Raw genomic sequence first — 56,068 nt, 5'->3', positions numbered from 1 at the left:
GCTGACTGCTGGCCCGCACGATCAGCTCGACGGGCAGGGAAATCTCGGTGCGTTCTGGCGAGTCGGCGAGCAGCAGCTCGACGCCGCGGCGGCCGAGCGCTTCCTTGTCGACCGCGAGCGTCGTGAGCGGCGGGCTCGCGTGCGCGGCGGCCGGGATGTTGTCGAAGCCGACGATCGCGATGTCGTCCGGAATCCGCAGGCCGCGTGCGGTGCACACGCGCTGCGCGGCGAGCGCGGCCGCGTCGTTGTACGCGAACACGGCTTCGGGGCGCGGGCCCGGTGCGTCGAGCAGCTGCTCCATCGCGCGCGCGGCGCCCGTGTCGGGATCGAGCCCCGCGTCGATCGTCACTTCGTAGGCGGGATCGAACAGCCGCCCGGCTTCGAAGAATGCGCGCCGGTAGCCGATTGCGCGCTGCGCGATGCTGTAGTGCGCGGGCGAGCCGCCGATGAATGCAATCCGCGTGCGGCCGGTGGCGAGCAGGTGACGCATCGCGAGCGCCGCACCCGTTGCGTTGTCGATGTTCACCGAGCGCAGGCCGGGTGCCCACAGGTCGATCAGCACGAGCGGCCGGCCGGTCGCGGCGAGCGCCTCGATCGTCTCCGGCTCGATGAAGCCGGCCACCGCGATCGCGTCGGGCGCGTGCGGGCGCATCTGGCGCAGCACGTCGTCGTTCGGCCCGACCGTCAGCAGCGTCGGCACGATGCCGCGCTCGCGGCAGGCGTCCTCGACGCCGTGCAGCACGTGCGAGAAGAACGGGCTGGCCGGAAAGCGGTTGTGCTGGCGATGCAGCAGGAAGGTGAGCCGGCGGATGCGCGGCCGCAGCTGCGCGGGATCGTAGCCGAGCCGCTGCGCGATCTCGACGATGCGCGCACGCGTGGCTTCGGACAGGCCCGGCTGGTTTTTCAGCGCGCGGGAGACGGTGCCGATCGAGACCTCTGCCGCCCGCGCCACATCGCGAATGGTGGTACCCATCGTTCGGGGTCAGGTTTGTTTAGGGTGGAAGCGATTGTATAGTAAAACGTATCGCGGAATTCGGGCCGGATAACCGGGGAATACCCGAAAATTACCGGTTTTTAAGCGCTAATCTGCGAAAACGACGTTACTAAAAATACTAAACAAAACGCGAAAAAGGCAAGGTGGACGTGCGGGTGTCCGGCGAGCGGGAAGTGGCGGCCAGCGTGCCGGCTTCGCGCATGCGCGCACGCGTGCCCGGCGGCTTGCTCAGGCCGGCGGGAAGGCCGGGCGCAACGACCGGCCCGGCAGCGCGGCGGGCGTCCGGGCGTGACGGACGACGGCGCATCACCGCCGCATCGGGCACCTCGCGTGCGCGAACGTGGGAGGCCGGCTGCCCGCCGGTCAGCGTATTGCCATGGCCGGCGGTTCGCCGCGATCGCGCAGCGCGGCGCGGCCCGCGTCGAGGTCGACGACCGCGAGCCCGTCCGGCTGCTGTTTCGCGCGCCGCTTCGCGAGCGCGGCGACCGATGCGATCTCGTCGCTGCCGTAGCGTTTCGCGCCGTGCGCGCCGGCCGGCACGCCGACCGCGCCGATCGCCATCGTCACGAAACCGAAGAACGCCGGGTTGCCGTGGCGGTCCTCGCCGCGCAGCCCGCCCGCCTGCCGGTCGGCCTGCGTGTAGAAGCGCTGCGCGCCGTCGTTGAAGCGCGCGATCGCGTCGGCGGCGCGTTGGCGCCAGTCGTCGCGCTGGAACAGCACGAGGAAATCGTCGCCGCCGACGTGCCCGAGAAAGTCGCGCTGCGGATCGCACACGCCGGCCAGCACCGTCGCGGCGAACTTCAGCACCTCGTCGCCCTGCCAGTAGCCGTACTGGTCGTTGAACGGCTTGAACTGGTTCAGGTCGACGTAGCACGCATGAAAGCCGGCGTCGCGCTGGAGCAGGCGGTCGATGTGCGCGCTGATCGGGATGTTGCCGGGCAGGAACGTCAGCGGGTTCGCATAGCGCGCGGCCTCGATGCGCATCTCGGTCACCGCGCGCACGAGGCTCTCGCCGGTGCCGAGCCCGACGTAGCGGCCGTGTTCGGTGATGACGAAGCCGTCCGCGAGGTAGCGCTGGTCGTGGCTCGCGAGCAGCATCGCGAGCTGCTCGAAGGTCGTCGCGTTGTCGATCATCAGCGGCGCGTCGTTCGCGAACGGCAGGCACGGTTTCTTCCCGAACACCTCGCGGTGGTACGGCAGCGCGAAGCGGTCGATGAAGCCGCGGCGATCCACGAGCGCAACGGGCCGCCCGCGTTCGACGAGTGCGACCGCGTGCAGGTCGGGCATCCGGTTGAACAGGTCGAGCACGTCGTTGCTGGTCGCGTCGCGCGGCAGCGCCGGCGCCGGAACCAGCATCTTCCCGGCGATCGTGCCGGCCGGCCGCACCGGGCGCGTCGCGCCGGGAAACACCGCGATGTGCGGCGCGCGGATCGCGTCGCGCGCGGCCGGTGCGACGACCCGCGACGGCCGCGCGTTCGGCCGGCCGAGCAGGAAGCCCTGCACGCAGCAGATGCCCATGTCGCGCACGACGATCAGGTCGCTTTCGTTCTCGATGCCTTCCGCGATCAGTTGCGCGCCGCTCGCCTGCGCGAAGTGCTGCATCGCCTTCACGGCCTCGAACTTCAGCGGGTCGCGCGCGATGTCGTGGATGAAGAAGCGGTCGATCTTCACGACGTCCGGATGCAGGCGCAGCCACAGGTTCATGCTCGCGTTCGCGGTGCCGTAGTCGTCGAGTGCGAACTGGATGCCGGCGTCGCGCAGCGACGCGACGGCCGGCTCGATGTGGGCGATGTCCGTCGTCGCGTTCTGCTCGGTCAGTTCGATCACGATGCGCTCGGCGCCGACCCGCGCACGGTCGAGCAGTTGGCGGGCGCGCTCGCGTTCGCGCGCGAGCTGCAGGATCGTGCCCGCGCTGAAATTGAGGAACAGCTTGCCGTCGCAGCCGAGCGCTGCGAACGCGTCGAGGCAGGTGAGCGCGGCGGCCTGTTCGAGCGCGATGGTCTCGCCGTCGCGCGCGGCCTGCGCGAACAGCGCGGCGGGCGTTTCGAGGTCGGTGCCGCGCGGGCCGCGTATCAGGCCCTCGTAGCCGACGACCGTCCCCGACCCGAGATCGACGATCGGCTGGAAGACGGCGGCCAGCGCACGATCCGCGATCAGGCGCGTGGTGCGGGTGGCGACGGAGTCGGGGTGGGGCGCGGGCATGGGCGAGGGCAGCCGAATCGACGGGACGCCCGACTTAACGGCACCGCTCGCGGAGAGTTGAATGAAGATTTCGTGACGCGACGGGCGTTGCTGGTGCATCGCGTCGGGGGCGTGTTGGTGCGTGGGTGGAAGGGCGTTGCAGGGGAAGGCGGAAGGCAGGAGGCGGAAGGCAGGAGGCGGAAGGCGGAAGGCGGAAGGCGGAAGGCGGAAGGCGGAAGGCGGAAGGCGGAAGGCGGAAGGCGGAAGGCGGAAGGCGGAAGGCGGAAGGCGGGAGGCGGGAGGCGGGAGGCGGGAGGCGGGAGGCGGGAGGCGGGAGGCGGGAGGCGGGAAGGCAGAGCCCCGGGACGGCACCACCCGGCGGCCGTCCCGCCGCCCCGATCGTCAGCGCTTGCCCGCGCTCAGCGCGCCGGGCGCCGATGCCGCGTCGCCCTCGTCGTGCTCGCCGCTCATGTCGCGCGCGCCCCAGCGCTGCGCGAGCGCCGCGCACGCCATCAGCTGGATCTGGTGGAACAGCATCAGCGGCAGCACGATCGCCCCGACCGCGTTCGCCGAGAAGATCACCTTCGCCATCGGCACGCCGGCCGCGAGGCTCTTCTTCGATCCGCAGAAGATGATCGTGATCTGGTCGGCGCGGTTGAAGCCGAGCCGCTTGCTGACGAACGCGGTCAGCAGGAGCGCGATCGCGAGCAGCACGAGGTTGACGACGAGCAGGCCGCCGAGCGCGCGCGGCGGGATCTGGTGCCAGAGGCCTTCGTTGACGGCCTCGCTGAACGCGACGTAGACGACGAGCAGGATCGAGCCCTGGTCGACGAAGCGCAGCACGCCGCGGTTGCGGTCGATCCAGCCGCCGATCACGGGCCGCAGCAACTGGCCGGCGATGAACGGCACGAGCAGCTGCATCACGATGCTGCCGACGGTGCTCCACGGCGACGCGGCGGCGGCCGATTGCGACGTGATCATCAGCCCGACGAGCGCCGGCGTGACGAAGATCCCGAGCAGGCTCGACGCGGATGCCGCGCACACGGCGGCCGGCACGTTGCCCTTCGCGATCGACGTGAACGCGATCGACGACTGGACCGTCGACGGCAGCGTGCACAGGAACAGCACGCCCGCATACAGCGTCGGCGTGACGAGCGGCTGCAGCACCGGCTTCAGCGCGAGGCCGAGCAGCGGGAACAGCGCGAACGTGCTGAGCAGCACGACCGCGTGCAGCCGCCAGTGGGTCGCGCCCGCGACGACGGCTTCGCGCGACAGCTTCGCGCCGTGCAGGAAGAACAGCAGGCCGACGGCGATGTTGGTCGCCCAGTTGAACGCGTGGGCGGCCGGGCCGCGGCAGGGCAGCAGGCTCGCGAGCACGACGGTGCCGACGAGCGCGAGCGTGAAGTTGTCGGGAAGAAAACGGGGACGGGCCATCGGGAACTCGATTCGGAAACGACGGGGGCGCGCGTCGCGCGCGCGCGGATGGCGCCATTGTCCCGGTTGATGATTCACTACACAAATTCATTGTGGGAATCGATTGATGAATCAGTCTCATGCGACTGCGTTCACGGCACCGGCCCGGCCATGCGCAAAACGGCAGAAGAATGTTCTGTCCCGGTCGCGTGCCGAAGTGAAAAAACCTAGCAGTAACATGGTGTTACACCGATGCCGGCGACATAACACTTTTTGGCTCGACACGCTTTCGGCGCGCTCATAAATTACTGCTGAAAGCCTTGGGTCGGCCGAAAGGAGCCGGCGGCGGGCATGGACAGGCATTGCACGATGACGGAACGGGTGAAACGGAAGATCGGACGATGGGTCGCAGGCGCACTCGGCGCGTTGCTGATGCCGTTCGCGCTCGCGCAGCCGCCGCACGGCGGTCATGCATTCGGCGGCCACGGTTTCGGTGGTGGCGACATGCGCGCATACGGTCAGCCGGCCGGCGGGGTTCCCGTCTGGCGCCACGTCACGCCCCCCGTCGGTGCACGCGCCGGCGGCGTGAGCGGCTACGGTTCCCGCTGGGGGCTGCGGCCGACGCCGTCGTACGGTCATTACGCCGCGCAAAGCCCGTATCGCCCGATCAGCGCCGACGTGCGCCAGATGCCGCGCCCGCCGGGCGGCGGCAACGTGCCGCTGCGCGCCGGTTCGATCCGCGCCGACGTCGCGCGCTACAACGAGGAGCGCGGCGGCCGTCCGATGCCGCCGCCCCGCTCGCAGGAAGAGCCTGCGCACTCGCCGTATTTCTCCCCGTTCTACCGAAACTGAGCGCCCGCGCGCTCGTCCCTCCGGCGGCTGATGCGAATTCGCCACAGTCGCGCACAGATTTCCGCTGATTTTCCCGTCGCATTGCGCTATCTTTCGCGCCCGGCTCGCATGTGCCACGCGGCCGTCCGGCCGTGCGACCGCGTCCACGCCGGGCCGTCGGCGGGTACCCGGCCATGTATCAATTCCGCGAAGTTAATGCTGCCGCTATACCCGCAATAAGTGTGCGCAATTTTGACCGGACGAATGATCCGTAAAGATGGCTGCGCCCCATACGACGCAAGCACTCGGCTCCAAAAAACAACGCTCGCGCCACTTATCGACAATTCGACAAAATCTGGAGATCCAATGAAAGCATTCGCTCGCCGTGCGTCGCGCACGTCCGTCAAGCTGATCGCCGCGGCTGCCTGCGTGGCGGCTACCGCTCCCGTCCATGCACAGTCGAGCGTGTCGCTCTACGGTCAGGTCGACGAATGGGTCGGCGCCACCAAGTTCCCGGGCAGCGACCGCGCGTGGAACGTGAGCGGCGGCGGGATGTCGACGTCGTACTGGGGCATGCACGGCGCCGAGGATCTCGGCAACGGCTACAAGGCGATCTTCACGCTGGAAAGCTTCTTCCGCGCGCAGAACGGCCAGTTCGGCCGCTTCCAGGGCGACACGTTCTTCGCACGCAACGCGTACGTCGGCATCGATTCGCCGTACGGCACGGTGACGGCCGGCCGCCTGACGACGCACCTGTTCCTGTCGACGATCCTGTTCAACCCGTTCTACGACTCGTACACCTTCTCGCCGATGGTGTACCACGTGTTCCTCGGCCTCGGCACGTTCCCGACCTACCCGAGCGACCAGGGTGCCGTCGGCGATTCGGGCTGGAACAACGCGCTGTCGTACACGTCGCCTTCGTTCGGTGGCCTGAATTTCGGCGCGATGTACGCGTTCGGCAACCAGGCCGGCGACAACGGCTCGAAGAAGTGGAGCGCGCAGTTCAACTACGCGAACGGCCCGTTCGCGGCGACCGCGGTCTACCAGTACGTGAACTTCAACAACGGCCCGCGTGACCTGAGCGCGCTGGTGGCCGGCATGAAGAGCCAGGGCATCGCGCAAGTCGGCGCGACCTACGACCTGAAGTACGTGAAGCTGTTCGGCCAGTACATGTATACGAAGAACGACCAGGTCGCGGGCAGCTGGCACGTGAATACCGCGCAGGGCGGCGTGTCGGTGCCGCTCGGCGTGGGCAACGCGATGGCGTCGTACGCGTACTCGCGCGACGCGGGCGGCCTCGACCAGACGCGCCAGACCTGGGCCGTCGGCTACGACTATCCGCTGTCCAAGCGCACGGACGTCTACGCTGCTTACATGAACGACCACATCAGCGGCCTGTCGAACGGCAACACGTTCGGCGCCGGCATCCGCGCGAAGTTCTGACGCGCACGCGCGACCGCCGCGCCGGATGCGCGCGAAAAGCGCGTCCGGGCTGCATGTTTTCCCGCCAGAACGGCGCCGCCACCCGCGGCGCCGTTTTGCCTTTCTTGACCTTTCTGTTTCCCCGCCTTTGTTACCCTATCTCGTAATTGGACCATTCCCCCGTCATTACGAGCGAGTTCGATGGATACCCTCGTCAGCATGAATGTGTTTCGCTACGTCGTCGAAGTGGGCAGCTTCGTCGGCGCGGCCGAGCGCATGCAGATGTCGGCTGCGATGGCGAGCAAGCACGTGATGCATCTCGAGCAGCAGCTCGGTGCGCGGCTGCTGCATCGCACGACACGACGCGTCGCGCCTACCGAGGCCGGACGCGAATACTACGAGCGCCTCGTGCAGGCGCTGTCGGAACTCGACGAAGCCGGGCAGGCCGTCGGCGCCGCGAGCGTGGTGCCGCAAGGCAGGCTGCGCGTCACGTCGCTGTCCGCGTTCGGGCTGCGGCACGTGATGCAGGCCGTCACCGATTATGCGGGCCGGTTCCCGGACGTGACCGTCGACATGACGCTGTCCGATCGCGTGGTCGATCTGATCGAGGAAGGCTACGACGTCGCGGTGCGCGCGGCGCCGAACGGATTGAAATCGTCGTCGCTGGTCGCGCGGCAGATCGCGACCGCGCACATCCTGCTGGTCGCGTCGCCCGAGTATCTCGAGAAGCACGGCACGCCCCAGACGATCGCCGATCTCGCGCACCACAACTACCTGCGGCGCGACTCGAATTCGACGATGCTCGACGCGCTGGTGATCGACGCGGCCGCCGCGTCGCGCGTGAACCTGAACGGCAACCTGATCGTGAACCATCTCGAAGGGCTGCGTGCGGCCGTGCTCGCGGGCGCGGGCATCGCGCTGCTCGGCACCGAGGTGGTCGGCGACGACATCGAGTCCGGCCGGCTCGTGCCGGTGCTGATCGATGCGGTGCCGCCGCACGAGGCGCCGATCTATGCGGTCTACGCGAGCCGTCGTCACGTGTCCGCGAAGGTGCGTTCGTTCGTCGATTTCCTGGCGGCGCGTTTCGAAGGGCAGTCGCTGTGCCCGTCGATCGAATCGCGCCTGCGCGTGCTGCCGATCACGCGGATGAAGCGCGCGGTGTGAACCGCGCATCCCGCCGCGGCGGGGCGATGAAAACAAAAAGCGCGAGCCGTTGCAGCTCGCGCTTTTTTGTTTGGTCCGACGGGATGCGCGCCGGCGGCGGCCGCCATGGCCGCCGCATCCGTCAGCGCGGGATGCCGAGCCGCGCCTTCGCGTCGTCGTACTCGCGCTTCAGGCGCTCGACGAGCGCGCCCACGCTCGGCAGGTCGTCCATCAGGCCGACGCCCTGGCCGGCGCCCCAGATGTCCTTCCACGCCTTCGTCTTGTCGCCGCCGAAATTCATCTTGGTCTTGTCGGATTCCGGCAGCGCGTCCGGATCGAGGCCCGCCTTCTCGATGCTCTCGCGGATGTAGTTGCCGTGCACGCCCGTGAAGAGGTTCGTGTAGATGATGTCCGACGATTTCGCGTTCAGGATCGCGTGCTTGTAGTCGTCGATCGCGTGCGCTTCCTGCGTCGCGATGAAGCGCGTGCCCATGTACGCGAAATCGGCGCCCATTGCCTGCGCGGCGAGGATCGAGCCGCCGTTCGCGATCGAGCCGGACAGCACGATCGGGCCGTCGAAGATCTTGCGGACTTCGCCGACGAGCGCGAACGGCGACGTCGTGCCCGCGTGGCCGCCTGCGCCGGCCGCGACGAGGATCAACCCGTCGACACCGGCTTCGAGCGCCTTCTGCGCGTGACGCAGGTTGATCACGTCGTGCAGCACGATGCCGCCGTAGCTGTGCACCGCGTCGACGATCTCGCGCGCCGGCGCGCGCAGGCTCGTGATGAAGATCGGCACCTTGTGCTCGACGCACACGCGCACGTCGTGCTCGAGCCGCGTGTTCGACTGATGGACGATCTGGTTGACCGCGATCGGGCCGATCACGGCGTCGGGGTGCTTCGCCTTGTGGTCGGCCAGCTCGGACTGGATCTGCGTGAGCCACTCGTCGAGCAGTTCGGCCGGACGGGCGTTGAGCGCGGGGAACGAACCGACGATGCCCGCCTTGCATTGCGCGAGCACGAGTTCGGGGTAGCTGACGATGAACATCGGCGACGCGATGACGGGCAGCGTCAGGTTCTGCAGGACGGTGGGCAATGCCATGTAATGTCTCCAGTCTCCAGGGGCGGCCGCGGTCGCGCCGCCGCCATGCTTTGCGGTCGAACGGTCATTCGAGTGTAGCTGCGGAACGAAGCGGTAAAGCGAAGCTGCAAAACGAGGTCGTCCTTATTAATACGAACGATCGTGCGATTCTACGCGAGCTTAGCAAATCGCGCGGTGTGGCGGCAATCGAGTGAGTGTTCTCTTTCTAGGGATTCTGGTGTTTACCGCGCTGTGAAGACGCGCCGGCGCTCCTAAAATAACCGCCATAACAAACCAACGAGAAACAAACCATGTCGTTTGAGGCGTTTGCACCGTTTCGCGTGACGGTGCAGGACACCGACATTTTCGGTGTCAAAGGAGGCGCGGGTCCGCCGCTCCTGTTGCTGCACGGACATCCGCAAACCCACATGATCTGGCATCGCGTTGCCGCGACGCTCGCGAATCATTTCACGGTGATCGCCACCGACCTGCGCGGTTACGGCGCGTCGGGCAAGCCGCCGAGCGACGCGCAGCACGCACCGTATTCGAAACGTGCGATGGCGGCCGACCAGGTCGCCGTGATGCGGCATTTCGGCTTCGAGCAATTCCATGTATGCGCGCACGATCGCGGCGCGCGGGTCGCGCACCGGCTCGCGCTCGATCATGCGGATGCCGTCGAGCGGATGATGCTGCTCGACATCGCGCCGACGCTCGCGATGTACGAGAAAACCGATCGCGCGTTCGCGACCGCGTATTTCCACTGGTTCTTCCTGATTCAGCCGGAGCCGCTGCCCGAGACGCTGGTCGGCGCGCATACCGATGCCTACATCGAACGCGTGATGGGCAACCGGTCCGCCGGGCTCGCGCCGTTCGCGCCCGAGGCGCTCGCCGCGTACCGGGCCGCGCTCGCGCAGCCGGGCGCCGTGCATGCGATGTGCGAGGACTACCGCGCATCCGCGACGATCGATCTCGAGCACGACCGTGCGGATCTCGAGCGCGGCAACAAGGTCGCGTGCCCGCTGCGCGTGCTGTGGGGCGAGCACGGGATCGTCGGCCGCTGCTTCGATCCGCTCGACGAATGGCGCCGCGTCGCGCGCGACGTCAGCGGCCGCGCGCTCGAGTGCGGGCACTACATTCCGGAAGAGGCGCCCGTCGCGCTGATCGACGAACTGCTCGCGTTCTTCGAGGCGCGCGACGCGGCTTCCTGACGGCACGCGGGCGGCGCGTGCCGGCTGCTCAGCGGTGCGCGCCGTCGTCCTCGACGAGCGGCGGCAGCCGGCGCGGCACCGGCGTCGATTTCACGATCGCGGTGCTCGTCTCGGCGCGCTCCGTCACTTTCGACAGGATGTCGTCGAGGTGCGCGATCGTGCGCAGGTAGAGCCGGCAGATGAAGCAGTCGTCGCCGGTGACCTTGTCGCACTCCACGAATTCGGGAATCCGGCGCAGCATCTCTTCGACGAGATGCAACTGGCCGGGCAGCGGCTTCACGCGGACGATCGCCTGCAGCGTGTAGCCGAGCGCGCGCGGGTCGAGCTCGACGGTGAACGCGGCGATCACGCCTTGGGCCTCGAGCCGCCGCACACGATCGGCGGTCGCGGGGGCCGACAGCCCGATCTGCCGGGCGAGTTCACTGGTTGCGATACGCGCGTCGTCGGCCAGCGCCGCGAGGATCGCGCGGTCGGTCGCGTCGAGCGACGCGACGGCGGGCGGGGAAAGGCGTTTCGGCATGATCGCTTTGCTTTCGAAGGTCAATCGGCTGATTCGCTTCAGTTTAGCCGTGGTTGCGGCGAAAGCAAGTTTCTAGAATCGAGGTCATCCACTCTCTTTCAATGGAGTTCATGATGGCCTCGAATGAAATTCGCCGCGGTGCCGCCGAGATGGTCGTCGCGATGCTGATGTCCGGCACGATCGGCTGGCTCGTGATGTCGTCGCAGCAGCCGCTGACGAACGTCGTGTTCTTCCGCTGCCTGTTCGGTGCCGCGACGCTCGCGATCGTCTGCGCGGCATTCGGCTTCCTGCGCCGCGCGCTGTTCTCGCCGCGGATGCTCGCGCTCGCGACGCTCGGCAGCATCGCGATCGTCGCGAACTGGCTGCTGCTGTTCGCCGCCTATTCGCGTGCATCGATCTCGATGGCGACCGCCGTCTACAACACGCAGCCGTTCATGCTCGTCGCGCTCGGCGCGATCGTGTTCCGCGAGCGGATCACCGCGTCGACGCTCGCGTGGCTCGCGCTCGCGTTCGTCGGGCTCGTCGCCGTGGTGCGCGTCGAGCCGGCCGTGCTCGCGGTGCCGGGCGAATATCTGGAGGGCGTCGCGCTGTCGCTCGGCGCGGCGTTCCTGTATGCGATCTCGTCGATCGTCACGAAGCACCTGAAGGGGACGCCGCCGCACCTGCTCGCGTTGCTGCAGGCCGGTATCGGCATCGTGCTGCTCGCGCCGTTCGCCCACTTCGGCACGCTGCCCGCGACGGCCGGGCAGTGGCTCGACCTGATCGTGCTCGGCGTCGTCAACACGGGCCTGATGTACGTGCTGCTGTACGGCGCGATCCAGAAGCTGCCGACCGCGATGACCGGCGCGCTGTCGTTCGTCTATCCGGTCGTCGCGATCGTCGTCGATCACTTCGCGTTCGGGCAGACGCTCGCGTGGACGCAGGTGCTCGGCGCGCTGCTGATCCTGCTCGCGGCGGCCGGCGTGAATCTCGGCTGGCGCATCGTGCCCGCGCGTCGCGCGGCGGTCGGCAACTGAAACGGTCGTACGATTCGGCGTCGCGGCGGGTGTCACGGCGGCGCGTCGAATGCGAGTTTCGGGAGCGGATATTGCGCGCGGATGGCGTGCGCATGGCGAGCAAAAGCGGAGCCCGCGCACGCGTGGAAGACGCTGTAAGAAGTTGTAGGGAAACACCCGATGCGAGCGGTGCGCGTCGCTCGTATGATGCGGGCTGTGACGTTGATCACGTTCACAGGATTCCGATCTCGATGCCGTTCGCCCGTCAGGCTGAACGGCTTTTTTTTTATGCGCCGCTCCTCGCAATCAGGCGCCGCCGCGCATCGAGCCGCGCGAGCAGCACGCGCCTCGCGTCGTCATCCGACGAGCGCCATCCCTTGATCTCGTCGCGCGTACGGAGGCAACCCGCGCACCAGTCGGTGCGCGGATCGATCCGGCATACGTCGGTGCACGGCGAGGCCACCGTGCCGATCGGTGCCACGACGTCGCTCATGCGGATTCCCGCAATGCGACGTCCGCGACCGGCGCGCCCGTCAGCGACACCAGTTCGTTCGGCGACAGGTTGAACACCGCGTGCGGATGGCCGGCGGCCGCCCACAGGCTGTCGAGCTCGAGCAGGTCGGCGTCGATCAGCGTGACGGGTTCGACGAGATGGCCGATCGGGCAGACGCCGCCGATCGCATAGCCGGTGTTGTCGCGCACGAACTTCGCGTCCGCGCGGCCGACCGCGCCGACCTGCGCGGCGACCTTCTTCTCGTCGACGCGATTGACGCCGCTCGCGACCACGAGCACCGGCGCGCCGTCCGACTGGCGGCGAAACAGGATCGACTTCGCGATCTGCGCGACCGAGCAGCCGAGCCCGGCCGCGGCCTCGGCCGACGTCTTGCCGGTTTCGGCGAGCATCACGATGCCTTTCGCATGGCCGCGCTCGCGCAGCAGCAGCGCGACGCGTCGCGCGGAATCGGGGAGGGAATCGAATGAAGCGGGTGTCGTCATGTTGAGGAATCCATCGAATACCGGGGTTATACGCAGTTCGCGGCGTCGGCCGCGCTCTGCGCCTTGGCGAGCAATGCGCGACCGGCGCGCGACACGTTCGCGCGGCCGATCGCGTTCGAGATGAAGTCGCCGGCAGCGACGACCTGCGCGAGATCGACGCCGGTGTCGATGCCGAGGCCCTGCATCAGGTACAGCACGTCCTCGGTCGCGACGTTGCCGGTCGCGCCCTTCGCGTACGGGCAGCCGCCGAGGCCCGCGACCGACGCGTGGAAGATCTCGATCCCTTCGAACAGCGCCGCGTAGATGTTCGCGAGTGCCTGGCCGTAGGTGTCGTGGAAGTGGCCCGACAGGCGTTCGCGCGGGAACACGCGCGTGACGGCCGACAGTACTTCGCGCGTGCGCTTCGGCGTGCCGACGCCGATCGTATCGGCGATGTCGATCTCGTCGCAGCCGAGCGCCGCGAAGCGCTCGACGACGTCGACGACCGATGCGACCGGCACTTCGCCCTGGTACGGGCAGCCGAGCGTGCACGACACGCTGCCGCGCAGCCGCACGCCCGCATCCTTCGCCGCCTTCGCGACGGGCTCGAAGCGCGCGATGCTCTCGGCGATGCTGCAGTTGATGTTCCGCTGCGAGAACGCCTCGCTGGCCGCACCGAAGATCACGACTTCGTCGGCGCGCGCGGCGAGCGCATTCTCGAAGCCCTTCAGGTTCGGGGTGAGCACCGAGTACACGGTGCCCGCGCGGCGCTCGATGCCGGCCATCACGTCGGCGCCGTCGGCCATCTGCGGCACCCATTTCGGCGACACGAACGACGCGGCCTCGACGTTGCGGAAGCCGGCGCGCGACAGCCGGTCGACGAGCGCGATCTTCACGTCGGTCGGCACGAAGGTCTTCTCGTTCTGCAGCCCGTCGCGCGGGCCGACTTCGACGATCTTGACGGCGGTGGGGAACGTCATGGTTGTCTCCAGGTTTGCTTGCAGGTTCAGTAGCCGCGCGTGTAGTCGACGATGCCGCCGATGCGCTCACCGCGCTCGAGCGCGCGGATCTTGCCGGCGATCTGCTCGACGGCCTCCGCGCGCAGCGTCTCGGCCGAGCTGTGCGGCGTGATCGTGATGCGCGGCGCGCGCCAGAACGGGTGATCGTCGGGCAGCGGCTCCTGGTGGAACACGTCGAGCGTCGCGGCGGCGATCCGGCCGCTCGCGAGCGCGTCGAGCAGGTCGGCCTCGACGAGATGCGCGCCGCGCGCGACGTTGACGACATACGCACCGGGCGCGAGCCGCGCGAATGTGCGGGACGACAGGATGCCGTCGGTGTCGGGCGTGCTCGGCAGCAGGTTGACGAGCACCTTCGCGCCGTCGATGCACGCATCGAACGCACCGTCGCCGGCGAAGGTCGTGACGCCGTCGAGCTGCTTCGCGCTGCGGCTGTAGCCGCGCACGGGCAGGCCGAGCGCGGCGAGCGCGAGCGCGACCTGCGCGCCGAGCACGCCGAGGCCGAGCACGGCGACGGTGAAGCTGGCGCGCGCATGCGGCTCGAGCGGCTGCCAGCGGCGCTCGCGCTGCTGCGCGTCGTATTCGTCGAAGCGGCGCAGGTAGCGCAGCACCGCGTGCGTCACGTATTCGACCATCTGCTGCGCCATGCCCGAATCTTCCAGGCGCACGAGCGGCACGTGCGGCGGCAGCGTGCCCGGTTGCGCGCGGTCGAGCGCGAGTAGCGCGTCGACGCCGGCGCCGAGGTTGAAGATCGCGCGCAGGCCGTCGCGCGGGGTGAAGAATTCGCGCGGCGCGCGCCAGACGAGCGCGTAATCGGCGGCGGCCGTGTCGCCCGGCTGCCACGCGCGCAGTTCGGCTTCCGGCAGCGCATGCGCGATCTCGTCGCGCCACGCGCCTGCTTCCTGGTGCGGGGAATGGAACAGGATCTTCATTGGACGACTGCGCGCGCGCCAGCGAGGCGCGTCACGGGAACGGCGAGCGGAGCCGGGCGCGGCGCGCCGGCGGGCGTAGCGGACATCGGGCGTCTCCTGACGACCGGGCGCCCGGCGCGCATCGGCGCCCGGCCCCGGTTCCGTGTGAAGCTGACGGGAAGCCCACATTCTACGGTTTCGCGGCGCATCGCGCGCCGGTGCGCGGGGCGGGCGATCGGCGTGGGCGACCGGCGTGGCCGCCCCGCGGAGGGCCGCCCCGCGCAAAAGCAAAGCACAAAATATTGGTTCGGCCGCCGGGCGCGCCGCGCCACAATCGAATCCCGTCTTCAAGCAAGCGAGGGCAATCATGCGCGCATGCAGCAAATCGGCGTGGCCGCCGCGCCTCGTTACCGTCCCGGGCCTGCACGGCAGCGAAGGCGCTCACTGGCAGACCTGGCTCGAACGGCAGTTCCCGCGCTCGCTGCGCGTCGAGCAGGACGACTGGGATGCGCCCGATCTCGCGCGCTGGGCGCAATCGGTGCGCACCTTGCTCGACCGCGAACGCGGGCCGTTCGTGCTGGCCGCGCACAGCTTCGGCTGCCTCGCGACCGCGCATGCGCTCGCGCAGTGGCCGCGTACGGGCGATGTCGCAGGCGTGCTGCTCGTCGCGCCCGCCAGTCCGAAGAAATTCACGTTTGCCGGGCCGTTCGACGCGCGCCGGCTCGCCGTGCCGTCGATCGTGATCGGCAGCGAGACCGATCCGTGGATGCCGCTTGCCGACGCGCGCACGCTCGCGCAGCACCTGGGCAGCGCGTTCGTGAACCTCGGCGACGCCGGGCACATCAACACCGCGGCCGGCTTCGGGCCGTGGCCGCGCGCGAAGTACTTCATCGACACGCTCGTCCACTGCGCGGCGCCGCTGCGCTTTCGCGACGCGGACGACGGCTTCGAGGCCGCGCTCGTCGATCGCGTGCTCGCGCACGCGATCTGATTCCGACGGGCCGGGCGGGCGATCCGTGCGGCGCGGCGGGTGCCGCGCCATGCCGTGCCGTTGCGCTTACGCCGCGGACACGGGCCGCACCGCCGCCGGATCCGAATAGCTCGGTCGGCCGTTCTCGACGTGGCCCGCGAAACGGCGCGAGAACGTGCCGGCCGCGCCGTCGCTCACCGTCACGTCATACCATTGGTGGCTCGCCGCGAGCGACCACTGCTCGACGCGTTCGTCACCGCCATGCAGCGTCACCTGCCGCGACGGCGCGCCGTATGCGTTGTCGGTCAGCGTCAGCGTGACGTGAGCCCCGCCGGGGTTGCGCAGCTTCAGGTACAGGTTCCCGTTCGCGACGTCGTAGCCGGCCTTCACTTCCGGCTGCGCAGGATTGCGATGGGTGGCCGTGGTCGACACGTTGCCCGAGAACATGCGCACGAAGCCGTTCGGCCCGTACACCGAGAACGTGTACGCGCCGTTCGTCGTCGTCAGGTCGAAGTCCGCATGCAGCACGCGGCGTGCGCCGACGGTGTAGCGCCACGGGCCGTCGGTGCGGTTCGTCGTGTACACGTGGAAGTGCGCGCCCTGGTTGCCGCGGTTCGCGAATTCGATGCGCAGCCGCGTCCTGCCGTCAAGGCTCGCGTTCACGTGCAGCTCGTACGGCAGCGCACGCGCCGGCCGCACGCCGGGCTCCTGCGGGTCGACCGGCGACGGCGTCGCGGGCACGGTCGGCGCGGGCTGCGACGTGCACTGCCGGTCGGCGATCGAGCGGTACTGCCTCGTGTCGGGCAGCGGCGGGAACGACGCGTCGGACGAGCGGAAGTCGAATGCGGCGGTGAGGTCGCCGCAGACCGTGCGGCGCCACGGCGTGATGTTCGGTTCGTCGACGCCGAAACGCTCGCCGATGAAGCGGATCACCGACGTGTGGTCGAACACCTGCGAGCACACGAAGCCGCCCTTCGTCCACGGCGACACGACCGTCATCGGCACGCGCGGCCCGAGGCCGTACGGCAGGCCGTCGGCCGTGTAGCTGCCGCCGCGGCCGGGGTTCACGACCGTGTGCAGCTCGCCGTCGGTCGTCACGGTCGACGCGCCTTGCGCGGCCGACGTCGGCGGCTGAGGCGGCACGATGTGGTCGAAGAAGCCGTCGTTCTCGTCGTACATGATGAACAGCACCGTCTTGCGCCATACGTCCGGGTTCGACGTGAGCGCGTCTAGAATCTGCGACGTGTAGTTCGCGCCGTACGCGGGCGTGTACTTCGGATGCTCGGAGAACGCCGCCGGCGGGCACAGCCACGACACCTGCGGCAGCCGGTCGTTGATCACGTCGTTCTTCAGGTCGTCGAGCGTGCGCACCGTCTGCGCGCGCTGGTACAGCGACGAACCGGGCTTCGCGTCGATGAAGTTCGCGAAGTTCTGCAGCACGTTCGTGCCGTAGTTGCCGTTGTACGGATCGTTGCCCATCGTGCCCTGCTGGTAGATCTGCCACGACACGCCGCGCGCTTCCAGACGTTCGGGAAAGGTCGTCCACGACAGCAGCTGGTAGGCGGGCGGCCCGTCGCCGTCGACATAGTCGCTGTTGTCGAGCAGCGGGCCGCCGAACTTGCCGGTCGGGTCGACGGTGCCCGTCATCAGGTACGACCGGTTCGGGTGCGTCGGCCCCGGCAGCGAGCAGAAATAGTTGTCGCACACGGTGAACGCATCGGCGAGCGCGTAATGGAACGGGATGTCCTCGCGCACGTGATAGCCCATCGTCATGTCGGTCTTGTTCGCGGGCCACTGGTCGTAGCGGCCGCCGTCGATCGCCGCGTGCGTCTTGTACCACGAGTGGTCGAGATCGCCGACGCACTGCGCACTCGTCGTCAGCGTGTTCAGCCGGAACGGCAGCACCGGCTTGCCCGGGTCGGCCTTCGACGGCTGGTACCACACCGGCTTGCCGTTGGGCAGCGGGATCGGGAAGCGGTCGTTGTAGCCGCGCACACCGCGCAGGTGTCCGAAGTAATGATCGAACGAGCGGTTTTCCTGCATGAACACGACGATGTGCTCGACATCGCGGATCGTGCCGGTGCCGCGCGCGGCGGGAATCGCGAGCGCGCGGCGGATCGATTCGGGGAAGGCGTTGAGCGCGACGGCGGCGCCCGCGGATTGTGCGACGGTATGCAGGAAACGGCGGCGGCTCGATGACGTCATGTTATTTCACCTCGGTTCTGCGGTCGGGGGACGGAAGCGGCGGGATCAGCCCGGCGACGACGCGGCGGCACTCGACGCGGCCGCATTCGCCGCGGGTTTCGCGTCGTCGTCGTCATCGGGCGGGTAGTGCACGACGGGCGGCGCGAGCGGCGCTGCGTCGGACGCGGCGGCGTTCGCGGTTGCATCGCGGTTGAATGCGCTGGCGGAGCCGGCCGATGCGCCGGCCTGCTGGGACGCGTCGGTCGTGTGTGCGTCGTGCGGCGCGTCGTCGCTGCAGGCGGCGACGAAAGCGGCGGCACAAAAAACGACGACGGCGGAAACGCGACGCATGACTTCTCTCCTGGCAGGCTGATCGGGAAACGTTTTCGAGTATGCCGGTGCGATGCGACGTTTCGGTGAATCGTTTGCGACCGTCGCGTGATCGCGGATTGCTTTCGATATCCTGACCATCCGCTTGCACGGCGTGGCGGGCGCGCAATATTTCCCGGCGGACGTTGCGAGGCGGGCACTTTTACCCGGGCGCGCGATGCGATGCGTGAGCGCGTCCAAGGCAGCCTGACCGTTGACGATGAACGCGAGCAACCGATCGTGTTGCGTCAGTGCCGCGGCGTGCGCCGCCGCACTTCGCTGCGCAGCCAGTCGAGCCAGGTTCGGATCGCCGATTCGTGCGGATGGCCGGGGCGCCACACGACGTAGTGCGCATACACGTCGGTCACGCGCACCGACGATACGCGCACGAGCGTGCCGTCCGCGAGTTCGGGCTCGATCAGCGAGCGGCGCGCGAGGGCGACGCCGCGCCCTTTCAAGGTTGCGTCGATCAGCGCGTTCGCATCGCTGAAACGCGGCGCACGCGCGGATTCGGTGAGGTCGAGCCGCGCGGCCTGGAGCCACGGTTCCCACGGCTGCGCGGGATGGCGCAGCAGCGTAGCGCGCACGAGATCGGCCGGCGTGCGCGGTGCGACGCCGTCGCGATTGCGGTACGCGGGGCTCGCGACCGGGAAGATCGTCTCGTTCATCAGCTTCTCGGCGACCACGCCCGGCCACGTGCCGGGCCCGTAGCGCAGCGCGACGTCGATGCGGTCGCGCTTGCGCAGCGGCGCGAGCGCCACGTCCGGGTGCAGCGCGATCGCGATGTGCGGATGCACGGCCGAGAAGCGCGGCAGGCGCGGCGCGAGCCAGCGTTCGGCGACGCTCGGCAGCACGCTGACGTTCAGCGTGACGTCGCAGGTGCGCGGGCGGCTGCGCGTGGCGAGGGCCGGCTCGAACGCGCGCTCGAGCACGCTGAGGCCCTGGCGCACCTGCAGCGCGAGCGCGTGTGCTGCGTGCGTCGGCGTCGCGCCGTTGCGCTCGCGCGTGAAGAGCGGGTAGCCGAGCTGCGCCTCGAGCGCGCGGATGTGCTGGCTGACGGCGCCTTGCGTGAGCGCGAGCGCGTCGGCCGCGCGCGTGAAGCTCTGCAGCCGCACGGCGGTCTCGAACGCGCGCAGCGTCTGCAGCGGAGGAAGGTGGATGCGTTTCATGCGGGTATTAGTAGCACTAATGCCCGAGCACGACAATTCATCGTTTGCAGCGGGCATGCACGCGTTCCTACACTCGGTTCCGTCTTCCACAGTCCCGTCGGGCCACGCCACCATGAACGCATATCGTCTCTATCTTTCGCCGGGCGCCTGCTCGCTCGCCGCTCACATCGCGCTGGAGGAAACCGGCGCGCCGTTCGACGTCGAGATCGTCTCCGTGCAGAAGCAGCAGAACCTCGAAGCGCGTTATCTCGCGATCAACGCGAAGGCACGCGTGCCCGTGCTCGAGATTCCGGGCGAGCCGCGCGTGCTGACCGAAACGCCCGCGATCCTCACGTATCTCGCGCGCCGTTATCCGGACGCGCAACTGCTGCCGCTCGGCGACCCGCTGCGCGAGGCGCGATGCCACGAATGGCTCGCCTGGCTGGTCGGCTGGGTGCATGGCGTCGGCTACGGTGCGCTGTGGCGGCCGGGCCGCTTCATCGGCGATCCCGCGCTGCACGGGGCAGTCAGCACGCACGGGCGCGGCGTGATCGAAGCCGCGAACGAGACGATCGAAGCCGCGCTCGCCGACGGCCGCACGTGGGCCGAGCCGGGCGCGCATTCGATCGTCGATCCGTTCCTGTTCGTGCTGTATCGCTGGGGTGTCGCGATCGGGCTCGACATGGCGCGGCACCCCGCATGGACCGCGCATGCGCAGCGTGAGGCCGACCGGCCGGCCGTGCGCCGCGCGCTGGCGCGCGAAGCGGCCTGATCGGGATGCGGGCGTCGTGGCGGGGCCGCGGTGCCCGCGTGCCGCTAGCGCGTGGCGAACAGCGGATAGGTCGCGCCGGCGACCAGCGCGGCCGCGAGCCAGACCGCGCTCCACGAACTGACGGCGAGCAGCGGCGGGATCGCGAGCGGCGTCGCGAACAGCCCGAGGTAGACGACCGTGTTCGCCATCCCGAGCGCGGTGCCCGCGTGGTTCGCACCCGCGAGCGTCGCGAGCTCCGTGTACGCGACGCCATGCCACGCCGATACGCACACGCCCGCGAACACCAGAATCGCGACGATCGCGGCGAGCGGCACGTGCGGGCTGCCGGCCGTCGCGGCGGCAAGCAGCGTGAACGATCCGGCCGCGACGAGCACCGAGCCGCGCAGGTACGCGCGCCGGTTGCCGTGCCGGTCGGTATGGCGGCCGCTCCAGACGCGCATCACCATCGCGCCGAGTTGCAACACGACCATCGCCGCGCTGATGCCGGCGAGGCCGAGCCTGCCGAAGTCGTGCAGGAACACCGTCGCGAACGTGAGCACCGCGAACTGCGGCGCGCACAGCAGGCCGATGCCGAGCACGATGCGCCACACGCGGGCGCTCGCGAGCGGGCCGTGCGCGAGCCGCGCGGGTTGCGTGGGTTGCGTGGGTTGCGCGGGTTGCGCGGGTTGCGTGGGTTGCGCGGGTTGCGTGGGTTGCGTGGGTTGCGGCCGAGCGGCCGGTCGATGCGCGGCACCGTGTGCGACAGCCGGTTCGGCGGGCGGTTCGTGCAGCCAGCGCCAGGTCAGCACGGCCGACCCGGCGCACAGCAGCATCAGCGCACCGAATACCGCCGCGAAGCCCAGGTGCGATGCGAGCGACGGCAGCAGCGCCGCGCCGACGCCGCCGCCGAGCGGCACGGCCGTCTGGCGGATGCTCATCGCGAGCCCGCGTTCGCGCTCGCCGAACCAGCGCATCACCGCGCGTCCGCTCGATCCGTTCACGCTGCCGCCGAGCAGGCCGACGCAGCACATCGCCACGACGACGCGCGCCAGCGGCGGCACCGCGTGCGCGCTCGGGACGATCGTGCACACCATCAGCGCGAGCATCGCGGCCGTCGCGACGAGCCCGGTCAGCAGCACGCGGCGATCGCCGAAGCGGTCGGCGGCGATCCCCCACGGCAGCTCGGACAGCGCGACGCCGAAGCCGAGCGCGCCGAGCACGAGGCCGAGTGCGCCGTTGTCGAGGTGATAGGCCGAGCGCATCCACACGGCGGTGGTCGGGATGCCGGCCGCCGCGGCCGAAAAGCTCATGTTCGCGGCCACGCCGGCGGCCAGCACGCGCCAGCGATGGGCCGGGCCGCGTACATCGCGGGCGGGCGAGGAGGGGGAGGCGATGCAGGTGGTATCCATGGCGGCAGGCCCGGTTGGAAATTGACATCCACAGTCTGGCGACCTACATTCATCCTGAAAATCGGAAAGTTCTTGATGAATCGTTCGATAAAACAGGATGGTTGAAATGCCCGGACAAGACATTCCACGCGGCGGCGGCGAGTCGCTCGCGCTGGCCGATGCCGCGCTGGCCCGGCCCAACTTCGACGTGGCGGCGCTGCGCAGCCTCGTCGCGGGCGTGGATCTCGGCAGTTTCGCGAAGGCGGCCGACCGTGTCGCGCGCTCGTCGTCGGCGGTGAGCGCGCAGATCCGCAAGCTCGAGGAGCAGGCCGGCACGCCGTTGTTCGTGAAATCCGGGCGCGGGCTTGCGCTGACCGATGCCGGCGACGCGATGCTGCGTTATGCGCGGCGGATGATCGAGCTGAACGACGAGGCGGCCGCGGCCGTGCGCGGCGTCAATCTCGACGGCTGGGTGCGCGTCGGGTTGCAGGAGGATTTCGGCGAGGCGATTTTGCCCGACGTGCTCGGGCGGTTCGCGCGCGCGCATCCGAAGGTGAGGATCGAGGCGCGCGTGGCGCGCAATGCCGACCTGCTCGACCGGCTCGACGCGAACCAGCTCGATCTCGCGCTGGTGTGGGGCGATCCGGTGTCGGCTGCGCTGCTGTCGCGGCCGGGTATCGACAGCGAGGTGATCGCGCAGGTGCCGATGCAGTGGGTCGGGGCGGCGGGGGCGGGCGGGTTCGGCGTGCCGGGTGGGGCCGACGAAGGGGCGGAAGTCGGGGCGGCTGCCGCGCACGCCTCGGCGGGCGGCCGTGCCGCGGGCGAGGCGCTGCCGCTCGTCGTGTTCGACCGGCCGTGCCGGTTCTTCGGCGCGGCGACCGATGCGCTCGACCGCGCGGGCGTGCCGTGGCGCGTTGCATTCACGACGCCGAGTCTCGCCGGGTTATGGGCCGCGGCGGCGGCCGGCCTCGGGCTGACGGTGCGTTCGCATTACGGACTGCCCGCGTCGGTGCGCGTGCTCGATGCGGCTTCGCTCGGATTGCCTGCGTTGCCGAGCCTGCCGTTGATCCTGCTGCGGCGCACGTCGTCGGCGACGCCGACCGTCGACCGGCTCGCGTGGATCGTGACGCAGGCGGTGCGGGATGCGACGGAGGGGGCGGTGGCGGCGCTGGCGGCGTGACGAAACGTTCGATTGCCGCCGCGGGTTGCGGTTCGGCAATCCCTCTGCCGATTGGCCGAATGGATCGATCGGGTGAACCTGACTACAGTGACGATCACTTGAAACGGAGGTCGTCATGCAAAACGCGAATACGCCCGGTGCCGGTGCGGTCGATCCGGCCCAACGGGCAGATACCACGATCCGCGGCGACGGGGCGTCAGCCGGTCGACTCGTGTCTGCCAATCCGCCCGTTCGGTTCGGTGTCCTGCAAGGGCAGGCCCGGATCGCGGACGATTTCGATGCGCCGCTGCCCGATTACCTGCTGGATGCGTTCGAAGGGCGCTGATGCGGTTGTTGCTCGACACGCACGTCTTGTTGTGGATCGTGACCGATGACCCCAAGCTCAGCGCACGGGCGCGCTGACTGATTTCGGCCGCCGACGAGCGTTTCGTCAGCAGCGCGAGTAGCTGGGAGGCCGCCATCAAGGCCGGCTTGGGGAAGCTCGATACCGACGTCGGCAAGCTGATCCGCGCGATCGGCTCGAGCGGGATTCGCGAGTTACCGGTTCGTGCCGTGCATGGCGCGGCAGTGCGCGATTTGCCGCACCACCATCGCGATCCGTTCGATCGCTTGCTGGTCGCGCAGGCATGGCTCGAGCCGCTTCAGCTCGTGACGGCCGATACCCATCTTGCACGGTACAGCCTGTCTCTCGTTCTGACAGTTTGAAGCGATTTGTCGGCACGAAAGCCGTCGGTCGCCGGCGCTTCACGGGGCGTCGCGGGTCATGCCGCTGCGGCGTCCGGTGCGGTTTCGTCCAGTTCCGCGCAGAGCGCGGCCAGCCGCTCCCGCAACCCTTCGCTCGCCGGCACGAACGGCAGCCGCAACCCGTCCTCGCACCACCCTTGCGCGGCCAGCACGGCCTTCACCGGTGCCGGATTCGGCTCCGCGAACAGCGCCGCGACGAGCGGCTGCAACGCGACCGACAGGTGCCGCGCATCGGCGAGCCGGCCGTCGCGCAGCAGCGCATGGATGCGCACATGCCAGTCGGGCAGCACGTGCGCGCTGCTCGCGATCGCGCCGTGCGCACCGGCGCACATCGCCGCGAAGTTCTGGTTGTCGTCGCCGGACAGGATCGCGAGCGGCGTGTCGTGCACGAGCCGGCTCATCCGGTCGAGCGTGCCGCCGCATTCCTTGATGCCCGCGACGCGCGGGTCGCGCGCAAGCGCCTGCAGCGTGTCCAGTTCGACGTTCACGCCGGTGCGGTACGGGATGTTGTAGACGAGCACCGGCAGGTCGGCCGCGTCGACGATCGCCTCGACGTGGCGGCGGATGCCATCCTGCGTCGGCCGCACGTACACGGGCGGCGTGACGAGCAGCCCGTCCGGCCGCAACTCCGCGAGTTCGCGCGCACGCGCGGCCGCGAAATGCGTCGCGCTCGCGGTCAGCCCGACGACGATCGGCAGTCCGGGCGCCGCGTCGCGCAGCGTCGCGAACACGGCGTCCTGTTCGCGTGCGTCGAGCAGCACGCCTTCACCCGTCGTCGCGCCCGCGACGAAGCCCGCGATGCCTGCGTCCGCATAGTGGCGCGCGAGTCGCGCGAGCGCGGCATGGTCGACTTCGCCGTGGTGGAACGGCGTGATGATCGGCAGCCAGATACCTTCGAAACGTGTGTTCATGCAAAGCCTCATGGTGGAAACGGAGTGGGAAGGAACCGTTCCGCCGGCGGAGGGCCGGAGCGAGGCATGCGTGCAAGGAGAATGAAACGACCTGCGGGCATCCCGTCCGGCATTCGCCTGACGGGACGCGACGTCCCCGTCAGTCGAGGAGTCGTTTTTTCAGTTTCAGCCCGGCCGCGCGCGCACCTGCCGCGACGGCGGCGAGGATCGGAAGCGAGCGCAGGGCAGCGGACATGGAGGAACCGTGAATGGGCTGAGCGGCGATCTTAACACCGGATTCGATGCGCACGCGAGTGTCCGCCGCCGTTTAGCAGGAATCGAGATTTGCTTTCCACGACTGATTGGAAAGCGCGCCGCGCCCGGCCGCTAGAATGCCCGCTTACGTTTCGATGACAGCGCGTACGCGTGCCGTCACGCACATTCACCACCACTGGAAGCGGGGCATATCACGATGGCAAGCATGAAGGGGATCGGCCGCTGGCTGCACACGGGCGCGGCGGCGGCGCTGGTCGTGGCGGCGTCGGCCGCGCACGCGGATACGTCGATCCTGAACGTGTCGTACGACGTGACGCGCGAGCTGTACAAGGACATCAACACGGGCTTTGCCGCCGCGTACAAGCAGAAGACCGGCGAGACGGTCGCGATCAAGCAGTCGCACGGCGCGTCGAGCGCGCAGGCGCTGTCGGTGCTGCAGGGGCTGCAGGCCGACGTCGTGACGATGAACCAGCCGAACGACATCGACCTGCTCGCTGAGCGCGGCCAGTTGCTGCCGAAGGACTGGCGTGCGCGTTTCCCGGACAACAGCTCGCCGTACTCGACCACGATGGTGTTCCTGGTGCGCAAGGGCAACCCGAAGGCGATCAAGGACTGGAGCGATCTCGCGAAGCCGGGTGTCCAGGTGATCATCGCGAACCCGAAGACGTCGGGCAACGGTCGTTATGCGTATCTCGCCGCATGGGGCTTCCAGAAGCAGAAGGGCGCGACCGACCAGCAGGCGATCGACTTCGAGAAGGCGATCTTCCGCAACGTGCCGGTGCTCGACTCCGGCGGCCGGGGCGCGACGACGACGTTCACGCAGCGCGGCATCGGTGACGTGCTGGTCACGTTCGAGAACGAGGTCGCGCTAATGGACACCGGTGCGTCGGGCGCGCAGTTCGACGCCGTGTATCCGTCGGCGAGCATCCTCGCGGAGCCGCCCGTCGCCGTCGTCGACAAGGTCGTCGACAAGAAGGGCACGCGCAAGGTCGCGCAGGCGTATCTCGACTACCTGTACACACCGGAAGCGCAGGAGATCATCGCGCAGCACCATCTGCGCCCGCGCGACGCGAACGTGCTGAAGAAGCATGCTGCCGAGTTCAAGCCGCTGAAGACGTTCAGCGTCGAGCAGGTCTTCGGCAGCTGGGCGAACGCGCAGAAGACGCATTTCGCGGACGGCGGCACGTTCGACCAGGTGATCGTCGACCGGAAGTGAGCGTCGCGCACACCGCGCGCCTGTCCGCACGCTGACGACGCAGCCCGCCGCTTCCGCGGCCGGCTTTTTTGTGCCTGGCGGCCGGCGGCGCGGCGGACGCTCATTCCGAACCGGCACGCATACCCGGCCGCAGCCGCGCGTGCTACGCTCATCGCCTTCCTGCTTCCGGCGCCGCGCGATGAATGTCGATTCGTCCTCCCCAGCCTCCCGCGGCCGTGGCCGCAAGATCTGGTCGGGCACACGCCCGGTCATTGCGTACGGGATGCCGCCGCTCGGCTGGCGCGACCTCTATCACCGCGCGCTGACGGTGAGCTGGCCCGTTTTCTTCCTGTCGCTCGCCGTGCTGTTCCTGCTGCTCAACGGCGGCTTTGCAATGCTCTACCTGCTCGGCCACGCGTCGATCGCGAACCAGTCGCCGGCCGGGTTCGGCGGCGCGTTCTTCTTCAGCGTCGAGACGCTCGCGACCGTCGGCTACGGCGACATGCATCCGCAGACCGTCTATGCGCACCTGGTCGCGACGTTCGAGATCTTCATCGGGATGTCGGGCATCGCGCTGGCCACGGGGCTCGTGTTCGCGCGGTTTTCGCGGCCGCAGGCGAAGATCCTGTTCGCGCGCTACGCGATCGTCCGGCCGCTGAACGGCAGGATGACGCTGATGGTGCGCGCCGCGAACGCGCGCCAGAACGTGATTGCCGAGGCGCAGGCGAAATTGCGGCTGATGCGGATCGAGGGCACGCACGAGGGCTACACGCTGCGCAAGATCCACGACCTGCCGCTCGTGCGCAGCGAGCACCCGATTTTCCTGCTCGGCTGGAACCTGATGCACGTGATCGACGAATCGAGCGCGCTGTTCGGCGAGACGCCCGAATCGCTCGCCGCGCGCGACGCGTCGTTGCTGATCACGATCGAAGGCTCGGACGAGACGACCGCGCAGGTGATGCAGGCGCGTCACACATGGGTGCATGGCGAAATCCGCTGGCGTCACCGCTATGTCGACCTGATGCACGACGAAGACGGCATCACGCACATCGACTACACGCATTTTCATGAAGTCGTGCCGGTCGACACCGATACCGACGAGCGCGGCTCGCCGGGCGCGGTGGTCGATGCCGACGCAGCGGCGCCGGGCACGGCCGCGTAGGTACGCCCGCGGGCGGCTGGCGGCACCGCCTGCGCGCTACGCGTCACGCATGCAGCAGGCGCGCCGCTTCGCGCTGTTCGATCGCGACCGCGCGGCGGAATGCGTCGCGGTCCTCGGCGCGCGCGACATAGTCGCCGAGCACGCCTTCGTGCGGCAGCAGATGCGCGTCGAACGCGATCTTCAGCGTGCTGGCGAGCAGCAGGTCGGCCGCGGTGAAGCGGTCGCCGACGAGCCATGGATGATGGGCGAGCGCTTGCGCGAGTGCGCGTTGCACGCGCGTGATGTTGCCCCAGCCGAATGCGACCGGATTGCCCGACGCGCCGGTGAATTTTTCGGCCATCGCCGGTTCGAGGCAGGTCGGCGTGAAGAACATCCATTGGAGAAAGCGGCCGCGCAGCGGATCGTCGGGCGCGATGCCGAGCCCGGCACCCGGGCAGCGGTCGGCGAGATAGAGCAGCACGGCGCCCGATTCGGCGAACGGCACGCTGCCGTCGTCGAGCGCGGGCAGCTTGGCCATCGGGTTGACCTGCACGAACGCGTCGCTGCCCTGTTCGTGCGAGCGCAGGTCAATCGGCACGAGTTCGTACACCACACCGAGCTCTTCGAGCATCCACAACGCCCGGAATGCCCGGGTCTTCGGCCAGTAGTAGAGCTTCATCGTGCCTCCGTGATTGGGTGCAGCTGTCGGTCCGGTGGATGCTCAAGCGTACCCGAGCGCCGGAGGTTCGGACAGGGGCGCCCGGCCAGGGGCGCCCGGCGAGGGGCGGCCATCTACGAGCGATGGCCGGACGCGTGGCGTTTCGAGTGGAAAACCGGGCAAAGCTCGATGTGACAAGGAAGTAAGTAAATAACTAGTCATATTCATACTAGTTATGAATATGATGAAAAATTCTGGCGGAAGCCGGCGTCACTTGCCCGGCATCGTGACGCCCGCAGTGCCCGCGCGCACAGCAAGACTCGCATTCGGCCGCATTCGCCGATACGACACGAAACAGGGAAATCATGGGAGACAGCTCACGCATGGCAAACGACGATCGCACCACGATCATTCCGGGAAGAACGCCGGAGTCGGCGGCGATGGTGGCCGAGATCAAGCGGGCGATGGCGATCGCCGCGCGGATCAACCGCCTGACATTCGACGATGCCGCGGAAGTCCGCGCATTGTTCGGCGAACTGATCGGCACGCCGGTGGATGACGGCTTCGTGCTGATCCCGCCGTTCCATGCGACGGGCGGCACCGGCATGAAGCTCGGTCGCAACGTGTTCGTCAACCAGAACTGCACGTTCTACGATCTCGGCGGGCTCGCGATCGGCGACGACGTGATGATCGGGCCGAACGTCAGCCTCATCACGTCGGGCCATCCCGTCGAACCTTCGCGGCGGCGCGATTTCGTCGTCGCGAAGCCGATCGTGATCGAGCGCAACGTATGGATCGGCGCCGGCGCGACGATCGTCGGCGGTGTGACGGTGGGCGAGAACTCGGTGGTCGCGGCCGGGGCCGTCGTCACGCGGGATGTTGCGCCGAATGTGCTGGTTGGCGGTAATCCGGCAGCGGTCATCCGGTCGATTGCCGAATGACGCGGCACGAGGGCGCACGCCCGTTCGAAGCAGTCTGGCCGGACGGATGTGGATAACCGACCCTCGAGGCGACTCGAAACGCTGTGCATTTGAATGGTGAGGGTGCCGTCGAGGCCGTCCGGACGGGGCTTTCCGGTGTCTGCCCGATAGCCGCCGGTGGAGGCTCGGGCCGCGCCTGCCGATGTTTCGACGAAGGTCGTGCAGTGCGATCGGATGTGGATATCCTCACGCCGAAACGACTCGGCGCCCTGTGCATTTCACAGGTGAGGGTCGCCGGATGATGCGAAGTGCATGAAGCGGGTTGTGGACAACTCGCCCGCGGAACGAGGCGAAACGCTGTGGAATTCGACGGTGAGGGTCGGCGCCGATCCCGCGGCGCGCCTTTCCCGGCGGGGTTTCCTGACTTTTGCCGAGGTTCGGCGAGCCGCGCATTCTAGCCGAACGCGCGCATCGTGGCCGAATCGCGGATGCGCCTCGACGTGGATATCCCGGCATCGGCTGCCACCCGAAGGGCCGTGCATTCTAACGGTGAGCGCGGTGGAATGGTCTGCAATGCGCCGATTTTGCCGCGCATCGCCGCGTTCGCGAGCGACTCGACGTGCCCGCAAAGGCGCGCATCGACACGCGATAGGCGGTCAGCGCACCAGAATGCGATCATTCGGCCGCCCAAGCCCAAGCCAACACCACCTGAAGCGTCGTGCACATCCGGCTCGCACGCGAGCATGTGAGCGAAGATAGCGCGGGCTCCCGTGTGGATATCCGGCAGCCGAAACGACTCGCGGCACTGTGTATTTCGACGGTGAGCATCAGCGCTCGACCGGCCGATGAGCCGCTTCTGGCACGGAATGCCGGCGGCGCGGTGGCGCTTCCAGGCCCTCCGCCATGGCTCGGCGGATTCTCGTCCATGTGGATATCCTGCGTTCCCGATTACTCGAAGCGCTGCGACGGTGAGCATCAGCGCTCGACCGGCCGATGAGCCCCTTCCGGCATGGAATGCCGGCCGGCGGCGCCTTCCGGGGCGCGCATCCGCTGTCGCTCGGCGGATTCTCGTCCATGTGGATATCCTGCGTTCCCGATTACTCGAAGCGCTGCGACGGTGAGCATCAGCGCTCGCCCGACCGATGAGCCCCTTCCGGCGCGGAATGCCGGCCGGCGGCGCCTTCCGGGGCGCACCCGCTGTCGCCCGGCGGATTCTTGCCCATGTGGATATCCTGCGCGCCGGATCACTCGAAGCGCTGTGGTTTTCAATGGTGAGGGTGCCCGCGTGGCTGGGCGGTTCTGCCGGACCGGAAGTGGATAACCGCCATGGCGGCCACTCGAAGCCCTGTGTATTGCAACGGTGAGCGCGAGCCCGCGATTGTGCCGCATGCGGGTTCCGGCCTGCCTGTCCGGGCGAGACACCGGCCGACAAACCCAGTCGCGCCCCTGTGTATTCGATCGGTGCGGGTGAACGCCGGATCGGCGTCATGCGCCATTTCCGGTGTGGATATCCATCGCCGAAACCCACTCGCCGCGCTGTGAATTTCAACGGTGAGCGTCGGCACTCGAGCGTGGCGCATGCCGATAACGGTGTGGATATCCCGGCCCCTGCGCCACTCGAAACCCTGTGCAATCGAATGGTGAGCACGAGAGCGGGATTGTGGACATCCCGCGCCGCCGCCCAATCGGAACGCTGTGCATTTCAACGGTGAGGGTGACCACCTCCACCCGCCGAAACCCTTGTCACACGGGGCGTAAGCGTCCGCCGCCACATACCCGGGCCGTCGTCGGGCAATTCCGCGCGTTCCCGGCAAACAGCCCGTCTGCCCCGACACGTCGCCCATCCCGCCCGGCCGCCGCGCGCGAGAACTATCTCAAATTCGGTCAAAAACCTGCGCAGTTTTTCTCGCTACAGCCCCGTCCGAGCAAGATGAGAAAAAACATTCTCGGCTGCGCGCGAAAAAATAGAGCCATTCGCTGCCGTCCCCCACGCGTCGTCCGACGCCTGCCGCGCAGCCCAGAACAGCACAATCAGGAGACTTCCCCCATGACCGCCCGCTTGCCCGTCGATGGCACGCCCGCCCTGTCCGACTACCGCCTGACCGACAACCTGACCGCGACGCGCGGCCGGATCTTCCTGACCGGCACGCAGGCGCTGGTCCGCCTGCTGCTGATGCAGCGCACGGTCGACGCCGAACAGGGGCTCAACACGGCCGGCTTCGTCAGCGGCTATCGCGGTTCGCCGCTCGGCATGGTCGACCAGCAGCTGTGGAAGGCGAAGAAGCTGCTCGACGCCGGCGGCGTGCGCTTCCTGCCCGCGATCAACGAGGAACTCGGCGGCACGGCCGTGCTCGGCACGCAGCGCGTCGAGGCCGATCCCGAGCGCACGGTCGAGGGCGTGTATGCGATGTGGTACGGCAAGGGCCCGGGCGTCGATCGCGCGGGCGACGCGCTGAAGCACGGCAACGCGTACGGTTCGTCGCCGCACGGCGGCGTGCTGGTCGTCGCGGGCGACGACCACGGCTGCGTGTCGTCGTCGATGCCGCATCAGAGCGACTTCGCGATGATCGCGTGGCACATGCCGGTCGTGAACCCGGCGAACATCGCCGACATGCTCGAATTCGGCCTGTACGGCTGGGCGCTGTCGCGCTACTCGGGCGCGTGGGTCGGTTTCAAGGCGATCTCCGAAACGGTCGAGTCGGGCTCGACCGTCGACCTCGACGCGCTGCAGACGCACTGGCCGGCGCCTGAAGGCTTCACGCCGCCGGCGGGCGGCCTGCACAACCGCTGGCCGGACCTGCCGAGCCTGACGATCGAAGCGCGCCTCGCCGCGAAGCTCGACGCGGTGCGCCATTTCGCGCGCACCCACAGCATCGACAAGTGGATCGCGCCGAGCGCGCAGGCGAATGTCGGCATCGTGACCTGCGGCAAGGCGCACCTCGACCTGATGGAAGCACTGCGCCGCCTCGACCTGACGGTGGCCGACCTCGACGCGGCCGGCGTGCGGATCTACAAGGTCGGCCTCTCGTATCCGCTCGAGATGACGCGCATCGAGACCTTCGTCGACGGGCTCGCCGAAGTGCTCGTGATCGAGGAGAAGGGCCCGGTCATCGAGCAGCAGATCAAGGACTATCTGTACAACCGCACGGAGGGCGCGCGCCCGCGCGTGCTCGGCAAGCACGATGCCGAAGGCGCCTGCCTGCTGTCCGAGCTCGGCGAGCTGCGCCCGTCGCGCATCCTGCCCGTGTTCGCCGAATGGCTCGCGCGCCACAAGCCGGCGCTCGACCGCCGCGAGCGCGTCGTCGATCTCGTCGCGCCGCAGATCCTGTCGAACGAGGCGGATGCCGTGAAGCGCACGCCGTACTTCTGCTCGGGCTGCCCGCACAACACGTCGACGAAGGTGCCGGAAGGCTCGATCGCGCAGGCCGGCATCGGCTGCCACTTCATGGCGTCGTGGATGGAGCGCGACACGACGGGGCTGATCCAGATGGGCGGCGAGGGCGTCGACTGGGCCGCGCACGCGATGTTCACCAACACGAAGCACGTGTTCCAGAACCTCGGCGACGGCACCTACTTCCACTCGGGCATCCTCGCGATCCGCCAGGCCGTGGCCGCGAAAGCGAACATCACGTACAAGATCCTCTACAACGACGCGGTCGCGATGACGGGCGGTCAGCCGGTCGACGGCAGCATCTCGGTGCCGCAGATCGCGCGGCAGGTCGAGGCGGAAGGCGTGTCGCGCTTCGTCGTCGTGTCCGACGAACCGGAGAAGTACGACGGTCACCACGGGCTGTTCCCGAAAGGCACGACGTTCCATCACCGCAGCGAACTCGACACGGTGCAGCGCGAGCTGCGCGAGACGCCGGGCGTCACCGTGCTGATCTACGACCAGACCTGCGCGGCCGAGAAGCGCCGCCGCCGCAAGAAGGGCGAATTCCCCGACCCGGACAAGCGCCTGTTCATCAACGACGCGGTGTGCGAAGGCTGCGGCGACTGCGGCGTGCAGTCGAACTGCCTGTCGGTCGAACCGCTCGAAACGCCGCTCGGCCGCAAGCGCCGCATCGACCAGTCGTCGTGCAACAAGGACTATTCGTGCGTGAACGGCTTCTGCCCGAGCTTCGTGACGGTCGAAGGCGCGGCGCTGAAGAAGGCCGCCGGTGCCGCATTCGACGAAGCCGCGCTCGCCGCGCGCGTCGATGCGCTGCCGGTGCCCGCGACGCATCTCGACGCGGCGCCGTTCGACATGCTCGTGACGGGCGTCGGCGGCACGGGCGTCGTGACGGTCGGCGCGCTGATCAGCATGGCCGCGCACCTCGAAGGCAAGAGCGCGTCGGTGCTCGACTTCATGGGCTTCGCGCAGAAGGGCGGCTCGGTGCTGTCGTTCGTGCGGATCGCGTCGAGCGACCGGTGGCTGAACCAGGTGCGCATCGACACGCAGCAGGCCGACGTGCTGCTCGCGTGCGACATGGTTGTGGGTGCGAGCGCCGAGGCGTTGCAGACGGTGCGTCACGAACGTTCGCGGATCGTCGTCAACACGCACCGGATCCCGAATGCATCGTTTGTGCAGAACCCCGACGCGAACCTGCATGCGGACGCGCTGCTCGAGAAGATGCGTCACGCGGCCGGCGACGGCTACCTGTCGAGCTGCGACGCGCAGGCGCTCGCCGCGAAGTTCCTCGGCGACTCGATCGGCGCGAACATCCTGATGCTCGGTTATGCATGGCAGCTCGGCCTCGTGCCGGTGTCGCTCGCGGCGATGATGCGCGCGATCGAACTGAACAACGTCGCGGTGCCGATGAACAAGCTCGCGTTCTCGATCGGCCGGATGGCGGCCGGCGATGCGGCGGGCCTCGATGCGTTGTGGAACGCGCGCCACACGGTGGCCGCGCATGCCGCGCCGGAGACGCTCGCCGAGCTGATCGCCGATCGCGAGGCGCGTCTCGATGCGTACGGCGGCGCCCGTTATGTCGAGCGCTACCGTGCGCTCGTGAGCGCGGCGCGTGCGAAGGGCGACGATTCACTCACGCGCGCGGTCGCGACGACGTTCTACCGGCTGCTCGCGGTGAAGGACGAATACGAGGTCGCGCGGCTGTACACGGACGACGCGTTCCGCACGGCGCTCGAAGCGCAGTTCGAAGGCGTGCCGGGGCAGGCCTATCGCGTGAAGTTCAACCTCGCGCCGCCGACGGTCGCGAAGGCCGGCAGCGACGGCAGCGTGCCGAAGAAGCGCGTGTTCGGCCAGTGGATGTGGCCGGTGTTCGGCGTGCTGGCGCGCGTGCGCAGCCTGCGCGGCACGTGGCTCGACCCGTTCGGCCGCACCGTCGAGCGCAGGATGGAACGCGCGCTTGCCGACGACTACGAGACGACGCTCGCGCGGGCGCTCGCCGCGATGACGGCCGGCAATGCGGCGCTGGTCGCGCAACTGGCCGACCTGCATGCCCGCGTGCGCGGCTTCGGTCACGTGAAGGTGCGCAACCTGGCAGGCGTGAAGCGCGCGGAGCGCGAGCTCGCACTGCAGCTCGGCATCGACGCGGCGACGAGCGCGGCCGTGCAGCACGCGCTCGACGAGATGAAGGGCGCGGGCATGCTGAAGGGGATTCCGGTCGTGGTCGCGAAGTAACGCGCGCTCGGGCGGATGTGAAAACGGCGACGCTGGTGCGTCGCCGTTTTTTTTCATGAGCGGCGGCTGCGCACCGGCAGCGGCGGCCGTCCGTCAGAGAATGCCTTTCTTGCGCGTCGACAGCGCCGTTTCCGACAGGTCGATCTCGCGCAGCAGTTTCGTCAGCGTCTCGTCGGAAATCTTGCTGTCGCTGCGCAGCCGGTACAGCGCGGTGCGTTCCGCGCGCACGGCCGCGATCCGCATCTGCAGTTCCATCGTTTCGGCCTGCTTCGCTTCGGCGCGCGGCGTGGGGCCGTCCTCGGCGAGCGTCGCGAGGCGGCGGCGGTACTGGTCCATCACGCGTGCGGAGATATCCGCGCAGCGCGCGGCGCCCGATTCGTCGAGATCGGCCGAGATCGCGTCGTGCGACGAGTCGATCGCGCGGATCGCGGCCTGCGCGGCGGCCGCGCGCGCGGCGCGTTCCTCGTCGCCGAGCGGGCTGCGCGACGAACGCACGCCGCGCAGCAGCAGCGGCAGGCCGATCACCGCGACGACGAGCGAGCCGAGGATCACCGCCGACGCGACGAAGACCGCGGTGTCGCGGCCCGGCAGCGGCACGCCGTCGGACAGCGTGACCGGAATCGACAGCACGCCGGCGAGCGTGACCGCGCCGCGCACGCCGCCGACCGTCATCACCGCGATCGTGCGGGTGCCGGCCATCGTGCCGGCGAGGCCCTGGCGCGCGGCGCGACGGCTCGCGAACCAGCGCAGCAGCCAGACCCACAGGAAGCGGATCGCGTACAGCGCGAGCATCATCGCGCAGACGTTGAAGATCATCCGGCCGACGAGCGCGTCGCTCGTGTGGTGCGCGTCGACGAGCGTGCGGCCGATGATGTGCGGCAACTGCAGCCCGAGCATGATGAACACCATGCCGTTGAACACGAACTCGATCATCGCCCACGTGCTTTCGGCGCGCACGCGCGATGCGACGGTGCTTTTGCGCGAGAAGCTCGTGTAATTCATCATCATCCCGGCCGACACGGCCGCCAGCACGCCCGACAGCTCGAGGTGCTCGGCGAACAGGTAGGCCGCGAACGGCACGAGCAGCGTCATCACGATGCCGGGGGCCGGATCGCCTTCCTGCTCGGCGTTCAGGAAGCGCGTCGACAGCGCGCTGAACGCCCACGACACGATCGCGCCCGTCGCAAGGCCGCCGGCCGCGACGATCACGAACGTGACCGACGCGTCGCGCAGCGAGAACATGCCCGTCAGCGCGGCCGCGATCGCGAATTTCAGCGCGACGAGGCCCGACGCGTCGTTCATCAGCGCTTCGCCTTCGAGGATGTGCATCAGCTGCGGCGGAATCCGGCCCTTTCCTGCGATGCCCGACAGCGCGACCGCGTCGGTGGGCGACAGCACGGCCGCGAGCGCGAACGCGATCGGCAGCGGCAACTCGGGTATCAGCCAGTGCGCGAAGTAGCCCACTGCGAGTACCGTCATGAACACGAGCCCGAATGCGAGCATCAGGATCGCGCGGCGCTGCAGGTACAGCTCGCGCTTCGGAATCCGCCAGCCGTCCGCGAACAGCAGCGGCGGAATGAACAGCAGCATGAAGATTTCGGGATCGAACGTGACGTGCAGGTTCAGCTTCGGCCACGCGAGCATCGCGCCGAAGGCGATCTGCATCAGCGGCAACGGCAGCTGGAACGGCAGGATGCGCGTGACGGCGCCGGAAAGCGCGACGGTCAGCAGCAGGATCAGGACGGTGAAGACGATTTCCATCGATACGGCGAATACGGGGAATGAAACGATCGTACGGAGTGTAGCGTGACAGCGTGACGGGTGCGTTCGAGCGGCCGGTGCGTGCGCACGAAACTGGTGCGTCGCGCGTGTGCCACGGTGGTGCGGCGGCCCGGTGAGCCCGCGCGGCGCATGGGTTCTACGCGCCTTGCACGGAGCTTGCTTGATGCTGGTCAACCGTCCGGCTTCGACCGGGCAACCGAGGGTCCAACCATGACATTGCACGCGCCGTTCGCCTTGCCGGGCGCCGCGTTCGAAGGCATTACCAGGAGGAAGGCATGACGATCGTGCAACAGGAGCGTCCGGCCGCTGCATCGCCGTACCGGTTCGAGCGGGAGGTGAGTTCCGGCCTCGAACGTCTGGCGACGCAGCACCGCGACCTGACGCTCACGACCGTGTTCCAGCCGATTTTCAGCCTGTCGCACCAGCGTGCGGTGGGCTACGAGGCGCTGCTGCGCGCGCACGATGCGCTCGACCGCGCGGTGTCGCCGCTCGACGTGTTCGGCGAAGCCGCGCGCCAGGGCGAGCTGCTGCAGCTCGACCGGCTCGCGCAGGCGCTGCATCTCGAGAACTTCGCGCTGCTCGGCGCCGAGCGCGAGTGGCTGTTCCTCAACGTGCATCCGGGGGTGCTCACCGACCCGTTCCAGGCGGCCGCGCTGCTCGCGAACCTGAAGCGGCTCGGCATGCCGCCGCGCCGCATCGTGCTCGAAGTGCTCGAGCAGCGCGCGGAGGACGTCGAGCGGCTGGCCGAGGCCGTGCGCGAATTCCGCACGCACGGTTTCCTGATCGCGCTCGACGATTTCGGCGCGGGCCACTCGAATCTCGAGCGGATCTGGCAACTGAACCCGGACATCGTGAAGCTCGACCGGATCATGCTGTCGCACGCGGCGCACCGCACCGGGCTCACCGCGATCCTGCACGGGCTCGTGACGCTGCTGCACGAGGCCGGCAAGCTGGTGCTCGTCGAGGGGATCGAGACCGAGCACGAGGCGCAGATCGCGCTGTCGTGCGAGGCCGATTTCGTGCAGGGCTACTACTTCGGCCGGCCGGCGCCGGGGCTGCCCGACAGCGCGGCCGCGACGGGCTGCATCGGCGAGCTGACCGAGCGTTTTCGCCAGCAGACCGAGGCGCGCGAGCGGCGCGATGCGCAGCGGCTCGCGCCGTACCTGCGCGCGTTCGAACGCGCGGCCGAGCGCCTCGCGGCCGGCGAGCCGCTCGACGAGGTGTGCTGGAACTTCCTCGCGCTCGACGCGGCCGCGCGCTGCTTCCTGCTCGACGCGCACGGCCGCCAGTCGGGCCGCAACGTCGTGCTGCGCGCCGACCGCGCGCTCGCCGAGGCACGCTTTTCGCCGCTGGCGGACGCACAGGGCGCGAACTGGCTGCGCCGGCCGTATTTCCGCTCGGCGATCGCCGAGCCGGGGCGGGTGCAGGTCACGCGGCCGTACCTGTCGATCAACGAGGCGCAGCCGTGCGTGACGCTGTCGGTGGCCGTGCGCGTCGGCGATACGCAGCGCGTGCTGTGCGGCGATATCGACTGGGCCGACGACGAAGCGGACGCCGGCTAGCGACGCGCGCACCGCAGGCGGCGAGCAGGGCGATCCGGGCCGGCGCGGGCGGCCCGTTGCGCTCGCCCCGCGCTTCCCCGACAATGGCGCGACCGCGGCCATCGTGACCGCGGGCGCGCCGTCCCGGGGGCCACCATGGCGGCGAATAACAAGGAAAACACAATGAAAAGACCGATTTCGCTGACCATTCTCGCGTGGATCATCATCGTGACCAACGCGATCACGTGCATCTATACGCCATTCACGATCGGCATGCCGACCACCCAGGCGCTGCTGTCGCACTACCTGCTGCCCGTCTGGGCGACGCTCGGCATCAGCGTGCTCATCGAAGCCGTGAACGTCGTGATCGGCATCGCGATCCTCAAGGGCCGCGAATGGTCGCGCAAGGCCTATATCGTGACGGCCGTGTTCGGTTTCGCGTTCTCGTTCGTCAACATGCCGGCGTCGATGTTCGCGGTGCTGATCCCCGGCTTCCTGCTGTTCGCCCTGTTCGTCTACCTGCTGTTCCGGCGCCCCGCGACCGCGTATTTCCGTCAGGCGAGCGCATGAGCGTCGTGCGCAACGCGCTCGCGATCGTGATGTTCGCGATCGCGGGCATGTGCGTGATCACCGCGCAGATGATGGCGTTCATGAAGCTCGGCCATACGCGGGCGATGCTCGTGTTCGTCGCCGTGTTGTTCGTGCTGTCGGCCGTGTTCCTGGCCGCGGGCGCCTTCGCCGGCGCGTTCCGGCCGCGCGCGCGCGGCGCGGGCATCGCACTGCTCATCGCGTCCGCGACCACCGCGTTCGGGGTGATCGGCTGGGTGACGCTCCTGCTGGCGCCGGGGATCGTCGACGTGATGCAGCAGCAGGGCGTCGACGTGAACGCGCGGATGTTCCGGTTCGCGCCCGGCGCCGGGGTGACCGGCCTGTCCGCGCTCGTCGGCGTGTGGCTCGCGCGGCGCGGCTGACGGTGGGACTCGCGATGGGACTGACCGGGCGCCGCTGACGGCGGGGCGCCCCGTCACGCTGGCGCCCGTCGCGCGGCTCGGCTAGGATGCGCGAATTGTCCTGACGATTCGCGGGCCGCCCATGAGCCGAAACGCCGCTTCTTCCATCCTCCTCGAAGTGATCGCCACGACCGTCGGCGACGCGAAGGCCGCCGCTCGCGCGGGCGCCGACCGCCTCGAACTCGTGACCGCGATCACCGAAGGCGGGCTGACGCCGAGCGTCGGCCTGATCGAAGCCGTCGTGGCCGCCGTGCCGATTCCCGTCAACGTGATCGTGCGGCCGCACAGCCGGTCGTTCGTCTATGACGCCGACGACCTGCGCGTGATCGAGCGTGACGTGCGCGCGGCCGTCGCGGCCGGTGCGAACGGCGTCGTGTTCGGCGCGCTCGACGCGCGCGGCGACGTCGATCTGGGTGCGCTGGCCCGCATCGCGGCCGCGGCGGACGGCCGCGCGCTGACGTTCCACCGCGCGTTCGACGTGTCGCGCGATCTCAACGCCGCGTTCGACGCGCTGCTGCGCGTGCCGGCCGTCACGTCGGTGCTGACGTCGGGCGGCCATCCGTCGGTGCTCGACGCGGTCGCGACGATCACGCGGCTGGTGCGTCAGACGGCAGGTTCGACCTGCACGGTGCTGGCCGGCTCGGGGCTCACGGTCGATGCGGTCGGCGATTTCGTGCGCGCGACCGGCGTGCGCGCGGTGCATTTCGGCTCGGGCGTGCGGCCGCGCGGCGAGGTGCTGGCACCGGTCGACGAACTGCTCGTCGCGAAGGTGCGCGCGACCATCGACGGGGCCGCGTCGCACGTATGACGCGCGCGGCGGCGGCCGCTGCTGCGTGCGCCGGCACCACGAAACGGAACATGAATCGAGAGAGGGCCACATGACCGACGCAACACACGACGAGCGGGGCAGCGCGGACGATGACGCCGCGCCAGGCTGGGACGCGATCGACGGCACGCTCGCACGCCTCTATCCGGGCCAGGAGCCGAAGCACTACGGCACGCTGGTCAAGTGGCGGCTCGGCGGCCCCGATCCGCTCGACGGGATCAGCGTGTGGAAGCGCGCGGAGCCCGTCCCGCACTGGCATTTCGTCACGTACGGGTTGAGCGAACTGTATGCGAAGGAGTCCGACGATCCGGCCGTCAGTGGCTTCGGATTCGAGTTGACGATGCGTGTCGCATGCGGCGACACCGACGCAGAGCCGCCGCGCTGGGTGTTCAGCTTCCTGCAGAACCTCGCGCGCTACGTGTTCGAGAGCGGCAACGCGTTCGACGACGGTCACTGGATGACGGCCAACGGCCCGATCGCGCTCGATACCGGCACGCAGCTTTGCTCGATGGGTTTCGCCTTCGATCCGGAGCTGCCGGCGATCGATACGCCGCACGGACGCCTGGCGTTCCTGCAGGTCGTCGGACTGACGCTCGACGAGGAGCGCGCCGCGAAGCGCTGGCGCACGCGCGCGCTGCTCGACACGCTGCTGCCGTATATGCCGCTCTGGGTGACCGATCTCGGGCGCGCGTCGCTGCTCGAGCGCGCGGACGTGCGCGCCCAGGTCGACGCCGGTACGCAGCGCGACGGCTCGTCGAGCGGGTACCTGTTCACCGACGTGCTCGGATGGGAAACGCACAAGCGGCTCTTGCGTGCGCCCGTGATCGAGATCACCGTCGGCGCACGGCAGGTGGACGAACTTGTCACGCTGCTGCCGCTGCGGTTGCCGTTCGACCGGCCGTTTCGGCTGATCGGCCACGACGGCGCGGTGCGGTTCGTGCACGACGACGCGAATGGCGTGACCGACGAGGATGGCACGCTGACGCTGCGGCTTACCGACGCGACGGTGCAGGCGCTGGCGCGCACGCTGCAGCCGCGCGCCGGCGAGTATGCGGTCGATGGGCTCGACGGCGTGCGCTGGCGGGTCGAGAAGACTGTGATCCGCGACGCGCAGGGCAACGCGGTGCAGACGATCGGGTGAAGAAAAGCCGGGGCGCGCCCCGGCTTTTCCGTTTGCAGATCCGGCCGACGGCCGCTCCGCTTACGCGTTCGCCGACATCGCGTCCGCGTCGCTCGCGCGGATGCCGAGGCGCTCGAACAGCGCGCGATCCTTCTGCGACTGCGGGTTGCTCGTCGTCAGCAGCTGGTCGCCGTAGAACATCGAGTTCGCGCCGGCGAGGAAGCACATCGCCTGCAGCCCGTCGTCGAGCTGTTCGCGGCCGGCCGACAGGCGCACGACGGCCTTCGGCATCGTGATCCGCGCGACCGCGATCGTGCGCACGAATTCGAACGGGTCGAGCGGCGCGGTGCCTTCGAGCGGCGTGCCTTCGATCGCGACGAGGTTGTTGATCGGTACCGAATCCGGATACGGGTTCAGGTTCGCGAGCTGCGAGATCAGGCCCGCGCGTTCGCGGCGCGATTCGCCCATCCCGATGATGCCGCCGCAGCACACGTTGATGCCGGCGTCGCGCACGCGGTCGAGCGTGTCGAGGCGATCCTGGTAGGTGCGCGTCGAGATCACCTGGCCGTAGAACTCCGGCGACGTGTCGAGGTTGTGGTTGTAGTAGTCGAGGCCCGCATTCGCGAGTTCCTGCGCCTGTTCGTCTTCCAGCATGCCGAGCGTCATGCAGGTCTCGAGGCCGAGTTCCTTCACGCCGCGCACCATCTCGGTCAGCGCCGGCATGTGGCGCTCCTTCGGGTTGCGCCACGCGGCGCCCATGCAGAAGCGGCTCGCGCCGTTCGCCTTCGCCGCGCGGGCGGCATCCAGCACCGCGTCGACATCCATCAGCTTCTCGGCCTTCAGGCCCGTGTCGTGGTGCGACGACTGCGAGCAGTAGCCGCAATCTTCCTCGCAGCCGCCCGTCTTGATCGACAGCAGCGTCGACAGCTGCACCGCGTTCGCGTCGAAGTGCTCGCGGTGCACCTGCTGCGCGCGGAAGATCAGGTCGTTGAACGGCAGCTCGAACAGCGCGACGACGTCGGCGACGCGCCAGCGTTGCGAGGCCGGAGCGGCCACGGGAATCGCGTCGGGTTGCACGGTGGCGGCGGTCTGGGCTTGGGTCATATCGTTTTCCTGTCCTGGTCGGGGATGAGGGATCGGGGGATCTGTTTCTGTCGGGTCAATGCCGCGCGGCGCGCAGCGTATCGACGAGCGCGGCGATGTCGAGCATCGCCGCGGCGGATTCGGGGGCGGCCGGGCTCATGTGCGGAATGCGGCCGAGCAGCGGCGCGCCGTGCTCGCGGGCGAGCCAGTCGCGCATCGTCGCGACGTTCTCGTCGGGAAACGACATCGCCGGGTCGACGTGGTTCGCGACCCAGCCGGCGAGCTTGAGGCCGCGTTGGCGAATCGCATCGGCGGTGAGCAGCGCATGGCTGATGCAGCCGAGCCGCACGCCGACGACGAGCACGACCGGCACGCCGAGCGCGACCGCGAGATCGGCCATGTCCTGCGTGTCGTTCATCGGCACGCGGAAGCCGCCGGCGCCTTCGACGACGACGATATCCGCGCGCGTCAGCGCTTCGCGATGGCACGCGACGATCGTGTCGATGTCGAGCGTCACGCCTTCCCGCGCGGCGACGATATGCGGCGCGGCCGGTGCCTTCAGCAGGAACGGCGTGCGCAGCTCGGGCGGCAGCACGACGTTCGCGGCCGCGTCGAGCTGGTCGGCGTCCTCGTTGCGCCACACGCCGTCGCGTTCATATGCGCCGGCCGCGACGGGTTTCAGCGCGGCGGCACGCAGGCCGTGCCGCGCGAAGCCGTGCAGCATCGCGGCCGACACGAAGGTCTTGCCGATTTCGGTGTCGGTGCCCGTGACGAAAAGCGAGAGCGGGGCGGTCATGCCGCAGTCTCCCGCCGGGCCGCCCCAAGGGAGGCTGCAGCCCCCTCGGGGGGCAGCTCACGAAGTGAGCGTGGGGGCGGTTCCGTCTCCCGCGGGGCCGCGTCAGCGGAGGCTGCGGCTCCCTCGCTGGCTTCGACCAGCGCGGCTTCGAGCCGCGCGAGATCGTCGAACGAATGCGCGGCCGACAGCGACACGCGCAGCCGCGACGTGCCGACGGGCACCGTCGGCGGCCGGATCGCGGGCACCCACAGGCCGTGCGCGTCGAGCGCGCGCATCGCCGCGAGCGTCGCGTCGTTGCTGCCGATCACGAGCGGCTGCACGGCCGTGTGCGAATCGACCGGCTGCCAGCGCGTATTGCGCAGCAGCGCGCGCGTGCGTTCGATCAGCGCGGCGAGATGCGCGCGCCGCGCATCGCCTTCGTCGCCCGCGATCACCTTCAGGCTCGCCGATACCGCGTGCGCGACGGCCGGCGGGGCGGCCGTCGTGAAGATGTAGCTGCGCGCGCGCTGGATCATCCATTCGATTACCGTCTCGTGCGCGATCACGAATGCGCCCGCGACGCCGGCGGCCTTGCCGAGCGTGCCGACGTACACGAGATGCGGCGAACGCAGCGCGGCGGCCGCGAGCGCGCCGCGGCCCTGCGGGCCGAGCACGCCGAAGCCGTGTGCGTCGTCGACGACGAGCCACGCACCATGGCGCTCGGCCAGCGCGACGAGTTCGGCGAGCGGCGCGATGTCGCCGTCCATGCTGAACACGGTGTCGCTGACGATCAGCTTCGTTTCGGCATCCGACGCGTCGAGCAGCGCGGCGAGCGCGGCCGTGTCCGCATGCGGATAGACCTGTACGTTCGCGCGCGACAGCCGCATGCCGTCGATCAGCGATGCGTGGTTCAGCGCATCGGAGAAGACGGTGGCGCGCTTGCCGGTGAGCGCCGTCATCGCGGCGAGGTTCGCCATGTAGCCGGTGCTGAAGTACAGCGCGCGCGGCGCGTCGGAGAAGCCGCCCGAGAAGGCCGCGAGTTCCTCTTCGAGCGTCGCGTGCGCGCGCGAATGGCCGCCGAGCAGGTGCGAGCCGCCGCTGCCGGCGCCGTAGCGCTGCGCGCCTTCGGCGAACGCGGCGACGAGCGCCGGATGCGCGGCGAGGCCGAGATAGTCGTTGCTGGCGAAGCCGACGATCTCGCGGCCGTCGACGGTCATGCGCGCATCGCACGCGGTGTCGGCGGTGCGGCGCACGCGGCGCAGCCCCTGGGCGTCGAGATCGGCGAGGCCGCGTTGCAGCGCGTCGAGCAGCGGGTGCGTCATCGTGCGATCTCCGCGAGCGTGGCGTCGAGCGTGTCGCGCGTGCGTTGCGCGAGCCACGCGATGTCGTCGTCGCTCATCACGTACGGCGGCATCAGGTACACGGTCGTGCCGATCGGGCGCAGCAGCAGCTCGCGTTCCAGCGCGCGTTCGAAGAAGCGTCGCGAGAAGCCGCGCGCCGCGTCGCCGTCGAGCGCGACGTCGAACGCGAACAGCGTGCCGCGCTCGCGCAGGTGGCGTACCTGCGGATGTGCGTCGAGCGGCGCGAGCGCGGCACGCAGCGTGGCCGACTTGCGCGCGTTCGCCGCGAGCACGTCGTCGCGTGCGAAGAGGTCGAGCGTCGCGACCGCCGCGCGGCACGCAAGCGGGTTGCCCGTGTACGAATGCGAGTGCAGGAAGCCGCGCGTCGTGTCGTCGTCGTAGAACGCGGCGAACACGTCGTCGCGCGTGAGCACGAGCGATAGCGGCAGGTAGCCGCCGCTGATGCCTTTCGACAGGCACAGGAAATCGGGCCAGACGCCGGCCTGTTCGCACGCGAAGAAGGTGCCGGTGCGGCCGCAGCCGACCGCGATCTCGTCGGCGATCAGGTGCACGCCGAATTCGTCGCACAGCGCGCGCAGCCCGCGCACGTACGACGGGTCGTGCATCGCCATGCCGGCCGCGCACTGCACGAGCGGCTCGACGATCAGCGCGGCGATCCGGTCGCCGCGCTCGACGAACAGGCGCCGCACGTCCGCGAGCGCGCGGCCTGCGACGTCGGCGGCCGTTTCGCCCGGCAGCGCGCCGCGCGCGTCGGGCGACGCGACGACGTGCGCATGGCGGATCAGCGGATCGTACGCGTCCTTGAACAGCGCGACGTCGGTCACGCCGAGCGCGCCGATCGTTTCGCCGTGATAGCTGTTCGCCACGCAGACGAATTCCTGCTTGTTCGCTCGGCCGCGGTTGCGCCACGCGTGAAAGCTCATCTTCAGCGCGATCTCGACGGCCGACGCGCCGTCCGACGCGAAGAACGCATGGCCGAGCGTGCGCGCGGTGAGCGCGTGCAGCCGCTCCGCGAGCTCGATCGCGGGCTCGTGCGTGCAGCCGGCGAGCATCGCGTGCTCGAGCGTGTCGAGCTGGTCCTTCAGCGCCGCGTTGATGTCCGGGTTCGCATGGCCGAACAGGTTCACCCACCACGAGCTGATCGCGTCGAAATAGCGGCGGCCGTCACGGTCGTACAGCCACACGCCCGCGCCACGCGCGACGGGGATGAGCGGCAGGCGCTCGTGGTGCTTCATCTGGGTGCAGGGATGCCAGACCGCGCGCAGGCTGCGCGCGACCCAGTCGTCGGTGGCTGGCGTACTCAAGGCGGCTCCGGGGGATAAAACGGCCGCGCGGCATCGACGGGATGCCGCGCGGCGGGACAACGAAACGCGCTGAGATTAGCGTGTTCCGCGACGGGTTGCACTACCGGTTACAAAGGCCGCGGAGCCTTGCTGGGCGGGAGTTCGGCGCAGATCGGAGCGGCTCGGGACGGTACGGTTCAGAAGTCCGGAAATGACCGCAGATGACGACGTTCGAGTGAGACCCCCCAACCGAAAAAAATCGGGGGGCGGGCGGTGCGGCAGGGGGAGAAATCGGGGAGCGAAGGGGCGAATCGGGTGGGTGTTGTGGCCCCAACGTGACCGGAAGGCGAATGACTGAAAGCGGTGACGAGGGGCGCGCTCGGGCCGGCAAACGATGCGAACGGCGGACGCGGCATCCGACGCAAACGCGGCATCCAGCGCGTGCGCGAAGCGATGAAAAACGGGGGAAAGGAAAAGCGAAACGGGGCAGCGAAGGCCGCCGCTCCCCGTCAGCGCGAAGCCAGCGCGCGCGTATCGATATCGCGTGTCGTATTGGCGTCGCCGTTGTCGGCCGTCTGCGTGTTCGTGTTCCACACGACCCGGTCGTTGACCGCATACAGCCGGCACGCGCCCGCACCCTGCTTCGCGCAGTTGTCGAGCGCGAGCGCCATCGGGTCGTCGCCGCCTTCGGCCCACGACCATGCGCCTTCCGACGACACCGCGAACGCGCGGCTCGGATGCTGGTTCAGGAAGCGGCGATAGCCTTCACGGCCGGCTTCGTCGACATACGGCACCGCGTTGACCGCATCGATCGACGCGTAGCCGGTGGCTTTCGGCTCGTGCGGGTTCGCGACCGCGTAGCGCACCGAGGTCGGCAGGTTCAGCTGCGCGAGGAACGCGTTGACGGCCGGCCACCACACGGGCACGCCGTCGCGATCGACGATCAGCCGGTGCGCGTCGTCCTTGTAGCGGCCGAAATCGATGAACTGGGCCTGCGTGCCGTGCGACACGTACGCGTCGTGCATCTGCGCGACGAGCCCGGGCGTCCACACCGAATCGTTGTCGCCGTACAGCCACAGCGACCGCACGGCCGTGTGCGCGCCGTACTGGTCGAACGCGTCGACGAGGTTGCGCTGCCAGCCGTCGCAGAGGTCCTGGCGCAGCCCGCCGGAGAAGTTGATGATGCCGCGCACGCCCGGTGCGGCTTCGGTGCCGTACGCGACCGATACGAGGCCGCCGTGCGACGTGCCGGCGACGACGATGCGCGACGCATCGACATACGGCTGGCGCGACATGTAGCGCACCGTCGCGTCGACGTCGGCCGCCTGCGCGAGGCCGTTCTTGCCGACGTTGCAGCCTTCCTGCTGGTACGTGCCGTCCGAGCCCGCGAAGCCCTGGCGGTTCGGCGCGATCACTGCATAGCCGCGGCGCACGAATTCGCGCGCGAACGCGAGCGGCCGGCTGCGCGGCTGCAGATGGAGATCGCCGGTGTTCTTGCCGTGGTTGAAGACGACGAGCGGGAACGGGCCGGGGCCGTTCGGCTTGAAGAGCGTCGCCTCGAGCGTGACGGCGCCCGATGCGTCGGCCGGAATGCGGAGGATCTGTTCGTTCAGGTCGGCGGCGACCTGCGGCAGGTTCGAATCGCCGTAGTCGAAGCGTTCGGCATGGGCGAGCGACCCGCTGGCGCCGGCGCCCGTCCCCGTATTGGCGTTCGACAGCGTACCGGCCTGAGCGGCCGACAGCGCGCAGGCCGCCATCCATCCCACCAATACCTTGCTGAACGCCATTCGTAAGCCCTGCCATGCAACATGACTGATCTGAGGGTCATCCTAGCCCGACAAATTCAGGTTGTGCAATGCGGGAATTACCCGGCGTCTGACACAGCAACTATTTGTCAACGTTCACTTACTTCGCCGTCGACGTAACGCCAGAAACCGTGCTCGTCGCGCTCGAAGCGGCTCGTCTCGTGGAGCCGGTAAGCGCGTCCGCCGATCTTGTAGCGGGCCACGAATTCGACCTCCGCGTGCCGTTCGTCGAGCGGCGCGTGGCGTTTGACCGCGAGGCCGAGCCAGCGCGGCGCGTCGGGCGCCTCGGGGTCGGTGTCGAGATCGGGCGGGCAGGTGCGCGCGGCCCACGTCGCGCGCAGGTAGTCGGTCGCGCCGAGCACGTACGCGCTGTACCGCGAACGCATCAACTCGAGTGCGCTCGGCGCGGCTTCGCCGCCGTCGATGAAGCGGCCGCAGCAGGCCGCATAGCGAGGCGCCGGCGCTTTGCCGGCGGGAGCGGGGGACGCGCCGCCGCACGGGCACGCGTCAGGTCGGTTCAAAATCATGCGAAACGGGAATTAACGACGTCTGGTTGTCGGCTGACTACCGGCTGACTACCAGCTCAGCTCGATGCCGTCGTACTGGAAGAAACGGCCGTTTGCCTGCGACACGTCCGCGCCGGATTCGGCGATCACGCGGCGCATGCCGGTCACGCTGGTTTCCGGATCGATCGCGGCCTGCGCGCCGCCCATGTCGGTGCGCACCCAGCCGGGATGGAGCGAGATGCACGCGGCGTGGCGCGTCTGCAGCGACGCGATGCGCAGCACGTCGTTCAGCGCGGCCTTGCTCGCGCGGTACAGCCAGCCGGTCGTGCCGGTCGCCTCGGCGATGCTGCCCATCCGGCTCGACACGACGGCGAGCACGCCGCGTGCGTCCTCGACGAGCGGCAGCAGGATCGGCAGCAGCTGCATCGGCCCGCGCACGTTCGTATGCATCACCGCGTCGAAATCCTCGGCGGTGATCGTCTCGACGCCCTCGGTGCGCGGCCCGTAGACGCCCGACACCAGCACGGCCGCATCAAGCCGCTCGCCGTCGAGCTTCCAGCCGAGCGCCGCGATCTGCTCGGGCTGCGTGATGTCGAGCGCATGTGCCTGCGCGCCGAGCGCGCGCAGCGCGTCGAGCGAGGCATCGTCGCGCGCGGTGGCGATCACGTTCCAGCCGTCGCGCCGGTATTGCCGGACGAATTCGCGGCCGAGGCCGCGCGATGCACCGACGATCAATGCGGTTTTCATGCCCGTCGCTCCTTTGCTTGGCGCCGCCCTGGCGGTACCGGTGTCAGATCCGTTCGATGCGGGGCGCGGCCGCGTGGCAACGGTCGCCCGGCGGCTTGCGCGTTACTTCGCGTCGTCGCACGGCTTCAGCGTGTCGGCGACCGCCTGCGCGACGCCTTCGAGCCGCCGCGCGGCGTCCGCCGCGATCATGTCGTTGTCCGGCGCATGGTTGCCGCCGGCGGTGAGCGCGGCCACGCAGCGCTTGTAGGTCTCGTCGAGCGCGTCGAAGTTCGACACGGCCATCCCGAGGTTGCGCATCCGGCCGTCGTGCACGCCGTACACGAGCCCGTGCACGGTGAGCGACTGGCCGCGGGCCCACGCGTCGTTGACGATCGTCGTGCGGCATACGTTGACGACCTGCTCGATCGCGTTCAGCTCGATCAGGCGGCGATAGCGCGCTTCGCCGACCGGCCAGTCCTCGAGCAGCGCCGCGTGACGCTCGCGCACGTCCTGCACGTGATGCAGCCAGTTGTCCGCGAGGCCGACGCGGCGGTTGAGCAGCGCGGCATTCACGCCCGAGCAGCCGTAGTGGCCGACGACCATGATGTGCTTCACGCGCAGGATGTCGACCGCGAACTGGATCACCGACAGGCAGTTCAGGTCGCTGTGCACGACCACGTTCGCGATGTTGCGATGGACGAACACTTCGCCCGGCGGCAGGCCGATGATCTGGTTCGCGGGCACGCGCGAATCCGAGCAGCCGATCCACAGGTATTCCGGCGCCTGCTGGTCGGCGAGACGCGCGAAGAACTGCGGATCGTCTTCGAGCTTGCGTTTGACCCACGCTTCGTTGTTGTCGAACAGGTGAGAAAGCGGATTGTCTTGGGTGTTCATCGGTGTGGCTTCCGTTGACGGAAATCGGGTCGGTTCGGTATCGGGTTCGGTGTAACCGGCGTCAGGCGGCGCGCTGCGCGTCGCCTTCGCCGTCGTTCTGGTCCGTCGCGCCGAAGCGCTCGGGGTAGCGTACGCTGAAGCGCAGCGATGCGTCGTAGGGGTAAAAGTCGGGCAGTTCGCCCTGCAGCAGCTTGTCCTTGCTGGCCTGCCACAGCGCGGGATCGAAAAAGTCCGCGTGATGCTTCATGAAGACGTCGCGCACGCGCGGGTCGCCGAGCAGGAACGGCCCGTAGGTCTCCGGAAAGATGTCGTGCGGGCCGACGGTATACCACGGTTCGCCGGACAGCTCGTCTTCCTCGTTGCGCGGCGGCGGCACGCGGCGCACGTTGCAGTCGGTCAGGTACTCGATCTCGTCGTAGTCGTAGAACACGACGCGGCCGTGGCGCGTGACGCCGAAGTTCTTGTACAGCATGTCGCCGGGGAAGATGTTCGCCTTCATCAGCTCCTTCACCGCGTTGCCGTACTCCTTCACGCCGTGCTCGATGTCCGCGTCGCTGCCGTTCTGCAGGTACAGGTTCAGCGGCGTCATCCGGCGCTCGATGTACAGGTGCTTGATCACGAGGTTGTCGTCCTCGTATTCGAGCAGCGACGGCACTTCCTTTTCCAGCTCGCGCACGAGCGCGTGGTCGAGCCGCGCGAGCGGCAGCGCGACGCTCGAATACTCGAGCGTATCGGCCATCCGCCCGAGGCGGTCGTGGCGCTTCACGAGCTGGTATTTCTCCATGATCTGCGCACGCGTCGTTTCCTTCGGCGGCGGGAAGTGATCCTTGATGATCTTGAACACGTACGGGAACGACGGCAGCGTAAACACGAGCATCACGAGGCCCTTGATCCCGGGCGCGATGATGAAGCGGTCGCTCGAATGCGACAGGTGGTGCAGCAGGTCGCGGTAGAACAGGTTCTTGCCCTGCTTCTGCAGGCCGACCGACGTGTAGATCTCCGCCTTCGGCTTGCCGGGCATGATCGTGCACAGGAAGTCGACGTACGCGGACGGCACGCCCATGTCGACCAGGAAATACGAGTGCGAGAAGCCGAAGATGATCATCAGCTGGTCGCGGCGCAGCAGCACGGTGTCGAGCGAGAGCACGCCCGGACGCACGTGGCGGATCGGCACCGCGAACGGCAGCACGCGGTCGGCGTTGATGATGCGGCCGACGATGTACGCGCTCTTGTTGCGGAAGAACAGCGACGACAGCACGTGGATCTGGAAATTCGGCGCTTCGTCGAAGTGGCCGAATTCGTCGTGGATCGCCTGCATCACGCAGCCGATGTCGCGCGGGAGATCGTCGAATGCCGGTTCGAGCTGGAAATTCGTGACGATGCGCTCGAGGGTGGCCGCGAGCCCGTCGGTGCCCGGATAGTACGCGCGGTAGGTCGGCTTCGCGGCCGGCTCGTCGTTCTCGAGATACTCGGTCGAGATCGCCGGGCGCACGAAGATGAAATCGTTGCTGAAGTACGAGCGGTGCAGGATCTTGCAGCACACCGAATTGAAAAACGTCTCCGCGCACTCGGGCTGGCGGTGCGACGTGAGCAGGCCGATGTAGTGCAGCTTGATTTGCTGCCACACTTCGTCGTCGATGTTTTCCGCGTCGTATTCATCTTCCAGCACCTCGACGCATTCCTTCACGCGATCGTCGTACGACGTGATCCGCTCCCGCGCGAGCCGCTGCAGCCCGTGCCAGTCGCCGTGCTCGAACAGCGTCTTCGCTTCGACGGCCGCGTCGCGGAAGATCCGGTAGTGGCGGTCGAAGTTTTCGAGCATCGTCTGCGCGACGTCGAAACCGATCTGCGAAGACAGCAGTTTGGGGAAGTGATTCATTGCGTGCAGGCTCGTTCGGGAGGGGCTGTAAGCACTCGCCATTTTAGCGCCCAAGTCGGCGTTTCAATGACTTTCGGGGTGACGCGCCCACGGCCTTCAATCGGCGCGTTGTTCGCCGTTGCGTGCCGTTCGGTGCATCTTCGCGTAAAGATACGGGTACGGAACCGATTCTGGCACGAACTTTTTTTGACGGGGCGGCGGCGGCCGGGCACGCGTCGAGCGCGACGGCGATAGAATCGACGCGACGCCCGCCGCGGCCTGCCGCCGGCGCGCATTCGCACCGATAACGACGAGACGCCCCACCGATGAACGCACTGGAACACCAACTCGACTACCCCTTCGCCGACACGCTGCCCGCCGCGGGCGACACGTTCGAGGTCGCGCCCGGCGTGCGCTGGCTGCGCATGCCGCTGCCGTTCTCGCTCGATCACATCAACCTCTGGCTGCTGCGCGACGAGATCGACGGGCAGGAAGGCTGGACGATCGTCGATTGCGGGATCTCGTCGGACGCGATCCGCACGCACTGGGAGCAGATCTTCGACACGCATCTCGACGGCCTGCCCGTGCTGCGGGTGCTCGTCACGCACTGCCACCCCGATCACTTCGGCCTCGCGAACTGGCTGTGCGAAGGCGGCGACAAGGGCCGCTGGAACGTGCGGCTGTGGATGACGCTCGGCGAGTACCTGTTCGGCTGCCTGATGGCGGCCGGCAACGGCTCGAACGCGGGCGGCGCGGCGGCCGCCGATCACTTCGCGCGCCACGGGCTCACCGATCCGGCCGCGCTCGACAAGCTGCGCAACCGTCGCAACTACTACTCGGATCTCGTGCCGGCCGTGCCGCCGCGCTACCGGCGCCTGCGTGAAGGCGATGCGGTGACGATCGGCGCGCGCACCTGGCGCGTCGTGACCGGCTTCGGCCATTCGCCTGAACATTGCGCGCTGCATAGCGAAGCGGACGGCGTGCTGATCTCCGGCGACATGGTGCTGCCGCGCATCTCGACGAACGTGTCCGTGTTCGACCTCGAACCGGAGGCGAATCCGCTCGCGCTGTACCTGCAGTCGCTCGGCCGTTACGAGACGATGGCGCCCGATACGCTGGTGCTGCCGTCGCACGGCAAGCCGTTCCGCGGCGTGCGCACGCGCATCGCGCAACTGCGCGAACACCATGACGCGCGCCTGGCCGAAGTGCGCGTCGCGTGCGCGGAAAAGCCGATGAGCGCGGCCGACATCGTGCCGATCATGTTCCGCCGCCGTGAACTCGACATCCACCAGATGACGTTCGCGCTCGGCGAGGCGCTCGCGCACCTGAACCTGCTGTGGCTCGCGGGCGAACTCGTGCGCGAGCAGGGCGACGACGGCGTGCTGCGGTTCCGCAGCGCCGGCTGACACCGCTTCGTTCTCCTCATGCGACGGGTTCGTAGCGCCACCCGTCGCGATGCCACTGCATCGTGTGCGTCGGGTCGAGCGCCGCGAGAAACGCGGTGTCGTGCGAGGCGACCACGATCGCACCGGGGAAGCCGGCCAGTGCGGCTTCGATCGCGCGCACCGATTCGAGATCGAGGTGGTTGGTCGGCTCGTCGAGCAGCAGCAGTTGCGCGGGCGTGCCGCGCCACAACGCGCATGCGAGCGCGGCCTTCAGCCGTTCGCCGCCGCTCAGCTGACGCGCCGGTTGCGTCGCGCGCGCCGCATCGAGCTGCAGCAGCGCGAGCCGGCTGCGCAGTTCGCCTTCGGCGAGCGGCGTATCGAGCAGCCCAAGTTGTTCGACGATCGAGCGCTCCGGATCGAGCAGCGCGAGCCGCTGGTCGAGATACGCGGCGCTCACGTGCGTCGTACAGGTGCCCGAGCATGGCACGAGCTCGCCCGCGAGCATCCGCAGCAGTGTCGATTTCCCACAGCCGTTGGGGCCCGTCAGCGCGATGCGCACGGGGCCGCACGCCGACCACGTGATCCCATCGGCGGCGCCGGCGATGCCCCACGGCAGTCGCGCGCGTTCGAGCGTGAACAGCTGGCGGCGTGCGCTGACCTCGGTGCCCGGCAGCGACACCAGCACGGGCGCATCGGCTTCGACGCGCGCGGCCGCCTGCTGCACGCGTTCGTCGAGCGTCGCCTTGAAGTCGTTCTGGTGGCGCCGGACCTGCCCCATGATGTTGCGCGCCGCGCCCTTGCGGCTTTGTTTTGCCCCCGACGACAGGTTGGCCGTCTTCGCATCGCGCAGCGACGCGGCCGCGTGGCGCTGGATCGTGTCGTGTTCCTGTTCGAGCCTGCGCCTCGCGCGTCCGCGCTCGGCACGCGCGTTGTCGAGCGCCGCTTGCGCGGCATCCTGATCCGCGTCGCGTTGCGCGCGGTAGAACGCGTAGTTGCCGCCGTACGAGCGCACGCCTTGTGGCGTCAGCTCGACGATGCGCTGCACGTCGGCGAGCAGCGCACGGTCGTGGCTCACGATGACGAGGCCGCCGCGCCAGCCGTCGAGTGCCGCGCGCAGCCACGCGCGGCCCGGCGCGTCGAGGTGGTTGGTCGGTTCGTCGAGCACGAGCAGGCCGGCACCGGACAGCAATGCGCCGATCAGCGCGACGCGTGCGCGCTGCCCGCCGCTGAGTGCCTGCGCGGGCGTGTCGGCGCGCACGTCGTGCAGGCCGGCCGCGTCGAGCGCGGTGCGCAGCCGTTCCGCGAGATCCCAGCGATCGCCGACCCGGTCGAAGTCGTGCGGCTCCGCGCGGCCATCGGCGAGGCGCGCGAGTGCACCGAGCGGCGCATCGAGCGCGGCGAGCTGCGCGACGGTTCGCGGGCCGGCGGCGGCATCGTCGTGCTGCTGCGCGACGTAGGCGACCTGCGTCGACCGGTCGATCGTCCCCGTACTCGGCGCGCAGCGGCCCGCGATCAGTTGCGCGAGCTGGCTCTTGCCGACGCCGTTGCGGCCGACGATGCCGGTCGGCGTGCGGTCGATGGAAAGGTCGAGCGAATCGAACAGCGTGACGCCGTCGTCGAAGCGGAAGGAAACGTGATGAAGCGCGACGAGCGCGCCGGTGGGCGTGGCAGCAGCCATAAGCACCTCCGAAAATGCGTGAAGACCTTCGCGCGCGGCGTGCGTGGCACGGCGGCGAAAACATTTTGGGAAGGCTTAGTTGTTCACTTTGGCTGGCGTCCGGTATGAGGAATGAGCGCGCAGTGTAGCAAGCGCGGCGCGCGGGCCGCAAGCGACGGCCCGACGCACCGTCGCTTGCGTGCCACGCGCGAGGGGCGCGTTACTGCACGGCGACCGTCGTGAAGTTCTGCCGCCCGAACGGGCTCACGTGGTAGCCGCTCACGCTCGTACGCGTGAGCGCGGCCGCGGTCGGGTAGCCGAGCGGAATCCACAGCGCCTGGTCGTGGATGATCTTCTGCGCGGCTTCGTACAGCTTCGCGCGCTTGGTCTGGTCGGCGGTCGACTTGCCGTCGGCGATCAGCTTGTCGAGCTGCGCGTCGCAGAAACGCGCGAAGTTGATGCCCGACTTCACCGCGTTGCAGCTGAACAGCGGCGACAGATAGTTGTCCGGATCGCCGTTGTCGCCGGCCCAGCCCATGAACAGCATGTCATGCTGGCCGAGCTTCGCCTGCTTGATCAGTTCGCCCCATTCGATCACCTTGACCTCGGCCTTCACGCCGATCTTCGCGAGGTCGGCCTGCAGCAGCTCCGCACCGACCTTCGGGTTCGGGTTCAGCACGCTGCCGGTCGGGCGCGTCCAGATCGTCGTCGAGAAGCCGTTCGGGAAGCCGGCCTGCGCGAGCAGCTGCTTCGCCTTCGCGGGATCGTACGCATACGGCGCGACGTCCTTCGCGTAGCTCCACGTATTCGGCGGATACGGGTTGTTCGCGGCCGTCGCGGTGTTGTCGAACACGACCTTCAGGTAGGTCGCGCGGTCGAACGCGAGGTTCAGCGCTTCACGTACCTTGTCGTTGTCGAGCGGCTTCTTCTGCGTGTTCAGCGCGACGAACGCGGTCATGAACGCGGGCGTCTGCACGACCTTCAGCGCGTTGTCGCCCTTCGCGGCGAGCACGTCCTGCGGCTTCGGCGACAGCGCGATCTGGCATTCGCCGGCCTTCACTTTCTGCAGGCGCACCGACGGGTCGGGCGTGATCGCGTAGATCAGCCGGTCGACCTTCGGCTTCGTGCCCCAGTACGTCGGGTTTGCGTCGTAACGGATCAGCGCGTCCTTCGTATAGCTCTTCAGCACGAACGGGCCGGTGCCGACCGGCTTCGCGTTCAGGTCGGCCTGCTTGCCGGCCTTCAGCAGCTGATCCGCGTATTCGGCCGAGTAGATCGACGCGAAGCCCATCGTCAGGATCGGCACGAACGTCGCGTTCGGTTCGTTCAGCACGAACTTCACGGTGCTGTCGTCGACCTTCGTGACCGATTTCACGAGCTTCACGAGGCCCATCGACTGCGCGTGCGGGAAGCCGCTCGCGCCGGCCACCTTGTGCCACGGGTTCGAATCGTCGAGCATCCGCGAGAACGTGAACACGACGTCGTCCGCGTTCAGCGCGCGGCCCGGCTTGAAATAGTCGGTGGTCTGGAACGCGACGTTCGGGCGCAGGTGGAACGTGTACGTGAGGCCGTCGGCGCTCGCTTCCCATTTGTCGGCGAGCGCGGGCACGACCTTCTTCGCGGCTTCGTCGTACGACACGAGCGTGTTGAAGATCACGTCGGCCGACGCGTTGGTCGTGACGAGCGAGTTGTACTGCACGACGTCGAAGCCGTCCGGGCTCGATTCCGTGCAGACGGTGAGCGGCTTGGCGGCGGCGAGGCCGGGGGCGGCGAGGGCGGCGGCGAGCGCGGCCGCGGCGAACAGCTTGACCTGCATAGGATCTCCCACGTGGCTTGTGTTTTTTGCTGGGTGACGGGATGCGGGCGCGGCCCGGAAGCGGGCAGGGCCGGCGCGGCTGGCGAATAGCATACCGTCAAAGCGCGCGACGCGTGGAAAAAGGCGCCTGAACGCGGTGAATTGACCGAAAAACGGCTGCGTTCGCGACGGAACGGGTGTTGGGGCGGCGAGCGGCGGAGCGCAGGCGCCGGGGAGGCCGGGGAGCGGCACGGCGAGGACGGTGCGGAAGCGTTGCGGGCTGGCCCCGCGATTCGAGGTGTCGAAGCCGTTAGGTGTCGGTGCGGGGAGACGGGGAGACGGGGAGACGGGGAGACGGGGAGACGGGGAGACGGGGAGACGGAGAGGCGCAGAGGCGCAGAGGCGGAGAAGCGGAGAAGCGGAGAAGCGGAGAAGCGGAGAAGCGGAGAGGCGGAGAGGCGGAGAGGCGGAGAGGCGGAGAGGCGGAGAGGCGGAGAGGCGGAGAGGCGGAGAGGCGGAGAGGCGGAGAGGCGGAGA

At 68.8% G+C, this 56,068-nt stretch carries 47 protein-coding genes and 1 pseudogene (1 of these 48 cut by a window edge); 20 read left to right on the top strand and 28 right to left on the bottom strand.

The window, feature by feature from the left end; all coding sequences use genetic code 11:
* From ABIC51_RS37445 to ABIC51_RS37435, 3 genes are all read right to left on the bottom strand, one after another.
* Window positions 1-973, bottom strand: partial view of a LacI family DNA-binding transcriptional regulator gene (locus tag ABIC51_RS37445; RefSeq protein WP_021163757.1) — the 5' portion only. 47 nt of this gene lie to the left of the window's left edge; the window shows 973 of its 1,020 coding nt (coding positions 1-973); its start codon is at window positions 971-973; its stop codon lies off the left edge, out of view.
* A gap of 384 nt (window positions 974-1,357) precedes the next feature.
* Complete coding sequence (locus ABIC51_RS37440; protein WP_175861947.1) at window positions 1,358-3,196, bottom strand: EAL domain-containing protein; 1,839 nt, start codon at window positions 3,194-3,196, stop codon at window positions 1,358-1,360.
* 381 nt (window positions 3,197-3,577) lie between these two features.
* A complete protein-coding gene (locus tag ABIC51_RS37435) occupies window positions 3,578-4,609 on the bottom strand; it encodes a bile acid:sodium symporter family protein (protein ID WP_059492026.1) in 1,032 nt (343 codons plus the stop codon).
* A 348-nt stretch (window positions 4,610-4,957) separates the two neighbouring features.
* On the opposite strand from ABIC51_RS37435, the gene ABIC51_RS37430 reads away from it, so the two are divergent.
* The 3 genes from ABIC51_RS37430 to ABIC51_RS37420 all read left to right on the top strand — a co-directional run bounded on the left by ABIC51_RS37430 (window position 4,958) and on the right by ABIC51_RS37420 (window position 8,005).
* Window positions 4,958-5,440, top strand: coding sequence for a hypothetical protein (locus ABIC51_RS37430; RefSeq protein ID WP_027788964.1), 483 nt, complete (start codon window positions 4,958-4,960; stop codon window positions 5,438-5,440).
* A gap of 345 nt (window positions 5,441-5,785) precedes the next feature.
* A complete protein-coding gene (locus ABIC51_RS37425) occupies window positions 5,786-6,862 on the top strand; it encodes a porin (RefSeq protein WP_059695265.1) in 1,077 nt (358 codons plus the stop codon).
* A gap of 180 nt (window positions 6,863-7,042) precedes the next feature.
* On the top strand, window positions 7,043-8,005 hold the full coding sequence (locus ABIC51_RS37420; protein WP_021157442.1) for a LysR family transcriptional regulator: 963 nt from the start codon (window positions 7,043-7,045) through the stop codon (window positions 8,003-8,005).
* Between the two features lie 121 nt (window positions 8,006-8,126).
* On the opposite strand, the gene ABIC51_RS37415 is transcribed toward ABIC51_RS37420, so the two are convergent.
* A complete protein-coding gene (locus tag ABIC51_RS37415; RefSeq protein ID WP_027788966.1) occupies window positions 8,127-9,086 on the bottom strand; it encodes an NAD(P)H-dependent flavin oxidoreductase in 960 nt (319 codons plus the stop codon).
* 290 nt (window positions 9,087-9,376) lie between these two features.
* Between ABIC51_RS37415 and ABIC51_RS37410 the strand changes: the two genes are divergently transcribed.
* A complete protein-coding gene (locus ABIC51_RS37410) occupies window positions 9,377-10,273 on the top strand; it encodes an alpha/beta fold hydrolase (protein ID WP_354006966.1) in 897 nt (298 codons plus the stop codon).
* A 28-nt stretch (window positions 10,274-10,301) separates the two neighbouring features.
* On the opposite strand, the gene ABIC51_RS37405 is transcribed toward ABIC51_RS37410, so the two are convergent.
* Complete coding sequence (locus tag ABIC51_RS37405; RefSeq protein WP_011353413.1) at window positions 10,302-10,793, bottom strand: Lrp/AsnC family transcriptional regulator; 492 nt, start codon at window positions 10,791-10,793, stop codon at window positions 10,302-10,304.
* 113 nt (window positions 10,794-10,906) lie between these two features.
* On the opposite strand from ABIC51_RS37405, the gene ABIC51_RS37400 reads away from it, so the two are divergent.
* A complete protein-coding gene (locus tag ABIC51_RS37400) occupies window positions 10,907-11,809 on the top strand; it encodes a DMT family transporter (RefSeq protein ID WP_027788967.1) in 903 nt (300 codons plus the stop codon).
* A 265-nt stretch (window positions 11,810-12,074) separates the two neighbouring features.
* On the opposite strand, the gene ABIC51_RS37395 is transcribed toward ABIC51_RS37400, so the two are convergent.
* Genes ABIC51_RS37395 through ABIC51_RS37380 form a run of 4 tightly spaced genes read right to left on the bottom strand, consistent with a single transcriptional unit; the run spans window position 12,075 to window position 14,711 of the window.
* Window positions 12,075-12,281: a DUF1289 domain-containing protein gene (locus ABIC51_RS37395; RefSeq protein ID WP_354006965.1), complete on the bottom strand. Its 207-nt coding sequence runs from the start codon at window positions 12,279-12,281 to the stop codon at window positions 12,075-12,077.
* Window positions 12,278-12,784 (bottom strand): YbaK/EbsC family protein, encoded by a 507-nt coding sequence (locus tag ABIC51_RS37390; protein WP_027788969.1) that lies wholly within the window; start codon window positions 12,782-12,784, stop codon window positions 12,278-12,280. The genes ABIC51_RS37395 and ABIC51_RS37390 overlap by 4 nt, the downstream gene beginning before the upstream one ends.
* Before the next feature lie 26 nt (window positions 12,785-12,810).
* Complete coding sequence (locus ABIC51_RS37385; protein WP_059695268.1) at window positions 12,811-13,743, bottom strand: hydroxymethylglutaryl-CoA lyase; 933 nt, start codon at window positions 13,741-13,743, stop codon at window positions 12,811-12,813.
* 26 nt (window positions 13,744-13,769) lie between these two features.
* Window positions 13,770-14,711: a 2-hydroxyacid dehydrogenase gene (locus ABIC51_RS37380; RefSeq protein WP_027788971.1), complete on the bottom strand. Its 942-nt coding sequence runs from the start codon at window positions 14,709-14,711 to the stop codon at window positions 13,770-13,772.
* A 346-nt stretch (window positions 14,712-15,057) separates the two neighbouring features.
* Here ABIC51_RS37380 and ABIC51_RS37375 point away from each other — a divergent pair, with 346 nt between their 5' ends.
* The gene (locus tag ABIC51_RS37375) at window positions 15,058-15,681 is read left to right on the top strand and encodes an RBBP9/YdeN family alpha/beta hydrolase (protein WP_226230755.1); all 624 of its coding nucleotides are present in this window, start codon (window positions 15,058-15,060) and stop codon (window positions 15,679-15,681) included.
* Between the two features lie 66 nt (window positions 15,682-15,747).
* Here ABIC51_RS37375 and ABIC51_RS37370 read toward each other — a convergent pair whose 3' ends face one another.
* The 3 genes from ABIC51_RS37370 to ABIC51_RS37360 form a co-directional block, all read right to left on the bottom strand.
* Entirely contained in the window at window positions 15,748-17,865 is a 2,118-nt protein-coding gene (locus tag ABIC51_RS37370) for a phosphocholine-specific phospholipase C (RefSeq protein WP_354006964.1), read from the bottom strand.
* Between the two features lie 45 nt (window positions 17,866-17,910).
* Entirely contained in the window at window positions 17,911-18,195 is a 285-nt protein-coding gene (locus ABIC51_RS37365) for a hypothetical protein (RefSeq protein WP_091925553.1), read from the bottom strand.
* A gap of 266 nt (window positions 18,196-18,461) precedes the next feature.
* Entirely contained in the window at window positions 18,462-19,382 is a 921-nt protein-coding gene (locus tag ABIC51_RS37360; RefSeq protein ID WP_175898140.1) for a LysR substrate-binding domain-containing protein, read from the bottom strand.
* Window positions 19,383-19,494: 112 nt separating this feature from the next.
* Here ABIC51_RS37360 and ABIC51_RS37355 point away from each other — a divergent pair, with 112 nt between their 5' ends.
* Window positions 19,495-20,133: a glutathione S-transferase family protein gene (locus ABIC51_RS37355; protein ID WP_059695277.1), complete on the top strand. Its 639-nt coding sequence runs from the start codon at window positions 19,495-19,497 to the stop codon at window positions 20,131-20,133.
* Between the two features lie 44 nt (window positions 20,134-20,177).
* Here ABIC51_RS37355 and ABIC51_RS37350 read toward each other — a convergent pair whose 3' ends face one another.
* Window positions 20,178-21,521, bottom strand: a complete 1,344-nt coding sequence (locus ABIC51_RS37350; protein WP_354006963.1) for an MFS transporter — start codon at window positions 21,519-21,521, stop codon at window positions 20,178-20,180.
* 106 nt (window positions 21,522-21,627) lie between these two features.
* Here ABIC51_RS37350 and ABIC51_RS37345 point away from each other — a divergent pair, with 106 nt between their 5' ends.
* From ABIC51_RS37345 to ABIC51_RS37335, 3 genes and pseudogenes are all read left to right on the top strand, one after another.
* On the top strand, window positions 21,628-22,680 hold the full coding sequence (locus ABIC51_RS37345) for a LysR substrate-binding domain-containing protein (protein ID WP_060199408.1): 1,053 nt from the start codon (window positions 21,628-21,630) through the stop codon (window positions 22,678-22,680).
* Window positions 22,681-22,795: 115 nt separating this feature from the next.
* Complete coding sequence (locus tag ABIC51_RS37340; RefSeq protein WP_027788979.1) at window positions 22,796-23,005, top strand: hypothetical protein; 210 nt, start codon at window positions 22,796-22,798, stop codon at window positions 23,003-23,005.
* A pseudogene (locus tag ABIC51_RS37335) lies at window positions 23,005-23,385 on the top strand (type II toxin-antitoxin system VapC family toxin). Before ABIC51_RS37340 ends, ABIC51_RS37335 begins: the two are co-directional and overlap by 1 nt.
* Before the next feature lie 56 nt (window positions 23,386-23,441).
* Here the strand turns inward: ABIC51_RS37335 and dapA are convergent.
* Both dapA and ABIC51_RS37325 read right to left on the bottom strand, forming a co-directional pair.
* Window positions 23,442-24,335 carry a 4-hydroxy-tetrahydrodipicolinate synthase gene (gene dapA / locus ABIC51_RS37330; protein ID WP_354006962.1) on the bottom strand — a complete coding sequence of 298 codons (894 nt, stop codon included), beginning with the start codon at window positions 24,333-24,335 and terminating at the stop codon, window positions 23,442-23,444.
* Window positions 24,336-24,474: 139 nt separating this feature from the next.
* Window positions 24,475-24,624, bottom strand: coding sequence for a hypothetical protein (locus ABIC51_RS37325; RefSeq protein WP_193107521.1), 150 nt, complete (start codon window positions 24,622-24,624; stop codon window positions 24,475-24,477).
* Between the two features lie 162 nt (window positions 24,625-24,786).
* On the opposite strand from ABIC51_RS37325, the gene ABIC51_RS37320 reads away from it, so the two are divergent.
* Together ABIC51_RS37320 and ABIC51_RS37315 are read left to right on the top strand one after the other, a co-directional pair.
* On the top strand, window positions 24,787-25,806 hold the full coding sequence (locus ABIC51_RS37320) for a sulfate ABC transporter substrate-binding protein (RefSeq protein ID WP_048026803.1): 1,020 nt from the start codon (window positions 24,787-24,789) through the stop codon (window positions 25,804-25,806).
* A gap of 178 nt (window positions 25,807-25,984) precedes the next feature.
* On the top strand, window positions 25,985-26,947 hold the full coding sequence (locus ABIC51_RS37315; RefSeq protein ID WP_091925564.1) for an ion channel: 963 nt from the start codon (window positions 25,985-25,987) through the stop codon (window positions 26,945-26,947).
* Window positions 26,948-26,990: 43 nt separating this feature from the next.
* Here ABIC51_RS37315 and ABIC51_RS37310 read toward each other — a convergent pair whose 3' ends face one another.
* Entirely contained in the window at window positions 26,991-27,605 is a 615-nt protein-coding gene (locus ABIC51_RS37310; protein ID WP_027788983.1) for a glutathione S-transferase family protein, read from the bottom strand.
* 362 nt (window positions 27,606-27,967) lie between these two features.
* Between ABIC51_RS37310 and ABIC51_RS37305 the strand changes: the two genes are divergently transcribed.
* Window positions 27,968-28,525: a sugar O-acetyltransferase gene (locus ABIC51_RS37305; protein WP_060171966.1), complete on the top strand. Its 558-nt coding sequence runs from the start codon at window positions 27,968-27,970 to the stop codon at window positions 28,523-28,525.
* 2,026 nt (window positions 28,526-30,551) lie between these two features.
* Window positions 30,552-34,124 (top strand): indolepyruvate ferredoxin oxidoreductase family protein, encoded by a 3,573-nt coding sequence (locus ABIC51_RS37300; RefSeq protein ID WP_124546634.1) that lies wholly within the window; start codon window positions 30,552-30,554, stop codon window positions 34,122-34,124.
* A gap of 93 nt (window positions 34,125-34,217) precedes the next feature.
* Here the strand turns inward: ABIC51_RS37300 and ABIC51_RS37295 are convergent, their stop codons facing one another.
* A complete protein-coding gene (locus ABIC51_RS37295; RefSeq protein WP_060199433.1) occupies window positions 34,218-35,885 on the bottom strand; it encodes a Na+/H+ antiporter in 1,668 nt (555 codons plus the stop codon).
* A gap of 296 nt (window positions 35,886-36,181) precedes the next feature.
* On the opposite strand from ABIC51_RS37295, the gene ABIC51_RS37290 reads away from it, so the two are divergent.
* The 5 genes from ABIC51_RS37290 to ABIC51_RS37270 all read left to right on the top strand — a co-directional run bounded on the left by ABIC51_RS37290 (window position 36,182) and on the right by ABIC51_RS37270 (window position 40,424).
* Window positions 36,182-37,468: a sensor domain-containing phosphodiesterase gene (locus ABIC51_RS37290; RefSeq protein WP_027788987.1), complete on the top strand. Its 1,287-nt coding sequence runs from the start codon at window positions 36,182-36,184 to the stop codon at window positions 37,466-37,468.
* Between the two features lie 162 nt (window positions 37,469-37,630).
* A complete protein-coding gene (locus tag ABIC51_RS37285) occupies window positions 37,631-38,017 on the top strand; it encodes a hypothetical protein (RefSeq protein WP_027788988.1) in 387 nt (128 codons plus the stop codon).
* On the top strand, window positions 38,014-38,418 hold the full coding sequence (locus ABIC51_RS37280) for a hypothetical protein (RefSeq protein WP_027788989.1): 405 nt from the start codon (window positions 38,014-38,016) through the stop codon (window positions 38,416-38,418). The genes ABIC51_RS37285 and ABIC51_RS37280 overlap by 4 nt, the downstream gene beginning before the upstream one ends.
* A 121-nt stretch (window positions 38,419-38,539) precedes the next feature.
* Window positions 38,540-39,265: a copper homeostasis protein CutC gene (locus ABIC51_RS37275; protein WP_021157415.1), complete on the top strand. Its 726-nt coding sequence runs from the start codon at window positions 38,540-38,542 to the stop codon at window positions 39,263-39,265.
* A gap of 70 nt (window positions 39,266-39,335) precedes the next feature.
* Window positions 39,336-40,424, top strand: coding sequence for a suppressor of fused domain protein (locus ABIC51_RS37270; RefSeq protein ID WP_175852399.1), 1,089 nt, complete (start codon window positions 39,336-39,338; stop codon window positions 40,422-40,424).
* A gap of 60 nt (window positions 40,425-40,484) precedes the next feature.
* Here the strand turns inward: ABIC51_RS37270 and bioB are convergent, their stop codons facing one another.
* The 9 genes from bioB to aceK form a co-directional block, all read right to left on the bottom strand.
* The gene (gene bioB, locus ABIC51_RS37265) at window positions 40,485-41,507 is read right to left on the bottom strand and encodes a biotin synthase BioB (RefSeq protein ID WP_021157406.1); all 1,023 of its coding nucleotides are present in this window, start codon (window positions 41,505-41,507) and stop codon (window positions 40,485-40,487) included.
* 55 nt (window positions 41,508-41,562) lie between these two features.
* Window positions 41,563-42,282, bottom strand: coding sequence for a dethiobiotin synthase (bioD, locus tag ABIC51_RS37260; RefSeq protein WP_027788995.1), 720 nt, complete (start codon window positions 42,280-42,282; stop codon window positions 41,563-41,565).
* Window positions 42,279-43,583, bottom strand: coding sequence for an 8-amino-7-oxononanoate synthase (gene bioF, locus ABIC51_RS37255; protein WP_175852400.1), 1,305 nt, complete (start codon window positions 43,581-43,583; stop codon window positions 42,279-42,281). Before bioF ends, bioD begins: the two co-directional genes overlap by 4 nt.
* A complete protein-coding gene (gene bioA, locus ABIC51_RS37250) occupies window positions 43,580-44,926 on the bottom strand; it encodes an adenosylmethionine--8-amino-7-oxononanoate transaminase (RefSeq protein ID WP_059492011.1) in 1,347 nt (448 codons plus the stop codon). The genes bioF and bioA overlap by 4 nt, the downstream gene beginning before the upstream one ends.
* 488 nt (window positions 44,927-45,414) lie before the next feature.
* Window positions 45,415-46,692 carry a dienelactone hydrolase family protein gene (locus ABIC51_RS37245; RefSeq protein ID WP_060199450.1) on the bottom strand — a complete coding sequence of 426 codons (1,278 nt, stop codon included), beginning with the start codon at window positions 46,690-46,692 and terminating at the stop codon, window positions 45,415-45,417.
* Window positions 46,693-46,799: 107 nt separating this feature from the next.
* On the bottom strand, window positions 46,800-47,237 hold the full coding sequence (locus ABIC51_RS37240; protein ID WP_027788998.1) for a YchJ family protein: 438 nt from the start codon (window positions 47,235-47,237) through the stop codon (window positions 46,800-46,802).
* A gap of 48 nt (window positions 47,238-47,285) precedes the next feature.
* Window positions 47,286-47,963, bottom strand: a complete 678-nt coding sequence (locus ABIC51_RS37235; protein ID WP_027788999.1) for an SDR family oxidoreductase — start codon at window positions 47,961-47,963, stop codon at window positions 47,286-47,288.
* Between the two features lie 102 nt (window positions 47,964-48,065).
* Window positions 48,066-48,836, bottom strand: a complete 771-nt coding sequence (gene can, locus ABIC51_RS37230) for a carbonate dehydratase (protein WP_059695311.1) — start codon at window positions 48,834-48,836, stop codon at window positions 48,066-48,068.
* A 61-nt stretch (window positions 48,837-48,897) separates the two neighbouring features.
* Window positions 48,898-50,715, bottom strand: a complete 1,818-nt coding sequence (gene aceK / locus ABIC51_RS37225; protein WP_175852401.1) for a bifunctional isocitrate dehydrogenase kinase/phosphatase — start codon at window positions 50,713-50,715, stop codon at window positions 48,898-48,900.
* Window positions 50,716-51,020: 305 nt separating this feature from the next.
* Between aceK and ABIC51_RS37220 the strand changes: the two genes are divergently transcribed.
* A complete protein-coding gene (locus ABIC51_RS37220; RefSeq protein WP_059695314.1) occupies window positions 51,021-52,100 on the top strand; it encodes an MBL fold metallo-hydrolase in 1,080 nt (359 codons plus the stop codon).
* Between the two features lie 16 nt (window positions 52,101-52,116).
* On the opposite strand, the gene ABIC51_RS37215 is transcribed toward ABIC51_RS37220, so the two are convergent.
* Window positions 52,117-53,757 (bottom strand): ABC-F family ATP-binding cassette domain-containing protein, encoded by a 1,641-nt coding sequence (locus tag ABIC51_RS37215; RefSeq protein WP_175852402.1) that lies wholly within the window; start codon window positions 53,755-53,757, stop codon window positions 52,117-52,119.
* Window positions 53,758-53,956: 199 nt separating this feature from the next.
* Entirely contained in the window at window positions 53,957-55,552 is a 1,596-nt protein-coding gene (locus ABIC51_RS37210) for an ABC transporter substrate-binding protein (RefSeq protein WP_146253636.1), read from the bottom strand.
* Window positions 55,553-56,068: the final 516 nt, after the last annotated feature.

Source organism: Burkholderia sp. 572, from assembly GCF_040545135.1.
Lineage (GTDB): Bacteria > Pseudomonadota > Gammaproteobacteria > Burkholderiales > Burkholderiaceae > Burkholderia > Burkholderia cepacia.
The sequence above is the reverse complement of the archived record's forward strand: the minus strand, read 5'-3'. Positions and strand labels throughout refer to the sequence as shown.

What these genes read in the sequence shown, in the direction of transcription:
- ABIC51_RS37350 (WP_354006963.1), bottom strand. Translation starts at nt 21,521, where the DNA reads ATGGATACCACCTGCATCGCCTCCCCCTCCTCGCCCGCCCGCGATGTA.
- can (WP_059695311.1), bottom strand. Translation starts at nt 48,836, where the DNA reads ATGAACACCCAAGACAATCCGCTTTCTCACCTGTTCGACAACAACGAA.
- ABIC51_RS37240 (WP_027788998.1), bottom strand. Translation starts at nt 47,237, where the DNA reads ATGATTTTGAACCGACCTGACGCGTGCCCGTGCGGCGGCGCGTCCCCC.
- ABIC51_RS37300 (WP_124546634.1), top strand. Translation starts at nt 30,552, where the DNA reads ATGACCGCCCGCTTGCCCGTCGATGGCACGCCCGCCCTGTCCGACTAC.
- ABIC51_RS37315 (WP_091925564.1), top strand. Translation starts at nt 25,985, where the DNA reads ATGAATGTCGATTCGTCCTCCCCAGCCTCCCGCGGCCGTGGCCGCAAG.
- ABIC51_RS37355 (WP_059695277.1), top strand. Translation starts at nt 19,495, where the DNA reads ATGAACGCATATCGTCTCTATCTTTCGCCGGGCGCCTGCTCGCTCGCC.
- ABIC51_RS37360 (WP_175898140.1), bottom strand. Translation starts at nt 19,382, where the DNA reads ATGAAACGCATCCACCTTCCTCCGCTGCAGACGCTGCGCGCGTTCGAG.
- ABIC51_RS37340 (WP_027788979.1), top strand. Translation starts at nt 22,796, where the DNA reads ATGCAAAACGCGAATACGCCCGGTGCCGGTGCGGTCGATCCGGCCCAA.
- aceK (WP_175852401.1), bottom strand. Translation starts at nt 50,715, where the DNA reads ATGAATCACTTCCCCAAACTGCTGTCTTCGCAGATCGGTTTCGACGTC.
- bioB (WP_021157406.1), bottom strand. Translation starts at nt 41,507, where the DNA reads ATGACCCAAGCCCAGACCGCCGCCACCGTGCAACCCGACGCGATTCCC.
- ABIC51_RS37345 (WP_060199408.1), top strand. Translation starts at nt 21,628, where the DNA reads ATGCCCGGACAAGACATTCCACGCGGCGGCGGCGAGTCGCTCGCGCTG.
- ABIC51_RS37390 (WP_027788969.1), bottom strand. Translation starts at nt 12,784, where the DNA reads ATGACGACACCCGCTTCATTCGATTCCCTCCCCGATTCCGCGCGACGC.
- ABIC51_RS37440 (WP_175861947.1), bottom strand. Translation starts at nt 3,196, where the DNA reads ATGCCCGCGCCCCACCCCGACTCCGTCGCCACCCGCACCACGCGCCTG.
- ABIC51_RS37380 (WP_027788971.1), bottom strand. Translation starts at nt 14,711, where the DNA reads ATGAAGATCCTGTTCCATTCCCCGCACCAGGAAGCAGGCGCGTGGCGC.
- ABIC51_RS37275 (WP_021157415.1), top strand. Translation starts at nt 38,540, where the DNA reads ATGAGCCGAAACGCCGCTTCTTCCATCCTCCTCGAAGTGATCGCCACG.
- ABIC51_RS37280 (WP_027788989.1), top strand. Translation starts at nt 38,014, where the DNA reads ATGAGCGTCGTGCGCAACGCGCTCGCGATCGTGATGTTCGCGATCGCG.
- dapA (WP_354006962.1), bottom strand. Translation starts at nt 24,335, where the DNA reads ATGAACACACGTTTCGAAGGTATCTGGCTGCCGATCATCACGCCGTTC.
- ABIC51_RS37365 (WP_091925553.1), bottom strand. Translation starts at nt 18,195, where the DNA reads ATGCGTCGCGTTTCCGCCGTCGTCGTTTTTTGTGCCGCCGCTTTCGTC.
- ABIC51_RS37415 (WP_027788966.1), bottom strand. Translation starts at nt 9,086, where the DNA reads ATGGCATTGCCCACCGTCCTGCAGAACCTGACGCTGCCCGTCATCGCG.
- ABIC51_RS37430 (WP_027788964.1), top strand. Translation starts at nt 4,958, where the DNA reads ATGACGGAACGGGTGAAACGGAAGATCGGACGATGGGTCGCAGGCGCA.
- ABIC51_RS37375 (WP_226230755.1), top strand. Translation starts at nt 15,058, where the DNA reads ATGCGCGCATGCAGCAAATCGGCGTGGCCGCCGCGCCTCGTTACCGTC.
- ABIC51_RS37320 (WP_048026803.1), top strand. Translation starts at nt 24,787, where the DNA reads ATGGCAAGCATGAAGGGGATCGGCCGCTGGCTGCACACGGGCGCGGCG.
- ABIC51_RS37285 (WP_027788988.1), top strand. Translation starts at nt 37,631, where the DNA reads ATGAAAAGACCGATTTCGCTGACCATTCTCGCGTGGATCATCATCGTG.
- ABIC51_RS37385 (WP_059695268.1), bottom strand. Translation starts at nt 13,743, where the DNA reads ATGACGTTCCCCACCGCCGTCAAGATCGTCGAAGTCGGCCCGCGCGAC.
- bioF (WP_175852400.1), bottom strand. Translation starts at nt 43,583, where the DNA reads ATGACGCACCCGCTGCTCGACGCGCTGCAACGCGGCCTCGCCGATCTC.
- bioD (WP_027788995.1), bottom strand. Translation starts at nt 42,282, where the DNA reads ATGACCGCCCCGCTCTCGCTTTTCGTCACGGGCACCGACACCGAAATC.
- ABIC51_RS37220 (WP_059695314.1), top strand. Translation starts at nt 51,021, where the DNA reads ATGAACGCACTGGAACACCAACTCGACTACCCCTTCGCCGACACGCTG.
- ABIC51_RS37410 (WP_354006966.1), top strand. Translation starts at nt 9,377, where the DNA reads ATGTCGTTTGAGGCGTTTGCACCGTTTCGCGTGACGGTGCAGGACACC.
- ABIC51_RS37400 (WP_027788967.1), top strand. Translation starts at nt 10,907, where the DNA reads ATGGCCTCGAATGAAATTCGCCGCGGTGCCGCCGAGATGGTCGTCGCG.
- ABIC51_RS37420 (WP_021157442.1), top strand. Translation starts at nt 7,043, where the DNA reads ATGGATACCCTCGTCAGCATGAATGTGTTTCGCTACGTCGTCGAAGTG.
- ABIC51_RS37215 (WP_175852402.1), bottom strand. Translation starts at nt 53,757, where the DNA reads ATGGCTGCTGCCACGCCCACCGGCGCGCTCGTCGCGCTTCATCACGTT.
- ABIC51_RS37295 (WP_060199433.1), bottom strand. Translation starts at nt 35,885, where the DNA reads ATGGAAATCGTCTTCACCGTCCTGATCCTGCTGCTGACCGTCGCGCTT.
- ABIC51_RS37370 (WP_354006964.1), bottom strand. Translation starts at nt 17,865, where the DNA reads ATGACGTCATCGAGCCGCCGCCGTTTCCTGCATACCGTCGCACAATCC.
- ABIC51_RS37305 (WP_060171966.1), top strand. Translation starts at nt 27,968, where the DNA reads ATGGCAAACGACGATCGCACCACGATCATTCCGGGAAGAACGCCGGAG.
- ABIC51_RS37425 (WP_059695265.1), top strand. Translation starts at nt 5,786, where the DNA reads ATGAAAGCATTCGCTCGCCGTGCGTCGCGCACGTCCGTCAAGCTGATC.
- ABIC51_RS37310 (WP_027788983.1), bottom strand. Translation starts at nt 27,605, where the DNA reads ATGAAGCTCTACTACTGGCCGAAGACCCGGGCATTCCGGGCGTTGTGG.
- ABIC51_RS37290 (WP_027788987.1), top strand. Translation starts at nt 36,182, where the DNA reads ATGACGATCGTGCAACAGGAGCGTCCGGCCGCTGCATCGCCGTACCGG.
- ABIC51_RS37395 (WP_354006965.1), bottom strand. Translation starts at nt 12,281, where the DNA reads ATGAGCGACGTCGTGGCACCGATCGGCACGGTGGCCTCGCCGTGCACC.
- ABIC51_RS37210 (WP_146253636.1), bottom strand. Translation starts at nt 55,552, where the DNA reads ATGCAGGTCAAGCTGTTCGCCGCGGCCGCGCTCGCCGCCGCCCTCGCC.
- ABIC51_RS37405 (WP_011353413.1), bottom strand. Translation starts at nt 10,793, where the DNA reads ATGCCGAAACGCCTTTCCCCGCCCGCCGTCGCGTCGCTCGACGCGACC.
- ABIC51_RS37435 (WP_059492026.1), bottom strand. Translation starts at nt 4,609, where the DNA reads ATGGCCCGTCCCCGTTTTCTTCCCGACAACTTCACGCTCGCGCTCGTC.
- ABIC51_RS37270 (WP_175852399.1), top strand. Translation starts at nt 39,336, where the DNA reads ATGACCGACGCAACACACGACGAGCGGGGCAGCGCGGACGATGACGCC.
- ABIC51_RS37235 (WP_027788999.1), bottom strand. Translation starts at nt 47,963, where the DNA reads ATGAAAACCGCATTGATCGTCGGTGCATCGCGCGGCCTCGGCCGCGAA.
- ABIC51_RS37245 (WP_060199450.1), bottom strand. Translation starts at nt 46,692, where the DNA reads ATGGCGTTCAGCAAGGTATTGGTGGGATGGATGGCGGCCTGCGCGCTG.